Annotated in this window: 51 protein-coding genes (1 of these 51 only partly in view); 39 read left to right on the top strand and 12 right to left on the bottom strand. The window is 71.0% G+C overall.

Annotated features, from left to right (window positions below; translation table 11 throughout):
• The 3 genes from K8612_RS18020 to K8612_RS18030 all read left to right on the top strand — a co-directional run.
• A partial coding sequence (locus K8612_RS18020) for a hypothetical protein (protein WP_223763161.1) occupies window positions 1-244 on the top strand: 244 nt, incomplete at its 5' end.
• Window positions 245-297: 53 nt separating this feature from the next.
• Entirely contained in the window at window positions 298-849 is a 552-nt protein-coding gene (locus K8612_RS18025) for a GNAT family N-acetyltransferase (RefSeq protein WP_223763162.1), read from the top strand.
• 14 nt (window positions 850-863) lie between these two features.
• A complete protein-coding gene (locus K8612_RS18030; protein WP_223739111.1) occupies window positions 864-1,460 on the top strand; it encodes a histidine phosphatase family protein in 597 nt (198 codons plus the stop codon).
• Window positions 1,461-1,467: 7 nt separating this feature from the next.
• Here K8612_RS18030 and K8612_RS18035 read toward each other — a convergent pair whose 3' ends face one another.
• The 3 genes from K8612_RS18035 to K8612_RS18045 form a co-directional block, all read right to left on the bottom strand.
• Complete coding sequence (locus tag K8612_RS18035) at window positions 1,468-2,031, bottom strand: aminodeoxychorismate/anthranilate synthase component II (protein ID WP_120620477.1); 564 nt, start codon at window positions 2,029-2,031, stop codon at window positions 1,468-1,470.
• Window positions 2,028-3,524: an anthranilate synthase component I family protein gene (locus K8612_RS18040; RefSeq protein ID WP_223763163.1), complete on the bottom strand. Its 1,497-nt coding sequence runs from the start codon at window positions 3,522-3,524 to the stop codon at window positions 2,028-2,030. Before K8612_RS18040 ends, K8612_RS18035 begins: the two co-directional genes overlap by 4 nt.
• A 71-nt stretch (window positions 3,525-3,595) precedes the next feature.
• Window positions 3,596-4,498 carry an SH3 domain-containing protein gene (locus tag K8612_RS18045; RefSeq protein ID WP_223763164.1) on the bottom strand — a complete coding sequence of 301 codons (903 nt, stop codon included), beginning with the start codon at window positions 4,496-4,498 and terminating at the stop codon, window positions 3,596-3,598.
• Between the two features lie 203 nt (window positions 4,499-4,701).
• Here K8612_RS18045 and K8612_RS18050 point away from each other — a divergent pair, with 203 nt between their 5' ends.
• From K8612_RS18050 to K8612_RS18125, 16 genes are all read left to right on the top strand, one after another.
• The gene (locus tag K8612_RS18050; protein WP_223763165.1) at window positions 4,702-5,724 is read left to right on the top strand and encodes a ligase-associated DNA damage response exonuclease; all 1,023 of its coding nucleotides are present in this window, start codon (window positions 4,702-4,704) and stop codon (window positions 5,722-5,724) included.
• A 3-nt stretch (window positions 5,725-5,727) separates the two neighbouring features.
• Window positions 5,728-7,326 carry an ATP-dependent DNA ligase gene (locus tag K8612_RS18055; RefSeq protein WP_223763166.1) on the top strand — a complete coding sequence of 533 codons (1,599 nt, stop codon included), beginning with the start codon at window positions 5,728-5,730 and terminating at the stop codon, window positions 7,324-7,326.
• A complete protein-coding gene (locus tag K8612_RS18060) occupies window positions 7,313-9,868 on the top strand; it encodes a ligase-associated DNA damage response DEXH box helicase (RefSeq protein WP_223763167.1) in 2,556 nt (851 codons plus the stop codon). Before K8612_RS18055 ends, K8612_RS18060 begins: the two co-directional genes overlap by 14 nt.
• Window positions 9,838-10,491 (top strand): ligase-associated DNA damage response endonuclease PdeM, encoded by a 654-nt coding sequence (gene pdeM, locus K8612_RS18065; RefSeq protein WP_223763168.1) that lies wholly within the window; start codon window positions 9,838-9,840, stop codon window positions 10,489-10,491. The genes K8612_RS18060 and pdeM overlap by 31 nt, the downstream gene beginning before the upstream one ends.
• A gap of 483 nt (window positions 10,492-10,974) precedes the next feature.
• Window positions 10,975-11,637 (top strand): cytochrome c3 family protein, encoded by a 663-nt coding sequence (locus K8612_RS18070; RefSeq protein ID WP_223763169.1) that lies wholly within the window; start codon window positions 10,975-10,977, stop codon window positions 11,635-11,637.
• Window positions 11,634-14,852 carry a TAT-variant-translocated molybdopterin oxidoreductase gene (locus K8612_RS18075; protein WP_223763329.1) on the top strand — a complete coding sequence of 1,073 codons (3,219 nt, stop codon included), beginning with the start codon at window positions 11,634-11,636 and terminating at the stop codon, window positions 14,850-14,852. The genes K8612_RS18070 and K8612_RS18075 overlap by 4 nt, the downstream gene beginning before the upstream one ends.
• 5 nt (window positions 14,853-14,857) lie before the next feature.
• Window positions 14,858-16,297 carry an NrfD/PsrC family molybdoenzyme membrane anchor subunit gene (nrfD, locus tag K8612_RS18080; protein WP_223739104.1) on the top strand — a complete coding sequence of 480 codons (1,440 nt, stop codon included), beginning with the start codon at window positions 14,858-14,860 and terminating at the stop codon, window positions 16,295-16,297.
• A 4-nt stretch (window positions 16,298-16,301) separates the two neighbouring features.
• Window positions 16,302-16,847 (top strand): DUF3341 domain-containing protein, encoded by a 546-nt coding sequence (locus K8612_RS18085; protein ID WP_206788838.1) that lies wholly within the window; start codon window positions 16,302-16,304, stop codon window positions 16,845-16,847.
• Complete coding sequence (locus tag K8612_RS18090; protein ID WP_014399396.1) at window positions 16,844-17,404, top strand: cytochrome c; 561 nt, start codon at window positions 16,844-16,846, stop codon at window positions 17,402-17,404. The genes K8612_RS18085 and K8612_RS18090 overlap by 4 nt, the downstream gene beginning before the upstream one ends.
• The gene (locus K8612_RS18095) at window positions 17,401-18,600 is read left to right on the top strand and encodes a hypothetical protein (RefSeq protein WP_223763170.1); all 1,200 of its coding nucleotides are present in this window, start codon (window positions 17,401-17,403) and stop codon (window positions 18,598-18,600) included. The genes K8612_RS18090 and K8612_RS18095 overlap by 4 nt, the downstream gene beginning before the upstream one ends.
• Complete coding sequence (locus K8612_RS18100; RefSeq protein WP_223763171.1) at window positions 18,597-19,094, top strand: hypothetical protein; 498 nt, start codon at window positions 18,597-18,599, stop codon at window positions 19,092-19,094. The genes K8612_RS18095 and K8612_RS18100 overlap by 4 nt, the downstream gene beginning before the upstream one ends.
• A gap of 40 nt (window positions 19,095-19,134) precedes the next feature.
• Window positions 19,135-20,010: an SCO family protein gene (locus K8612_RS18105; RefSeq protein ID WP_223763172.1), complete on the top strand. Its 876-nt coding sequence runs from the start codon at window positions 19,135-19,137 to the stop codon at window positions 20,008-20,010.
• The gene (gene coxB / locus K8612_RS18110) at window positions 20,007-21,053 is read left to right on the top strand and encodes a cytochrome c oxidase subunit II (protein WP_223739100.1); all 1,047 of its coding nucleotides are present in this window, start codon (window positions 20,007-20,009) and stop codon (window positions 21,051-21,053) included. Before K8612_RS18105 ends, coxB begins: the two co-directional genes overlap by 4 nt.
• The gene (locus K8612_RS18115; protein WP_223763173.1) at window positions 21,037-22,713 is read left to right on the top strand and encodes a cytochrome c oxidase subunit I; all 1,677 of its coding nucleotides are present in this window, start codon (window positions 21,037-21,039) and stop codon (window positions 22,711-22,713) included. The genes coxB and K8612_RS18115 overlap by 17 nt, the downstream gene beginning before the upstream one ends.
• Complete coding sequence (locus tag K8612_RS18120) at window positions 22,706-23,368, top strand: cytochrome c oxidase subunit 3 family protein (protein ID WP_223739098.1); 663 nt, start codon at window positions 22,706-22,708, stop codon at window positions 23,366-23,368. The genes K8612_RS18115 and K8612_RS18120 overlap by 8 nt, the downstream gene beginning before the upstream one ends.
• 10 nt (window positions 23,369-23,378) lie before the next feature.
• Entirely contained in the window at window positions 23,379-23,819 is a 441-nt protein-coding gene (locus K8612_RS18125; RefSeq protein WP_223763174.1) for a cytochrome C oxidase subunit IV family protein, read from the top strand.
• Window positions 23,820-23,924: 105 nt separating this feature from the next.
• Here K8612_RS18125 and K8612_RS18130 read toward each other — a convergent pair whose 3' ends face one another.
• Entirely contained in the window at window positions 23,925-24,971 is a 1,047-nt protein-coding gene (locus tag K8612_RS18130; protein WP_223763175.1) for a DUF481 domain-containing protein, read from the bottom strand.
• 167 nt (window positions 24,972-25,138) lie between these two features.
• Between K8612_RS18130 and K8612_RS18135 the strand changes: the two genes are divergently transcribed.
• From K8612_RS18135 to K8612_RS18155, 5 genes are all read left to right on the top strand, one after another.
• Entirely contained in the window at window positions 25,139-25,810 is a 672-nt protein-coding gene (locus K8612_RS18135) for a hypothetical protein (protein WP_223763176.1), read from the top strand.
• Window positions 25,811-25,853: 43 nt separating this feature from the next.
• Window positions 25,854-26,810, top strand: a complete 957-nt coding sequence (locus K8612_RS18140; protein ID WP_223763177.1) for a GNAT family N-acetyltransferase — start codon at window positions 25,854-25,856, stop codon at window positions 26,808-26,810.
• Window positions 26,811-26,977: 167 nt separating this feature from the next.
• Complete coding sequence (locus tag K8612_RS18145) at window positions 26,978-28,117, top strand: hypothetical protein (protein WP_223763178.1); 1,140 nt, start codon at window positions 26,978-26,980, stop codon at window positions 28,115-28,117.
• Between the two features lie 9 nt (window positions 28,118-28,126).
• Complete coding sequence (locus K8612_RS18150) at window positions 28,127-28,429, top strand: YkgJ family cysteine cluster protein (RefSeq protein WP_223739092.1); 303 nt, start codon at window positions 28,127-28,129, stop codon at window positions 28,427-28,429.
• A complete protein-coding gene (locus K8612_RS18155) occupies window positions 28,426-29,400 on the top strand; it encodes an alpha/beta fold hydrolase (RefSeq protein ID WP_223763179.1) in 975 nt (324 codons plus the stop codon). Before K8612_RS18150 ends, K8612_RS18155 begins: the two co-directional genes overlap by 4 nt.
• Here K8612_RS18155 and K8612_RS18160 read toward each other — a convergent pair whose 3' ends face one another.
• A complete protein-coding gene (locus tag K8612_RS18160) occupies window positions 29,401-30,048 on the bottom strand; it encodes a hypothetical protein (RefSeq protein ID WP_223739090.1) in 648 nt (215 codons plus the stop codon).
• A gap of 1,278 nt (window positions 30,049-31,326) precedes the next feature.
• Between K8612_RS18160 and K8612_RS18165 the strand changes: the two genes are divergently transcribed.
• Together K8612_RS18165 and K8612_RS18170 are read left to right on the top strand one after the other, a co-directional pair.
• Window positions 31,327-32,415, top strand: a complete 1,089-nt coding sequence (locus K8612_RS18165; protein WP_223763180.1) for a hypothetical protein — start codon at window positions 31,327-31,329, stop codon at window positions 32,413-32,415.
• A complete protein-coding gene (locus tag K8612_RS18170) occupies window positions 32,412-33,017 on the top strand; it encodes an outer membrane beta-barrel protein (protein WP_223763181.1) in 606 nt (201 codons plus the stop codon). The genes K8612_RS18165 and K8612_RS18170 overlap by 4 nt, the downstream gene beginning before the upstream one ends.
• A gap of 12 nt (window positions 33,018-33,029) precedes the next feature.
• On the opposite strand, the gene K8612_RS18175 is transcribed toward K8612_RS18170, so the two are convergent.
• Window positions 33,030-33,440, bottom strand: a complete 411-nt coding sequence (locus tag K8612_RS18175) for a response regulator (protein ID WP_083892341.1) — start codon at window positions 33,438-33,440, stop codon at window positions 33,030-33,032.
• Window positions 33,441-33,735: 295 nt separating this feature from the next.
• Here K8612_RS18175 and K8612_RS18180 point away from each other — a divergent pair, with 295 nt between their 5' ends.
• Both K8612_RS18180 and K8612_RS18185 read left to right on the top strand, forming a co-directional pair.
• Window positions 33,736-35,139 (top strand): DEAD/DEAH box helicase, encoded by a 1,404-nt coding sequence (locus K8612_RS18180; protein ID WP_223763330.1) that lies wholly within the window; start codon window positions 33,736-33,738, stop codon window positions 35,137-35,139.
• A gap of 66 nt (window positions 35,140-35,205) precedes the next feature.
• Window positions 35,206-36,420 (top strand): DUF790 family protein, encoded by a 1,215-nt coding sequence (locus K8612_RS18185; protein ID WP_223763182.1) that lies wholly within the window; start codon window positions 35,206-35,208, stop codon window positions 36,418-36,420.
• Window positions 36,421-36,434: 14 nt separating this feature from the next.
• Here K8612_RS18185 and K8612_RS18190 read toward each other — a convergent pair whose 3' ends face one another.
• A complete protein-coding gene (locus K8612_RS18190; protein ID WP_121761695.1) occupies window positions 36,435-36,800 on the bottom strand; it encodes a helix-turn-helix transcriptional regulator in 366 nt (121 codons plus the stop codon).
• Window positions 36,801-36,929: 129 nt separating this feature from the next.
• On the opposite strand from K8612_RS18190, the gene K8612_RS18195 reads away from it, so the two are divergent.
• From K8612_RS18195 to K8612_RS18210, 4 genes are all read left to right on the top strand, one after another.
• A complete protein-coding gene (locus K8612_RS18195; protein WP_223739086.1) occupies window positions 36,930-37,292 on the top strand; it encodes a response regulator in 363 nt (120 codons plus the stop codon).
• Window positions 37,293-37,378: 86 nt separating this feature from the next.
• Window positions 37,379-38,215 carry a metallophosphoesterase gene (locus tag K8612_RS18200; RefSeq protein ID WP_223763183.1) on the top strand — a complete coding sequence of 279 codons (837 nt, stop codon included), beginning with the start codon at window positions 37,379-37,381 and terminating at the stop codon, window positions 38,213-38,215.
• A gap of 84 nt (window positions 38,216-38,299) precedes the next feature.
• Window positions 38,300-39,601 (top strand): DUF418 domain-containing protein, encoded by a 1,302-nt coding sequence (locus K8612_RS18205; protein ID WP_223763184.1) that lies wholly within the window; start codon window positions 38,300-38,302, stop codon window positions 39,599-39,601.
• A gap of 72 nt (window positions 39,602-39,673) precedes the next feature.
• Window positions 39,674-40,951 (top strand): DUF418 domain-containing protein, encoded by a 1,278-nt coding sequence (locus K8612_RS18210; protein WP_223763185.1) that lies wholly within the window; start codon window positions 39,674-39,676, stop codon window positions 40,949-40,951.
• Between the two features lie 100 nt (window positions 40,952-41,051).
• Here the strand turns inward: K8612_RS18210 and K8612_RS18215 are convergent, their stop codons facing one another.
• Window positions 41,052-43,307, bottom strand: coding sequence for a M4 family metallopeptidase (locus K8612_RS18215; RefSeq protein ID WP_223763186.1), 2,256 nt, complete (start codon window positions 43,305-43,307; stop codon window positions 41,052-41,054).
• 362 nt (window positions 43,308-43,669) lie between these two features.
• On the opposite strand from K8612_RS18215, the gene K8612_RS18220 reads away from it, so the two are divergent.
• A complete protein-coding gene (locus K8612_RS18220; protein ID WP_223739081.1) occupies window positions 43,670-44,644 on the top strand; it encodes an NADPH:quinone oxidoreductase family protein in 975 nt (324 codons plus the stop codon).
• Between the two features lie 12 nt (window positions 44,645-44,656).
• Here the strand turns inward: K8612_RS18220 and K8612_RS18225 are convergent, their stop codons facing one another.
• Entirely contained in the window at window positions 44,657-45,073 is a 417-nt protein-coding gene (locus K8612_RS18225) for a hypothetical protein (protein ID WP_223739080.1), read from the bottom strand.
• A 392-nt stretch (window positions 45,074-45,465) separates the two neighbouring features.
• Here K8612_RS18225 and K8612_RS18230 point away from each other — a divergent pair, with 392 nt between their 5' ends.
• Window positions 45,466-48,471, top strand: a complete 3,006-nt coding sequence (locus K8612_RS18230) for an amino acid adenylation domain-containing protein (RefSeq protein ID WP_223763187.1) — start codon at window positions 45,466-45,468, stop codon at window positions 48,469-48,471.
• A gap of 15 nt (window positions 48,472-48,486) precedes the next feature.
• Here K8612_RS18230 and K8612_RS18235 read toward each other — a convergent pair whose 3' ends face one another.
• Window positions 48,487-49,758 carry an endonuclease/exonuclease/phosphatase family protein gene (locus K8612_RS18235; RefSeq protein ID WP_223739078.1) on the bottom strand — a complete coding sequence of 424 codons (1,272 nt, stop codon included), beginning with the start codon at window positions 49,756-49,758 and terminating at the stop codon, window positions 48,487-48,489.
• 278 nt (window positions 49,759-50,036) lie between these two features.
• Between K8612_RS18235 and K8612_RS18240 the strand changes: the two genes are divergently transcribed.
• On the top strand, window positions 50,037-51,149 hold the full coding sequence (locus K8612_RS18240; RefSeq protein WP_223763188.1) for an XdhC family protein: 1,113 nt from the start codon (window positions 50,037-50,039) through the stop codon (window positions 51,147-51,149).
• An 82-nt stretch (window positions 51,150-51,231) separates the two neighbouring features.
• Window positions 51,232-51,819 carry an NTP transferase domain-containing protein gene (locus K8612_RS18245; RefSeq protein ID WP_223763189.1) on the top strand — a complete coding sequence of 196 codons (588 nt, stop codon included), beginning with the start codon at window positions 51,232-51,234 and terminating at the stop codon, window positions 51,817-51,819.
• Here K8612_RS18245 and rpiA read toward each other — a convergent pair.
• Both rpiA and K8612_RS18255 read right to left on the bottom strand, forming a co-directional pair.
• Window positions 51,794-52,501 carry a ribose-5-phosphate isomerase RpiA gene (gene rpiA / locus K8612_RS18250; RefSeq protein WP_223763190.1) on the bottom strand — a complete coding sequence of 236 codons (708 nt, stop codon included), beginning with the start codon at window positions 52,499-52,501 and terminating at the stop codon, window positions 51,794-51,796. The genes K8612_RS18245 and rpiA overlap by 26 nt on opposite strands.
• Before the next feature lie 24 nt (window positions 52,502-52,525).
• On the bottom strand, window positions 52,526-53,713 hold the full coding sequence (locus K8612_RS18255) for an AI-2E family transporter (protein WP_223763191.1): 1,188 nt from the start codon (window positions 53,711-53,713) through the stop codon (window positions 52,526-52,528).
• A gap of 165 nt (window positions 53,714-53,878) precedes the next feature.
• Between K8612_RS18255 and K8612_RS18260 the strand changes: the two genes are divergently transcribed.
• The 3 genes from K8612_RS18260 to K8612_RS18270 form a co-directional block, all read left to right on the top strand.
• Entirely contained in the window at window positions 53,879-54,232 is a 354-nt protein-coding gene (locus tag K8612_RS18260; protein WP_223739073.1) for a VOC family protein, read from the top strand.
• Between the two features lie 74 nt (window positions 54,233-54,306).
• A complete protein-coding gene (locus K8612_RS18265; protein WP_223763192.1) occupies window positions 54,307-55,611 on the top strand; it encodes a hypothetical protein in 1,305 nt (434 codons plus the stop codon).
• 67 nt (window positions 55,612-55,678) lie between these two features.
• Window positions 55,679-56,265: the 5' portion of a vWA domain-containing protein gene (locus tag K8612_RS18270; protein ID WP_223763193.1), read on the top strand. The gene runs 355 nt beyond the window's last position; the window shows 587 of its 942 coding nt (coding positions 1-587); it begins with the start codon at window positions 55,679-55,681; its stop codon lies beyond the right edge, outside the window.

Genomic DNA, 56,265 nt, shown 5'->3' on the forward strand with positions numbered 1-56,265 from the left:
CGGCCTCGTTTCGGTGGTGCTCACCGGGGATCGTTACGTCGCCTTTCTCGTTTCCACACCCTCTGTGACTACCTCGCTGCGCCGTGCGCTGGAGGAAGGGCAGCAGGCGCAGGCCAAGGGAGACAAGGTGGCCATGGAGGCAGCCCGCCTGCGCGCGACCACTGCGGTCCAATCGCTGTCGCCCGAGGAGCAGGCGCTCGTTGGCCAGCTCATCTTGACCTTCATGCCGAACAACGAAGGCTGAAACGGTAAGGTCCACTCCAGGCGTCAGCCAACCCAGGCGCCTGGAGACCGGACATGCACACCCCGCCCATCCTGGGACCCACCCTCGAAACGCCGCGCCTCATCCTGCGCCCGCCCACGCTCCAGGACCTGGAGGGCTTCGTGGCGATGATGGCGAACGAGGAGACCGCGCGGTACATCGGCGGCGTCCAGCCCCGCTCCAGCGTGTGGCGCGCCCTCTGCTCCATGGCCGGCTCCTGGGCGCTCCAGGGCTTCGCGCTCTTCTCCGTGTTCGAAAAGGCCACGGGCAAGTGGGTGGGCCGCCTGGGGCCCTGGCAGCCCGCGGAGTGGCCGGGCACGGAGGTCGGTTGGAGCCTGGCGCGCGACGCCTGGGGCAAGGGCTACGCGACGGAGGGCGCGACGGCCGCCATCGACTGGGCCTTCGACCACCTCGGGTGGACGGAGGTCATCCACTCCATCTCCCCGCCGAACGAGCCCTCGAAGCAGGTGGCCCGCCGGCTGGGCTCGCGCTTCCTGCGCATGGGCATGCTGCCGGCGCCCTACAACGACCACCCGGTGGAGATCTGGGGCCAGAGCCGCGAGGAGTGGCGGACACGCAAGCGGTAGTACAGATTGGCGCCATGAACACACGCGCCCCCCAGGTGGTCCTCGTCCGTCACGGTGAGACGGAGTGGAGCCGCAGCAGCCAGCACACCGGCCGCACGGACCTGCCGCTCTTGGAGGAGGGCCGCCAGATGGCGGAGCGGCTCCGCGCGCCGCTGGGCAAGTGGCGCTTCGCCGCCGTGTGGACCAGCCCGCTGATGCGCGCGTGGGAGACGTGCGTGCTCTCGGGCTACGGCGACGTGGCCCAGAAGAAGGACGACCTGATGGAGTTCGACTACGGCGACTACGAGGGCCGCACCGGCGCGGACATCCGCACCACGCGCCCGGACTGGACGCTGTGGAAGGACGGCGTGCCCAACGGAGAGACGCTGGAGCAGGTGGGCGCCCGCGCCGACCGCATCATCGCGGAGGCGCGCGCCCTCCAGGACGACGTGCTCCTCTTCTCCCACGGGCACATGCTGCGCATCCTCGCCTCGCGCTGGCTGGGCCTGCCCCCGGACGGAGGCAGGCTGTTCCACCTGGGCACGGCGTCCATCAGCGTGCTGGGCTCCGAGGCCGGCGGCAGGCAGCCGGTCCTCGTGAGCTGGAACGACACCACGCACCTGCGGGAGTGACGGACCGCTACAGCTTCCCCTCCAGGAAGTTGCGCACCAGCGACGGGCCCTCCGGCGTCAGCACGCTCTCCGGATGGAACTGCAGGCCCACCACCGGCCGCGTGCGGTGGCGCAGCGCCATCACCAGGCCGTCCTGGCTCCACGCGGTGGCCTCCAGCTCCGCGGGCATGGACTGCGCCGCCACCACCAGCGAGTGGTAGCGCGCCGCCTGGAAGCCCTGCCGCACGCCGGTGAAGACGCCGGTGCCGTCATGGCGGATGTGCGCCGCCTTGCCGTGCACGGGCTCCGGCGCGCGCACCACCTGTCCGCCGAACGCCGCGCCAATGGACTGGTGCCCCAGGCACACGCCCAGCACCGGCACGCGAGACTGGGAGATGGCCGCCACGCTCACCCCGGCCTCGTGCGGCGTGCACGGCCCCGGGGACACCACCAGGTGAGACGCGCCCGACGCCGCGATGCCCGCGACGTCCAGCGCGTCGTTGCGCACCACCTTCACCTCCGCGCCCAGCGTGTAGAGCAACTGCACCAGGTTGAAGGTGAACGAGTCGTAGTTGTCGATGACGAGGATCACCGCCCACCTCCTTCGCGAGCCAGGCGCAGCGCGGCGGCCATGGCGCCCGCCTTCGCCTCCGTCTCGTCCGCTTCCTTCATGGGGTCCGAGTCCGCCACCAGCCCCGCCCCGGCGGTCCACATCGTGCGGTCGCCGTCCACGAAGAAGGTGCGCAGCGCGATGGCCACGTCCAGCGTGCCGCAGAAGGACAGGTAGCCCACCGCGCCGGCATAGGGCCCGCGCCGCATGGGCTCCAGCTCGTCGATGATCTGCATCGCGCGGATCTTGGGCGCGCCCGACACGGTGCCCGCGGGGAAGGTGCTCGCCAGCGCGTCCAGCGCGTCGAAGCGCGAGGTGTCCAGCTTGCCGCGCACCTGGGACACGATGTGCATCACGTGGCTGTAGCGCTCGATGATCATCAGGTCCTCGATGCGCACCGTGCCCGGCGCGGCCACGCGGCCCACGTCGTTGCGCCCCAGGTCCACCAGCATGATGTGCTCCGCGCGCTCCTTCTCGTCCGCGAGCAACTCCTTCTCCAGCGCCTGGTCCTCGGCCTCGGAGCCGCCCCGGCGGCGCGTGCCCGCGATGGGCCGCACCACCACGTCCCCGTCGCGCACCTGCACCAGCAGCTCCGGCGACGCGCCCACCAGCGCGCGCGCCTCGCCCAGGTCCACCAGGAACAGGTACGGCGACGGGTTCACCCGCCGGAGCGCCCGGTAGAGCGACAGCGGGGGGATGGCGCCCTTCGCCTCGAACCTGCGCGCGAGCACCGCCTGGAAGCAGTCGCCCGCGCGCACGTACTCCTTCACCTTGTCCACCGCCCGGGCGTAGCCCTCGCGGTCCCAGCACGCGACGGGGGCCGGCGCGTTCTTCTGCGCGGGGACGGCGGCGTAGGCCTCCGGCGGCAGCGGCCGGCGCAGCTTCTCCGCCAGGCCTTCCGCGCGCGCCTCCGCGTCCTTCAGCGCCGCCGCCACGCTGCCGTGCAGCGCGGGCCGCGCGATGGAGATGGCCTTGAGCGTCTGGGTGCGCGTGTCGTGGGTGACGAAGTCCTCCGCGATGAGCCACTCGGAGTCCGGGAAGCCCGTGTCGCGCGGGTGGCGGTCCGGCACGCTCGGCTCGAACCACGACGTGGCGTTGTAGCCCAGGTAGCCCACGAGCCCGCCCAGGAAGGGCGCCTCGCCCGGCAGCGTCGCCACGGACAGCTCGCGCCACAGCGTGCGCAGCACGTCCAGCGGCCGGCCGTCGCGGCGCTCCTCCTGCGAGCCACGCCACAACGTGAGCCCGTCCCGGTCCAGCCGCACGCGGCCCGCCGGGTTCACGCCCACGTGGCTGTAGCGCCCGAAGCGCTCGCCGCCGTAGCACGACTCGAGGATGAAGCCGCGGCTCCCACCGCCCAGCTTCAGGTATGCCGACAGCGGCGTATCCAGGTCCGCCGGCAGCTCCACCGACACCGGCACCGCCTGTCCCGCCTCCGCGCGCTGCCGGTAGGCTGCCTTCCGCTCCTGCGCATCCATGGTCGATTGCCCTGACCCCTCTTCCATCACCCGGAGGGGCGCCCGGGTGCCCGGCCTTCCGGGCCCTGCACCTACGGCTTCGCGACGGGCTTCGCCTGGGCGAACACGCCGTCCTTCCACTGATAGACCTCGCGCTCCGTAACCTTCTGGGGCTTGCCTTCTTCCTCCTCCTCGACGTTCGTGCGCACCACCAGCGCGCGCTTCTCGGCCGGCCGGAAGGAGACCTCGAAGGTGCTCTCGTTCGGGGGGTCCATCAGCCCGCCCAGCTCCAGCGCCACCTTCGCCTTGCCCAGCACGCCCGGCTTCCCGTTGGCCCCGGTGTAGCTCACGTAGGACGTGACGAAGTCGCCGCAACGCTCCGGCGCGGAGTCCAGTTGGAGCAGCGGCACGCCCGCCTGCTTCGCGGGCACCAGCTTCACCGTCACCGGACCGCCCCGGCCCTCGCCGTACGCCGTGGACGCCACCGCCACGTCCACGCTGCTCACCCGGCGCGGCGGCTTCACGCCCGGCTCCAGCACGCGCACGCGCGCCTTGAACTCGTTGCTCATCACCACCGTGGCCACTTCCATCTCGCCGTCGCCGTCCAGGTCGGCCTCGAAGCGGAACGGCGTGAGCGTGTTGCCGAAGACCCAACCGGTGACGGGGGCCGCGCCCTTCGCGTCCACGACGGACACCTGGTACCAGGTGTTGACGTACTCGCCGACCTTCGCGCGCTCCCCCGCCTTCACGACCTTCACGGGCGTGCCCAGCATCAACGTCCGGACCACGGACGCGTCCGCCGCCGCGCTCGCGCGCAGGTTCGCCTCGTCCACGCCCAGGTAGACCGTCTGCCCGGCGGTGAAGGCGGTGAACTCGAAGGACGCCGGATCCGGCGCGCCCTCCTCCACCACGGAGGCGCTGTATTCGAGCACGGCGTCCGGCGGCGGAGGGGACTGCGCCAGGGTGAGGGCCAGGAGGAGCGCGGACGGCGTCATCGCGAAAGGGTCCGAGGTGGAGGGTTTCCCCGGGTTTATCCCCTGTCCACGCCCACCATCCAAGGGGCCCTCCAGTCCCTGGCTTCGTCGTTTGGAGCGCAAGCATGGCCAGGACGGACGCCCGCCCCCTTGTCAGCGGAGCACGGAGGAGGGTCCGGCCGTGGGTGGCCCCTGCTCCAAGGCCTCGTTACCTCTAGAGGACCGTGGCCACCGCGACCCACCAGGAACGAACGCCGCTGGTTTCCGTGACGCCGCAGGGGCTGTACTGCCAGGCGGGGAACTTCCACATCGACCCATGGCGTCCGGTGGAGCGGGCGCTCGTCACGCACGCGCACGGCGACCACGCCCGGAGCGGGAGCCAGCGCTACCTGGGCGCCTCGCCCGGACGGGGCCTGTTGCAACGCCGCCTGGGCGCGGACGCGGTCATCGACACGCTGGAGTACGGCGAGGCGCTGAAGGTGGGCGACACCACCGTGAGCTTCCACCCGGCGGGCCACGTGCTGGGCAGCGCGCAGATCCGCGTCGAGCACCGGGGCGAGGTGTGGATCATCTCCGGCGACTACAAGCGCACGCCGGACCCCACGTGCGCGCCCTTCGAAGTGGTGCGCTGCCACACCTTCATCACGGAGGCGACGTTCGGCCTGCCCATCTACCGCTGGGACGACACGGGCCTCGTGGCCCAGGACATCCTGCGCTGGTGGGACGCGAACCGCGAGGCGGGCCGCTCCGCGGTGCTCTTCTGCTACGCGCTGGGCAAGGCGCAGCGCCTGCTGGCGGAGCTGGGGAAGCTCACGGACCGGCCGGCCTACGTGCACGGCGCGGTGAACGGGCTCGTCACCGCGTACCGCGAAGCGGGCGTCGCGATGCTGCCCACGCAACTGGTGTCGGAGACGGAGAAGGGCGCGTCCTTCGCGGGCGCGCTGGTGCTGGCGCCGCCGAGCGCGGCCGGCTCCACGTGGATGCGCCGCTTCGGTGAAGCGGAGACGGGCTTCGCGTCGGGGTGGATGCGCGTGCGCGGCAACCGCCGCCGCCGGGGCTACGACCGGGGCTTCGTGCTCTCCGACCACGCGGACTGGCCGGACCTCCTGCGCACGGTGGCGGACACGCAGGCGGAGAAGGTGCTCGTCACGCACGGCTACACGGACCCCTTGTCGCACTACCTGCGGGAGCGGGGCGTGGACGCCTCGCCGCTCGCCACGCCCTTCGAGGGCGAAGCGGAGGACTGACGCGTGCGAGCCCTGGCCGACCTCTACGACACGCTCGACCAGACCACCTCCACCAACGCCAAGGTGGAGGCGATGGCGCGCTACTTCCGGACGACGCCGCCGGAGGACGCCGCCTGGGGCCTGTTCTTCCTCACGGGCCAGAAGCTCAAGCGGCTGCTCACGTCGAAGCTGCTGGTGGGCTGGACGCAGGAGCTCACCGGCATCCCGGACTGGCTCTTCGACGAGGTCTACGCGTCGGTGGGAGACCTGGCGGAGGTGATTGCCCTGCTGCTCGACGGAGCGAACCTCCCGCCCGAGCACGCCGAGGAGCTCCCCCTCTCGCGATGGTTGGAGGAGCGTCTGTTGCCCCTGCGCGGCCTGGACGCGGCGGAGCAGCGCGAGCGCGTGGTGGGCTGGTGGAGGTCCATGCCCCGCCGCGAGCTGTTCCTCCTCAACAAGATGCTCACAGGCGAGCTGCGCGTGGGCGTGTCCAACACGCTGGTGGTGCGAGCCATCGCGCAAGTGACAGGCCTGCCCCCGCCCAGCGTGGCGCACCGGCTGATGGGCACGTGGACGCCGACGAAGGCGTTCTTCGAACAGCTCGTGGCGCCGGACGTCTCGGACGGGCACGTGTCGCGCCCGTATCCCTATTACCTCGCGTCACCGCTGGAGCAGCCGGCGGAGTCGCTGGGCGAGTTGGGTGACTGGCTCGTCGAATGGAAGTGGGACGGCATCCGGGGCCAGCTCATCCGCCGCCAGGGCGACGTGTTCCTCTGGAGCCGGGGCGAGGAGCTGATCACCGAGCGCTTCCCCGAAATCACCGAGGCCGCCCGGGCCCTGCCCGAAGGCACGGTGCTCGACGGCGAGGTGATGGCCTACGAGGACGGCGTCCCCCTGCCCTTCGCCCGGCTCCAGCGCCGCATTGGCAGACAGAAGCTCACGCCCAAGGTGCTGGCGGAGGCCCCCGCCGCGTTCGTCGTCTACGACCTGCTGGAGCAGGACGGGAAGGACATGCGCGAGCTGCCCCTGCGCGAGCGCCGCGCGAGGCTGGAGGCGCTGCTCAAGGACCACCCCCGCTTCCCCCTCTCCCCCACGGTGACGGCTCCGTCGTGGGAGGCGCTGGCGGAGCTGCGCAAGGAGTCCCGCGCGCGCAACGTCGAGGGCTTGATGATCAAGCGCCTGGACTCGGTGTACCAGACGGGGCGCAAGCGCGGCGATTGGTGGAAGTGGAAGATCGACCCGTACACCGTGGACGCGGTGCTGCTCTACGCGCACCCAGGCCACGGCCGGCGCTCGTCGCTCTACACGGACTACACCTTCGCGGTGTGGAACGGCGAGGACCTGCTCCCGGTGACGAAGGCCTACTCGGGCCTCACCGACGAGGAGATCAGCCGGCTCGACCGGTGGATCCGCGCCCACACGCGGGAGAAGTTCGGCCCTGTGCGCTCGGTGGATCCAGAGCAGGTGTTCGAGCTGCACTTCGAAGCCATCGCGCCGTCTCCACGCCACAAGTCGGGCGTCGCCCTGCGCTTCCCACGCATCGCCCGCTGGCGCGCGGACAAGACGGCGAGGGACGCGGACACGCTCGACTCGTTGAAGGGGCTGCTCCATGCAGCCCACTAGGCCCCGCCGCAATCGCATGCGCGGCAAGCACGCGCCGGAGAAGCAGGCGGAGAAGCCCCCACGAACCCGAGCGAGGAAACCCGCGCCCCGGTCCCCTTCTCCCTACAAGGGCGCGCCGCTGGCTCAGCTCCGACAATGGTTCGCCGCCAGGGGCTGGACGCCGTATGCCTTCCAGGAGGAAGCCTGGGCGGCCTACGCGCGAGGAGACAGCGGCCTCATCCACGTGCCCACCGGCGCGGGGAAGACGTACGCGGCCTACCTCGGCCCGCTGGCGGACGTGGCCGAGCGCAACGAGAAGGGGCTTCAGATCCTCTACCTCACGCCCCTGCGAGCCGTATCGCGTGACGTGGAGCAGGCCCTGCGCGAACCGTTGATGGCCCTGGACGCGGACCTGGAGGTGGAGAGCCGCACGGGAGACACGTCCTCCTCCGTGCGCCAGCGTCAGCGCGAACGCCTGCCCCAGGTGCTCATCACCACGCCGGAGTCCCTGTCGCTCCTCCTGACGCAGGAGCAGGCCGCGGAGAACTTCGCCTCGCTGCGCGCCGTCATCGTGGACGAGTGGCACGAACTGCTCGCCTCCAAGCGAGGCACCCAGGTGGAGCTGGCCCTGGCCCGCCTGCGTCACTTCGCGCCGGGCCTGCGCATCTGGGCGCTGTCCGCCACGCTCGCCAACCTGGACGAGGCCGCGCGCACCGTCGTGGGCACGGACCGAAAGCCCACGCTGGTCAGCGCGGACCTTCAGCGCCCGGTGGACGTGGAGACGCTGCTGCCAGCGGAGCTGGACACGTTCCCGTGGGCCGGGCACCTGGGCTTCTCCATGTTGCCGCGCGTGGCGGACTGGCTGGATCCCACGCAGTCCACGCTCCTCTTCACCAACACCCGCTCCCAGGCGGAGCGCTGGTTCGAAGGACTGCGCTTCCTGCGCCCCGAATGGGAGCACTTGCTCGCGCTGCACCACGGCTCCATCGACCGCGAGGAGCGCGAGCGCGTGGAGGGGGGCCTCAAGGACGGAAGCCTGCGCCTCGTCGTGTGCACGTCGTCCCTGGACCTGGGTGTGGACTTCGGCCCGGTGGAGCGCGTCATCCAGATAGGAAGTCCCAAGGGCATCGGCCGCACGCTCCAGCGCGCGGGCCGCAGCGCGCACCGCCCCGGCGCCACATGCCGCATCCTCTTCGTCCCCACGCACGCACTGGAGCTGGTGGAGATGGCCGCCGCCCGCGACGCCATCGCGCGCCGCGAGGTGGAGCCGCGCACGCCGCTGTCCAAGCCGCTCGACGTGCTGGCCCAGCACCTGGTGACGTGCGCGCTGGGAGGAGGCTTCACCCGCGAGTCCCTGCGCGACGAGGTCCGCACCGCGACAAGCTACGCGTCCCTCACCGACGAGGAGTTCGACTGGGCGCTCGCCCTGGTCCGCGAGGGAGGCCCCACGCTGCGCGCCTACCCGGAGTTCCGCCGCGTGGTGGAGGTGGACGGCCGCTTCCGCGTGCCCGACGTGCGCCTCGCCCGGCTGCACCGGCTCAACATCGGCACCATCACGTCGGACGCGTCCGTGCAGCTCCGCTACTGGAGCGGCGGCACCCTGGGCACGGTGGAGGAGTCCTACGTCAGCCGCCTGAAGCCCGGGGACACCTTCCTCTTCGCGGGCCGCCGGCTGGAGTTCAGCCGCTTCAAGGACATGACGGCGTACGTGAAGCCCGCGAAGGCCAAGGCCACCCAGACGCCGCGCTGGGGCGGCAGCCGCCTGCCCCTGTCCACCTCGCTCGCGTCCGCGATGCGCCGCACGCTGGAGTCCGCGCGCCAGGGCGACGTCACAAGGGACGAGGTCGCCGCCGCATGGCCCATCCTCGACGCACAGGCCCGCCTGTCCCGCATCCCCGGCGACGGCGGCTGTCTGGCGGAGACCTGCCGCACGCGGGACGGCCACCACCTCTTCCTCTATCCCTTTGAAGGAAGGCTCGTGCACGAAGGGCTGGCGGCGCTGCTCGCCCTGCGCCTCACGCGTCTACAGAAGGCCACCTTCAGCCTGTCCGTGAACGACTACGGCCTGGAGCTGCTCACCCCCACGCCCTTCCCCTTCGACGAAGCGCTGCGCCCGGCCCTCTTCACCCGCGAGCGGCTGGTGGAGGACATCCTGGAGAGCGTGAACCTGAGCGAGCTCGCGCGCCGGCAGTTCCGCGACATCGCCCGCGTGGCCGGACTGGTGATGCCGGGCCTGCCCGGAGCGCGCAAGTCCACCCGCCAGGTCCAGGCCAGCGCCGCGCTCCTCTATGACGTCTTCGTGAAGTACGACCCGGACAACCTCCTCCTGCGTCAGGCGCGCCGCGAGGTCCTGGAACATCAGTTCGAACAGGGCCGGCTCGCGCGCACCCTGGAGCGCCTGGAGGCGCACCCCGTGGAGGTCGTCCACGTCCACCGGCCCTCGCCGCTGGGCTTCCCGCTCGTCGTCGAGCGCATCAGCGCCAGCGTGTCCAACGAATCCCTGCTGGACCGCGTGCAGCGCCTCAAGGAGCGATGGTCCCAGGCCGATGCCAGACCCGCGTAGCGGACGCGGACGTGGAGCTGCTCCCGGAACGGGCCTTGCATTGGCCTGAAGCCGGCGTGCTCGCGGTGGCGGACCTGCACTGGGGCAAGACGGAGTCCTTCCAGCAGCACGGCATCCCCCTGCCCCGGGGGGTCCTGGATGACGACCTGGCCCGCCTCTCCTCCGCCCTCACCGCCACCGGCGCCCGGCGCCTCCTTTTGGTGGGGGACCTGGTGCACTCGCGCCAGGGGCTCACCGCGGACGTCATCAGCCGCGTGAATACCTGGCGTGAAACACATGCTTCACTAGAAGTCGTGCTGATACGCGGCAACCATGACCGGCACGTGCGGACCCTCCCGCCGTCCTGGAGGCTGGAGGACCGCGCGGAGGCATGGGACGAAGGCCCGTTCCGCTTCGCCCACCACCCGGAGCCGGCCGCCGGGCGCTACGTCTGGGCCGGGCACCTGCACCCCATGGTGCGGCTGTCGGGCGGTGCGGACCGGCTGCGGCTGCCCTGCTTCCACCTGGGCCCCGGCGTGGGCGTCCTGCCCGCGTTCAGCGCCTTCACGGGGGGCATGGACGTGCGGCGGGGCAGGAAGGACCGCGTCTACGCCGTCGCCGGCACCGCGGTGGTGGAGCTGTAGCGCCACGCGCTCCGGCGACCCGGACTCCCAGTCGCCGCGCTCCATGCGTGGCGCGGACCGTCGCACCCTGTAGCGGTACGCCCTGAAAGGGATTGATCGCACAGGGAAACGGGCCCTCGCGCAAAGCTCCCTTCCGATCGCCAGAAGCGGGATTCATCACCGCGCGCGGACAACTTGTCGCAACCACCCCAGAAGGTGCTAAGCGCTCCTTATTCCCACTCCCCACAGAATGGTTGACACTGCCGTGCTCATGGTTGATGGTCCCGCGCCGCATTGGGTCGGGAAATGCATGAGGGACCCGCGCCCACGGCACCATCCTAGAGGTTCGTTGGACGTGACTGCCTTGCCGTCTGAGCGCCAGGAGCCACCCCCCGCCCGGTCCACCGGGACCGGGACGGCCCCCCTGACTTCCGCGCCGAACGGTTTTCCTGCGTCCGCCCCTGCTTTCATGTCGCCTTCAGTCCTCTTGCCCCTGGTCCTGGTATGAGCGGCCCTCTCTTCCCACGCTGGACGAATACGGTGTCGCGCCTGTCGGCCGCGATGCTCCTCGCCGTGCCCGCCATCGCCATCGGCGGCCTCTTGGCCTACGTGCGCAGCCCGCTCGTGACCAATCAGGCCCGCCCGGTGGAACAGCCCATCGAGTTCGACCACCGGCACCACGCCGGTGACGAGCAGATCGACTGTCGCTACTGCCACTGGACGGTGGAGAAGTCCCCGTCGGCGGGCATCCCCTCCACCACCGTGTGCATGTCCTGCCACGCGCAGGTGTGGAACAAGAGCCCGTACCTCACCGAGGTCCGCAAGGCGTTCTTCGCCGACCAGCCCATCCCCTGGGTCCGCGTCCACAACCTGCCGGACTTCGTCTACTTCAACCACTCCATCCACGTGGGCAAGGGCGTTGGCTGCGCCACCTGCCACGGCCGCGTGGATCAGATGGGCGCCATCGAGCAGTCCGCGCCGCTGACGATGAGCTGGTGCCTGGACTGCCACCGCAACCCCGGCCCCAACCTCCGGCCCCCGGAGTTCATCACCAGCATGACCTGGGCGCCCCCGGCGGATAAGGCGGAGGCCTCGGCCCTCGCCGAGACGCTCCTCAAGGAATACGACGTTCACTCGCGCACGAGCTGCTCCACATGCCACCGATGAACACCAAGCCTGACAGCGCGCCCGCGCAGGAAACCCCCTCGTCCTTCGCGCTCCCGGTCGTCTCGGGCCGCAACGAGGCCGCCCCCCACGCGCACGCCCACGACGACGTCGTGAACGAAGCGCTCGAGCACGCCTCCACCCGCGCCGTCCCGGCGGAAGGCGCGTACGGCAAGACGTACTGGCTCGGCCTGGAGGAGAAGCTCGCCACGCCGGAGTTCCTGGAGGAGACCCGCCCGGAGTTCCCCGTCGGCGCGGACCTGCCCCCCACCGGCTTCGCCCGCCGCGAGTTCATGCAGCTCCTGGGCGCGTCGCTCGCCCTGGCCGGCGCCACCGCGTGCAGCACCCGTCCGCAGGATGAGCGGATGGTGGCGTACACGAAGACGCCGCCGGAAGTGACCCCGGGCAACCCGCTGCACTACGCGTCCGGCATGACGCTCGGAGGCCACACCTCCGGCCTGCTCATCACCGCGCGCGAAGGCCGCCCGGTGAAGATCGAAGGCAACCCCCAGCACCCCATCAACCAGGGCGCTGCCGGCGTCTTCGAGCAGGCGTTCCTGCTCTCGCTCTATGACCCGCAGCGCGCCCGCGTGCTGCGCCAGGGCAACAACCCCCGCTCGCTGCGCGTGCTGGCCGAGGACATCTCCGCCCTCGTGAGCCAGAAGGCCGCGGCCGACGGCGGCAGCCGCCTGCGCTTCCTCACGGAGCCCATCAGCTCCCCGACGCTGCGCGACGTGACGGGCCGCATCCAGAAGAAGCTGCCCAACGCGCGCTTCCACACGTTCTCGTCCATCACGGACTCCGCCGCCGCGCAGGCCAACCGCGCGCTGTTCGGCCAGCCGGTCCAGGCCCTCTACGACCTGAGCCGCGCGGACGTCATCGTCTCCCTGGACGCGGACTTCCTGGAGAGCCGCCCGGAGAACCTGGCCCTCAACCGCCAGTTCGCGGACCGCCGCGACCCGAAGAACGGCGAGCTCAACCGCCTGTACGTGGCGGAAGCCCGCATGTCGATCACCGGCGGCATGGCGGACCACCGCCTGCGCGTGAAGTCCGCCGAGGTCTTCGGCATCGCCGCCGCGCTGGCGCAGGCCGTGGGTGGCCCCGCCGCCAGCCTGGGCGCCGCCGCCTCCGGCAAGGCCGGCGCGCCGAGCGCGAAGGTCTCCTCGTGGGTGGAGGCCGTGGCCCAGGACCTCAAGTCCAAGGCCGGCCGCTCCGTGGTGCTCGCCGGTGAGCGCCAGCCCGCCGCCGTGCACGCGCTGGCGCAGGCCATCAACGCCGCGCTGGGCAACGTGGGCACCACCGTGAAGCTGGTCCCCGCCGCCGCTCCGGAGGCCTCGGGCCTGTCGGAGATCAGCGCCCTGGTCGCGGACATCAAGGCCGGCAAGGTGGACACGCTGGTCATCACCGCCACCAACCCCGTCTACGCCCTGCCGGTGGACGCGGGCCTGGCGGAGGTGCTGGACCCCAAGCAGAACGCCAACCGCAAGGCGCTGTCCGTCCTGTACGCGGGCCACTACGAGGACGAGACCTCCAAGTTCGCCGACTGGTTCGTGCCCCTGGCGCACCAGTTGGAGACCTGGAGCGACGGCCGCGCGGTGGACGGCACCGTCAGCATCGCCCAGCCCCTCATCCAGCCGCTCTTCAACGGCGTGCCGGAGATGGAGCTGTTCGCGCTGTTCCTCGACGAGCCCTTCCGCCCCGCCTACCAGTTGGTGCGCGACTACTGGGCCGCGCAGGGTGGCGAGGCCGGCCGCGGCGACTTCGAGACCCGCTGGGAGACCTGGGTCTCCGAGGGCGTCGTCCCCGGGAGCGTCGCCGCCGCGCTGACGGCCACCCCGGACACGGGCGCCGCCTCGCAGTTGGTCGCCGCCTACCAGCCGCCCGCGGCCGGTGAGCTGGAGATCAACTTCGTCCACGACTACCGCGTCCTGGACGGCCGGTTCGGCAACAACGCGTGGCTCCAGGAGACGCCGGACCCCATCACGAAGATCGTCTGGGAGAACGCCGCCATCCTCAGCCCGGCCACGGCCAAGAAGCTGGGCCTGGAGAACAACCACGTCGCGGAGCTGGAGTACGGCGGGCGCAAGCTGCAGGTCCCCGTCACCATCCTCCCCGGCAACGCGGACGACACCGTCACCGTGGCCCTGGGCTACGGCCGCACCGGCCTCCACGAGGTCGTGGCCAAGGACATCGGCTTCAACGCCAACCTGCTGCGCAGCGTGAACGCCCCCTGGTTCGACGGCGGCGCCCGGCTGACCAAGGTCCGCGGCAGCCACAAGTTCGCCCGCACCCAGTACCACTGGCGCATGGAGGGCCGCCCGCTGGCGCTCGACATGTCCGTCAGCGAGCTCAAGCACCCGTCGAAGGAGACGGAGCACACGCTGGAGCGCGTCCAGGCCAAGTACGAGCTGGGCAAGCAGAACAACCTGCCGGACTTCGACTACGCGAAGACCCCGCAGGAGGGCTACAAGTGGGGCATGTCCATCGACCTGTCGCGCTGCACGGGCTGCAACGCGTGCGTCGTGGCGTGCCAGGCGGAGAACAACATCCCCGTCGTCGGCAAGGAGCAGGTGGGCCGCGGCCGTGAGATGAACTGGCTGCGCATCGACCGCTACTTCCAGGGCGATGAGAACGACCCCGCCATGGTCATGCAGCCCGTCGCGTGCGTGCACTGCGAGAAGGCCCCCTGCGAGTACGTCTGCCCGGTGAACGCCACCGTGCACTCGGACGAGGGCCTCAACGACATGGTGTACAACCGCTGCATCGGCACGCGGTACTGCTCCAACAACTGCCCGTACAAGGTCCGCCGCTTCAACTACCTGCACTACACGCAGGGCAAGACGCCGACCGAGAAGATGCTGATGAACCCGGACGTCACGGTGCGCAACCGCGGCGTCATGGAGAAGTGCACCTACTGCGTGCAGCGCATCGAGCGCGTCCGCATCAACGCCCGCGTCGAGAAGCGCCTCATCCAGGAGAAGGAGCTCCAGACGGCGTGCCAGCAGACCTGCCCCACGCAGGCCATCGCCTTCGGCTCCCTGGCGGACCCCGCCCAGCGCGTCACCCAGCTCCACGAGGACGAGCGTGCCTACCGGCTGCTGCACGAGCTGGGCACCCGCCCCCGCACCGCCCACCTCATCCGCCTGCGCAACCCCAACCCTGCCCTCGTGCCCGCCGCCCCTGCTGAAGCCGCGCCGGCGCATGAAGGAGGTCACTGACCGTCATGGCCGAGACCGCACACGCACTCCCGCTCGACCCCCTCGAGCCCCGGGACCTCGTCGCGCCGCACCACGACGACAAGTCCCTCAATGAAACGCTGCTCGACCATGTCTGGCGCAAGCCCGGCAAGGGCTGGTTCATGCTGCTGGGCATCACGTCCGCGGCGCTGGGCCTGCTGGTCGTCGGTGTCACGTACACCCTCGCGCGCGGCATCGGCGTGTGGGGCAACAACCAGCCGGTGGGCTGGGCGTTCGACATCATCAACTTCGTCTGGTGGGTCGGTATCGGCCACGCCGGTACGCTCATCTCCGCCATCCTCCTGCTCTTCCAGCAGAAGTGGCGCACGAGCATCAACCGCTTCGCGGAGGCCATGACGCTGTTCGCGGTCATGTGCGCGGGTCTCTTCCCGCTGCTCCACACGGGCCGTCCCTGGTTCGCCTTCTGGCTGTTCCCCTACCCCAGCACCCTGGGCGCCTGGGCGCAGTTCCGCTCGCCGCTCGTGTGGGACGTGTTCGCCATCTCCACGTACCTCACGGTGTCCGCCCTCTTCTGGTTCGTGGGCCTCATCCCGGACCTGGCCGCCCTGCGTGACTCGTCCAAGACGAAGCTGCAGCGCACCATCTACGGCCTGTTCGCCCTGGGCTGGCGCGGCTCCGGCCGCCACTGGCACAACTACAAGATCGCCTACCTGCTGCTGGCCGGCCTCTCGACGCCGCTCGTGGTGTCCGTGCACACCATCGTGTCGTTCGACTTCGCCGTCTCCCAGATTCCGGGCTGGCACGCGACCATCTTCCCGCCCTACTTCGTGGCCGGCGCCGTGTTCAGCGGCTTCGCGATGGTCATCACGCTCATCGTGCCCGCCCGCAAGTACCTGGGCCTCCGGGACGTCATCACCGACCGCCACCTGGAGAACATGAACAAGGTCATCCTGGCGACGGGTCTGCTCGTGTCCTACGGCTACCTGATGGAGCACTTCATCGCCTGGTACTCCATGAACCAGTACGAGTTCTGGACCTTCTACGTGAACCGCGCCACGGGCCCCTACGCCGGCGTGTACTGGCTGATGATCGCCTGCAACGTCATCACCCCGAACATCTTCTGGTTCAAGAAGGCCCGCACGAGCATCCCCATCATGTGGGTGGCCTCCATCGCGGTGAACATCGGCATGTGGTGCGAGCGCTTCATCATCATCGTGACGTCGCTCTCCCAGGACTTCCTCCCCTCGTCGTGGGACATCTACACGCCGACCTGGGTGGACTGGTGCATCTACATCGGCACGCTGGGCCTGTTCGGCACCCTGTTCCTCCTGTTCCTCAAGTTCGTTCCCGCCGTCGCGGTGAGCGAGGTGAAGGAGCTCCAGTTGGAGCTCAAGCACGCCGCCCACGCCGCCCATGGCAACGGACACCACGGCTCGGACGCCGCGGCCACCCACGGAGCGCACTAGCATCATGGAAGCCAAGGTCCTTGATTCCTGGGTGTTGGCCGAGTTCGCCACTCCGGAAGCCCTCGTCTCCGCCACGCAGCAGATGCGCGAGAAGGGCTTCCAGGGGATGGACACCTACTCCCCCTACCCGCTGCACGGCGGGTCGGAGGCGCTGGGTCTGCCGCCCTCTCGCGTGCCCTTCATCGCCCTGGGTGGCGGCCTCACCGGCATGGTGACCGCCCTCACGATGCAGACGTGGATGAACACCATCGACTACCCGCTCAACGTCGGCGGCCGTCCGCTCCTGAGCCTCCCGGCGTGGGTGCCCATCACGTTCGAATTGAGCGTGCTGTTCGCCGCGTTCGGCATCTTTTTCGGCCTGCTCGGCCTGAGCAAGCTGCCGCAGCCCTACCACCCGGCCTTCGAGTCGGAAGAGTTCCGCAGCGCGTCCACGCACGGCTACTGGCTGAGCATCCCGCACCCCACGGGGACGGACGCCGCGGACGTCAAGAACCAGTTGACGGCCCTGGGCGCGACCCACGTGACCGTCGTCTCGGGAGAGAACGAATGAGGTGGCTCATCCCCGCCGCCGGGCTCGCCGCGCTCACGGGCTGCAACGTCAGCTCGGAGTTCCTCCAGCGCATGGAGACCCAGGCCAAGTACGAGTACTACGAGACGTCCGAGTTCTGGCCGGACGGCCGCGCCATGCGCGTGCCCCCCGCCGGCACCGTCCCGCGCGAGCGGCCGGTGGGCAACCCGGGCATCTCCACGGGCCGCGCCAACGGCGTGGCCGTGAACGCCATCCCCCTGCCGGTGGACAAGCACCTGCTGGAGCTGGGCCAGAAGAAGTACAACATCGTCTGCTCGCAGTGTCATGGCGTGCTCGGCGACGGCAACAGCGTCGTCGCGGAGAACATGGCCCTGCGCCTGCCCCCGTCCCTGCTGGAGCTCGCGGACAAGCCGGCCGGCCACTTCTACACCGCCATCAACGAGGGCTACGGCATCATGCCGTCCTTCTCGGGTGAGCTCGACACGCGTGAGCGCTGGGCCGTCGTCGCCTACGTGCGCGCGCTGCAGGCCGCCCGCAGCACCGCCGGGACGCAGCCCGTCCCGCAGGAGAACCGATGACTGCCATGGAGCGCTACACCGGCACGCCCAAGCTGATGGTGCCCGCGTTCGGCCTGGGCGTGGTGGGCCTCGTGCTCACCGCCGTGGGCTTCTTCATGAACCCCGAGGCGACCAGCTTCAGCTACCTCTTGGGCTTCACCTACTGGGTCGGCATCAGCGTGGCCGCCCTCATCATGCTGTGCATCTTCCACACGGCGAAGGCGAAGTGGCCCATCGTCCTGCGCCGCGCCATGGAGACCATCTCCATCGCGGTGCCCGTCTTCGCGGTGCTCATCCTCGCCCTCATCCCGATGATGAAGTACCTCTACCCCTGGGTGGACGGCTCGCCGCTGGCGGCCCACATCCACGGCATCGAGGTGGAGCACCTGGCCCACAAGAAGGCCCACTACCTGAACCTGGGCTTCTTCGCCGTCCGTCAGGTCATCTACTTCGCGGTGTGGATCTTCGTCTCGCACCGGCTGTACGGCTGGAGCACCCAGCAGGACGACGTCGGCGGGCTGGAGCTCACCGTCAAGCAGCGCAAGTTCTCCCCGGGCGCCCTGCCCTTCCTGGCGCTGACCATCACCTTCGCGGCCTTTGACTGGCTGATGAGCCTCACCCCGCTGTGGCAGTCCACCATCTTCGGCGCCTACTACTTCGCCGGCAGCTTCCTGGCCGCCTTCTGCGTCCTCACGCTGGCCACGGTGCGCGCCCAGGGCAAGGACCTGTACGGCAGCCTGGTGAAGACTTCGCACCTGCACAACCTGGGCAAGCTCATCTTCGCCTTCACGGCGTTCTGGGCCTACATCGGCTTCTCCCAGTTCCTGCTGGTGTGGATCGCCAACATCCCGGAAGAGGCCCCCTGGTACGGCCTGCGCATGTACGGCCCGTGGCGGAGCGTCTCCATCGTCATCTTCTTCGGTCACTTCGTGCTGCCGTTCTTCACGCTGCTGTCACGCAAGCTGAAGGAGAAGCCCGGGACCCTGGCGGTGGCCGCCACCTACATGCTTCTCATGCACGCCGTGGACCTGTATTGGCTCATCTGGCCGGCGTTCTCCGGTGAGGCCGGTCCGACGTTCCACTGGACGATTCTCACGGCCTTCGTGGGCGTGGGCGGGGTCTCGGTGGGCTACGCCCTGTTCCGGGCGCGCGGTCGGTACACCTTCCCGGTGAAGGACCCCTACATCGCGGAGTCCCTGAGGTACGTGCAGCCATGAAGAAGACCCAGTCCGAAGTCGAATCGCGGGTCATCGTCGGCGCGCATGGCGTGGCGGCCGAGGAAGACCACCTCGTCATGGGGAAGATCATCGGCGTCGGTGTGGGCGCCATGGTCCTCTTCCTCGTGGGCGCGGTGTGGGCCTGGCGCATCCAGGTCGTCACCATGCAGGAGGCCCAGCCGGACGGTCCTCCTCCGCGTCCCGCCGCGGTGGGCCAGTACGAGATCGGCATCGTGAACCAGCGCCTGTTCGAGCAGGACTGGCGCGCGGCGGAGAAGATTGGCGGCCAGCACCAGGCGCTGAAGAACGGCTGGGGTGACCAGCCGGGCGTCGCCGCCCACAAGCCGCTGGGCCAGGCCATGGACCAGGTCATCACGACCGAGGCCCAGAAGGCCCGCGAGCCCGCCCCGGCCCCCACGCCGGCCCCGGCTTCCCCCGAGGCTCCGGCGCCCGCGCCGCACACGGCCCCCCCGGCCCCGGCCCCGAAGAAGTAGGCTCCCACCCGCTCCTCCTGCCCCCGAGCCGTCCCCCGCCATGCCGTCCCTTCCTCCGCTCTCCTCCGCCCGCGCCGCCGGGCTCCTCGCGGCGCTCGCGCTGGTGCTCACCAGCGCCACGCCCGCGTTCGCCCTGCCGGGCGGAGGCAAGACGCCCCGCGCCATCGTGGAGGCGGACTCCGACCTGCCCCCGCCGGTGGCGGGGGTGGACGTGGTGGAGCACCTGGGCGAGCCGCTCCCCCTGGAGACCCGCTTCCTGGACTCCACCGGGGAAGAGGTGCGGCTGGGCACGCTGCTGTCCAAGACGCGCCCCACCCTGCTCACGCTCGTCTATTACGAGTGCCCCATGCTCTGTAACCTCGTCATCAACGAGCAGGTCCGCGTGATGCGCGAGCTGGGCCTGGAGCTGGGCAAGGACTACGAGGCCGTCACCGTCAGCATCGACCCGAAGGACACCCCGGCGCAGAGCGCGGAGCGGCGGCGCAAGTACCTCCAGTCCATGGGCAAGCCGGAGACGGCTCCATGGCACTTCCTCACCGGCACCGACGAGAACATCCACAAGCTCGCCGACGCCGTGGGCTTCAAGTACACGTATGAACCGAGCACGAAGCAGTACGCCCACCCCGCGGTGGTCACCGTGCTCACCCCGGAGGGGAGCATCTCCCGCTACCTCTACGGCACGTCGTTCGACCGCAAGGACGTGAAGCTTTCGCTGCTGGAAGCAGCGGGCGGTCGGGTCGGGACGAGCGTCGATCGCATCGTCATGTCCTGTTTCAAGTATGACACCGCCACGCGGCGGTACGGTTTCTACATCTTCGGGTTCATCCGCCTGGGCTCCCTGGCTGTCTTCGGCGCCCTGGCCACGATGCTGATCTATTTCTGGAGGCGCGAGCTGAAGAAAGGCGCGACTACATGAGCGACCTGGCCAACCAATTCCTGTTCCTCCCGGAGCGCGCGTCCACGTTCGCGGAACGGGTCGACTTCCTGCACTACTTCGTCGTTGGTACGACGATGGTGATGTCCGCGGGCGTCGGCCTCGCGGCGCTCTTCATGTTCTTCCGCTACCGCCGGCGGGAGGCCCACCAGCACACGGAATACGTGGTGCCGGACCTGAAGACGGAGTTCCTCTTCGTCTCCGTCCCGCTGGTGTTCTTCCTGGCGTGGTTCGCCATCGGGTTCAGGGACTTCACCTGGTACACCACTCCGCCCAAGGACTCGATGGATGTCTACGTCATGGGCAAGCAGTGGATGTGGAAGTTCTCCTACCCGGAGGGCCCCAACGGCGTGAACGTGCTGCACGTGCCGGCCAACCGCCCGGTGCGGTTGCTCATCACGTCCCGCGACGTCATCCACTCCTTCTACGTCCCGTCCTTCCGCATCAAGATGGACGCGGTGCCGGGCCGCTACACGCAGGCCTGGTTCGAGGCGACGAAGCCCGGCACGTACCAGGTGCTCTGCACCGAGTACTGCGGCCTGTCGCACTCGAAGATGCTGGCCGAGGTCGTCGTGCTCGCGCCGGAGGACTACGAGAACTGGCTGAAGGAGCAGCAGCGTGGCCGCCTCCAGGACCGGCAGGACGCGCTGGCGGACACGTCGCTCGTTCCGCCCGTCGCCCGCATGGCCGAGCAGGGCCAGAAGCTGGTGGGCACGCAGGGCTGCCTCAAGTGCCACTCGGTGGACGGCTCGAAGCACATCGGCCCCACCTTCCTGGGCATGTACGAGCGTGAAGAGAAGCTCGACGATGGCCAGAGCATCCGCGTGGATGAAGCCTACATCACCCAGTCGATGATGGACCCGGGCGCGCACATCGTCGCCGGCTACCAGAACGTGATGCCGACCTACCAGGGCAAGCTGCAGGGCCCCGAGTCGGCCGCCATCGTCGAGTACATCAAGACGCTGCGCACCGCGAACGTGCGCGAGACCGCTTCCGAGGGCCCCGCCTATGACCCCATCCAGTAGCATCGCCGCGCCGGGGGCCGTCCCCGGCCATGAGGCGCACGACGACCACGGCCACCACCCGAGCTACCTGACGGACGGCACCACGGTGAAGTCGTGGCTGCTGACGGTGGACCACAAGCGCATCGGCATCATGTACATGGCGTGGATCCTGCTCTTCTTCCTGGTGGGCGGCATCTTCGCGCTGCTCATCCGGATCGAGCTGCTCACGCCCGGCCCGACCATCATGGACGCGATGACGTACAACCGCGTCTTCACGCTGCATGGCGTGGTCATGATCTTCCTGTTCATGATCCCCGCCATCCCGGGCATCTTCGGCAACTTCATGCTGCCCTTGATGCTGGGCGCCAAGGACGTGGCGTTCCCGCGGCTGAACCTGCTGTCGCTCTACGTGTACCTGGCGGGCGCGGGCTTCGCGCTCTGGGGCATGCTCAACGGCGGCCTGGACACCGGCTGGACCTTCTACACGCCGTACAGCGCGCACACGACGACCACGGTCGCGCCGGTGCTCTTCGGCGCGTTCATCATCGGGTTCAGCTCCATCCTCACGGGCATGAACTTCATCGTCACCACGCACACCATGCGTGCGCCGGGCATCACCTGGTTCAAGATGCCCCTGATGGTGTGGGCGCTCTACGCCACCAGTTGCATCCAGGTGCTGGCGACGCCGGTGATTGGCCTGCTGCTCCTGCTGGTGACGGCGGAGAACCTGTTCAGCCTGGGCATGTTCGACGTGGCCCGCGGCGGTGACCCGGTGCTCTTCCAGCACCTGTTCTGGTTCTACAGCCACCCGGCCGTGTACATCATGGTGCTGCCGGCGTTCGGCGTGATGAGCGAGGTCGTCTCCGCCTTCAGCCGCAAGAACATCTTCGGCTACCGCGCGGTGGCGTACTCCAGCGTGGGCATCGCCTTCGTGGGCTTCTTCGCCTGGGGCCACCACATGTTCGTGTCCGGCCAGTCGACCTTCAACGCCGGCGTGTTCGGCGTGCTGTCGATGCTGGTGGGCGTGTTCACGGCCATCAAGGTCTTCAACTGGGTGGGCACCGTCTACAAGGGCGCGGTGGAGTTCACGACCCCGTTCGCCTACTTCTGCGGCTTCCTGTTCTTCACCGTGTTCGGCGGCATGACGGGCATCGCGGTGGCGACGGTGTCGCTGGACGTGGCGTGGCACGACACCTACTTCGTCGTGGCGCACTTCCACTTCATCATGGTGGGCGCGACGATCATGGCCTTCCTGGCCGCGCTCCACTACTGGTTCCCGAAGATGTTCGGGAAGATGTACCACGAGGGGTGGGGCCTGGTTTCCGCGGCGCTCATCATCCTGGGCTTCAACGCGACGTTCATCCCCCAGTTCCTCGTGGGCAACGCGGGCATGCCGCGCCGCTACTACGAGTACCCGGAGCGCTTCCAGGCGCTGAACGTGGCGTCCACCGCCGGTGCGTCGCTGCTCGCGTTCGGCTTCATCATCATCGCCATCTACCTGACCTACGCGCTCATCTACGGCGAGCGCGTGGACAACCCGTGGAACAGCAAGGGCTACGAGTGGCTGACCATGTCCCCTCCGCCCACGCACAACTTCATCGGGCCCCAGCCGACTTACCCCGAGGAGCCGCACTTCTACGTGGATCCGAAGAAGGCCGAGGGCGAGGTGTCGGATGTCTAGCGCTCACGTGACGCCGGGCTCGGTGCCCGGTCCCAAGCTGGCTGCCCACTTCGCGTCGCTGGATGTCCAGAAGCACGCGGCGCGGCTGGGCATGTGGCTGTTCCTCGCCACGGAAATCCTGCTCTTCGCGGGTCTGTTCGCGTGCTACGCGGCCTACCGCTTCCTGTTCCCGGAAGCGTGGGCGGCCTCCAGCCGCAGCCTGGACCTGACGATGGGCACCATCAACACGGTGGTGCTCATCACCTCCTCGTTCACCGCCGCCATGGCGGTGCACTACGCCAAGGAGGGGAAGAACAAGATGGTGGGGCACATGAACGTGCTCACCCTCCTGATGGCGCTGGGCTTCCTCGTCATCAAGTTCTTCGAGTACAAGCACAAGTTCCACATCGGGACGCTGCCGGGCCGCTACTACTTCTACGAAGGCATCCAGTTGCCGGGCGCGCCGCTGTACTTCTCCGTGTACTTCGCCTCCACGGCGCTGCACGCGCTGCACGTCATCATCGGCATGACGGTGCTGGCGTTCGCCACGGTGCGCGCGTACCGCGTCGGGGACTTCAGCGCGAACAACTACACGCAGGTCGAGCTGGGCTCCATGTACTGGCACCTCGTCGACCTGGTGTGGATCTTCCTCTTCCCGATGCTGTACCTGGTCTGAGGGTTACGACATGGCCATCGCCAACGAATCGCGTCAGGAAGAGCACAACATGCAGGAGCACCACGGCGCCGGGCGCTACGTGGTCATCTGGATTGCCCTGCTGGTGCTGACGCTCGTCACCGTTTTCACCGGCCGCATGCACCTGCCTGACTTCGGTCTGGTGCTCGCGCTCATCATCGCCAGCGTGAAGGGCACGCTGGTGGCGCTGTACTTCATGCACCTGTCGGAGCACCAGGGCGCCAACCGCCTGGTGTTCGCCGTGTCCATCCTGTTCGTGGTGCTGCTCATCGGCTTCTCGCTGATGGACCTGGGCACGCGCTTCCGTCTGGCCAACCCGCCGGGGTCGCAGTACAGCGACCTGCAGGCGGTGGACATCGGCGCGAACCCGACGGAAGGCCGCACGGGTGGCCACCAGCAGCTCCAGAAGCAGGGACACGAGACGCACGAGTAGTCCCCCGCTTCCGTCAGCCCCCTGAAGCACGAACGCGGCGCCCGGGATGCTTCCCTGGCGCCGCGTCGCTTTTGGGCGGGCCCGGCGGGCCCGCCCGGTGGAGGCCTACAGGGCGACGGTCAGGTTGAAGGAGAGCGCCGTGTCCGTGGACACCTTGCCCGGGGGCGGAGCGCTGTCGGACTTCACGAGGAAGCCCACGCCCAGGGCCAGCGCGTCCGTGAGGTTCGCCATCACCTGCGTCTGGCTGCTGAAGAGGACGCGCGAGTCGGAGATGACGCTGACCAGGATCTCCGCGTCCTCCTGGAAGGTGATGTCCTTGGAGAGGCCGTAGCGGAACATGGCGCCGAAGCGCGGGCCGCCCAGGTCCACGTCGCCCAGGTCCAGGCGTGTCGGGTAGTACTGGAAGCGCAGTTCGCGCGCGTAGCGGAACGCGAAGTCGGTGCGCAGGATGGCCTCGTTCGTGCCGGTCTTCGTGTCCTTCTTGGTGTCGAACCAGAGGATGCCGGCACCGGCTTCACCGTAGGGCCGCGCCTCGATGCTCTTGATGTGGTCCGTGTCCGCGCCGGCCAGCAGGTAGCCGCTGATCTCCTGCGTGAAGCGGCGGTCCCCCCGCAGCTCGACGCCGGCGTTGAGGGCCACCACCTGGGACAGGGACTCCACCTCCCCTTCCACCTCGGGCGGGCGGCTGCGGCCGTACGCGCCGTAGGCCTTCACGGAGTAGATCCACTTGTCCGTCTTGCGCAGCGCGCTGGCCAGGCCGCTCACGGTCAGCGTGGACGCGTTGCCGGTGAGGGAGATGAGGCTCAGGCCCACGCTGACGTCCCAGGCGCTGGGCTTCGCGGGGGCCGCCGCGGCGGCAGCCTCGACGGCGGGCGCGGGCGGCGGCGCGACGGGCCCGCGCGCGGTCACCTCGGCCAGCTTCTCGATGGCCTCCGCGAGCCGGGCGCTGGCCTCGGCGGCGCGCTCGGCGGCGAGGGCAGCGCGCTCGGCGGCGGCGGCGGCGCGCTCCGCGGCGGGGGCGTCCTCGGGGAGGGCGGGCGGCGCCGGAGCGCGGACGGCGGCCGGCGGCGGCGGGGCGGCGGGACGCGGGGCGGGTGCCGGCGGCGTCTGGGATTGCAGTGACGAGGCGAGCAGCAGCGCGACGGGGAGCATCAAGGTTCCTTGGGTGAGGCAGGTGCGGCAGCGGACCTGCAAGGGAGCGTGAGAGTGCCGGCTCCCTTTCCGGCGTGAACTTCTTAACGCCATGGGACAGGGAGCGTCTCCACCTTCTAGGCTCGAAATGCGGGCCCTTCCTGGCCCCGGTACGTGAGGACCCGCCCTTGAGGCCCACCCTGCTCGCGCTGCTGTTCGTGTCGTGGTCCTGGCCCGCGGTCGTCACGGCGGCGCAGAAGGTCACCGTTCCGGTGGACGTGGGAGTGGGGCCGGCGGTGTTCGTGTTCTCCGGCCCCATCGCGGACGACCAGTTGCTGCACACGGGGCTGAAGCTGTCGGTGGACGCGGTGCTGGACAAGGAGTGGCTGCGCAAGAACCAGCGCGCGATTCCCGCGCGCTACCGGAAGCAGGCGAAGCAGATGGACGAGATCCGCATCTCGCCGTCCATCTTCATCCCGGACTCGTTCATCATCTCGCCGAAGTACCGCGACACGGGGATGTACGGCGTGACGTTCAAGCCGCTGGGCCTGGGGGTGCCGCTGTCGTCCAGTCCGGTGCGCTTCAAGCTGGGCGTGGGGCTGGTGTTGACGTACGCGTACATCTTCTCCGACACGCTGCCGGACACGCACTTCCTGCGGCCCGGAGCGAGCCTGGGCGCGGACCTGGAGTTCCAGTTGGCGAAGAGCTTCCTCGTCAGCGTGGGCTGGGAGTCCACGTTCTACGTGCCGCAGGAGCTGGGCGGGCTGGGGCTGCCGGACTCCCTGGGGGACGGCATCTTCCACGTGGGGCAGGCGTACCTGCAACTGCACTTCCGGTTCCCGTACACCACGACGCTGTAGGGCTCGCGCGCGGGCGGGGCGCGCGTCTAGGGTGCCCGGCACCATGTCCCTCGTCCTCGCCACCGACGCGCAGAAGGCGCAGCGCGACTCCGTCACCCATGCCGCGTGGGGTTCGCCCCTGAGCGTGCCGCAGTACCAGGAGCGCGAAGCGCGGCTGCGCGCGCACCCGTGGAGCCGCGAGGGCATGAACACGTGGCTGTGGCTGGCGGATGACGGCCGGGTGCTGGCGTCCTGCGAGACCTTCCACACGGACAGCTTCCTGCGGGGCGCGGACGGACACCTGACGCAGGGGGACAGCTACGCCATCGCCAGCGTGTACACGGAGGAGCACCTGCGCGGGCGGGGGCACGCCACGCGGCTGATGGACGCCGTCGCCGCGGAGCTGGAGCGGGTGGCGCCGCGTCCGCACTCGGTGGTCCTGTTCTCCGACGTGGGGGCGCCGCTGTACCGCCGGTCCGGCTACGTGGAGGTGCCCGCGTGGGACTGGCACCTGGACGCGGTGGACGCGCCGGGGGGACGGCCCGTGGACGCGGGGCTCCAGGAGACGGACGTGGCGGGGGCGCTCGCGCGGATGCGCCGGCCGGACGTGCCCTTCTTCCTGTGGCCTGGCGCCGCGCAGGTGGACTGGCACCTGGAGCGGGAGCGCATCTACGCGGACCTGCTGGCGCGGCCCCGTCCCCGGACGTGCGGCGCGGTGGTGGGGGAGTCCACCGCGCTGTGGACGATGAACGCGCGCTACGGCGAGCTGGTGGTGCTGATGCTGGATGCGCGGGACGCCTCGTCGGCGGAGGCGCTGCTCACGGAGGCGCGCCGCGTGGCGCATCAGGCGGGGCTCAAGCGCGTGGTGTGGTGGGAGGAGCCCGCGACGGCGTCACTGCTGGGCGGGGTCCCCGGCGCGGTGCGGGTGCAGCGGGACGGGTCGCTGCCCATGCTGCGTCCGCTGCGCCCGGGGCTGCCCGCCGCGCCGGAGGTCCCCTTCCCTCGCGCCCTCTGGGTGTGAGCCCGGTGCTTCGGGACCGCCGCCACCGTCCGACGTGACAGGGGAACCCGCGCGCCGCCATCCCTGGAAGGGCGCGCTGGCCGCCTGACCTCCGGCCGGGTGGGAGCAGGGGCGCTGCCCCCAACCCGGATGTGTCAGGCGGCGACAGGTCCCCTAGGATGCGCCCCATGGCCGAGCGAAGGCGCATCATCGAGGGCACCTGGAACTGCACGTCCTGTGGCGCCCGCAGCATCCCTGCCCGTCACAAGAACTGCCCCTCCTGCAACAACCCGCGGGAGCTCACCGGCAAGGAGTCCGAGTTCGACTTCGGTGACGTGGACGCGGCCTCCGGAAGGTCCACCCGCGAAGGCGTCACCGACGAACAGGCCCTGGACCTGGCCGGCGCCGGCGAGGACTGGTTCTGCGCCTACTGCGGCGCGGCCAACCGGGGCGACGGCAAGCGCTGCCGGCAGTGCTCCGCCGAGCGGGGCTCGGACGCGAAGGCCGCGCCGCTGGCGGACCTGTCCCCCCAGGCCCCACCGAAGCCCGCGCCCAAGCCGCGCCGCTTCGGGAAGGTGGCGCTCATCGTGGTGGGCATCCTGGGCTCGTGCTGCCTGGGCACCTGCGCGGTGGGCATCTGGGGAAACATGAAGCATGAGCTCCAGGGCGAGGTGGTGGCCACGAACTGGCGCCGCGCGCTGGTGCAGGAGCGCTTCGTCCCGGAGACGCGCACGGGCTGGCGGGACGAGCTGCGCCCCACGTCTCCGCGCATGCCGGTGAACGGCACGGGCGAGGTCGCGGGCGTGACGAACATCCGCGACTGCGAGTCCCGCCAGCGCGGCACCCGCCGGGTGGCGGACGGCACCCAGCGCGTGTGCCGGACGAAGACGCGCAAGGTGGCCTGCGGCACCGAGGAGAAGTGCACCCGTCGCGACAAGGGCAACGGCTTCGCCGAGGAGGTCTGCCACGACGTGACGAAGTACTGCAGCGAGTCCTACGAGGACTGCGACACGGAGACGCGCTACCGCAACGAGCCCGTCTACGCGCAGCAGTGCTCCTACGACACGTACGCCTGGAAGCCGGTGGACACGCGCGAGCTCAAGGGCACGGAGGGGCCGCCGCGCTGGCCGGAGCTCACCGCCGGGACGAACGAGCGGGTGCGGCGGGAAGAGGACTACACCGTGCTGGTGCGCTACGACGACGGCGGCGTGAAGCAGCACGAGGTGAAGCCCACGCGCGAGGAGGAGTTCGCCGCGTGGAAGAAGGGCCAGGGCGTCACGCTCACCGTGACGAACCTGGGCAAGGTGGAGCAGGCCGTCCGCCGCTGAAGGAGTCCCATGGAGTGCACCTGCTGTGGCGCCTGCTGCGTGGCGCCAGACATCGCCGCGCTGGACAAGCCGCTGGGGCTGAGGTGCCCGCACCTGGGCGCGGACAACCTGTGCACCGTGTACGAGCGGCGGCCCCAGGTGTGCCGGGACTACGCAGCGGATGAAGTCTGCCGCCGCATCGAGGCCCCCACGCTGGAGGAGCGCGTGCACAACTACCTGGCGCTGTTCCAGCTCACCGCGGAGGCCCAGGCCGTGCGTGAGTCCGGCTGCGCCTCCATGCGGATGGCGCGCGCCATCAGGGAGCGGAAGTGACCTTCCAGCCCACCGAGCCGTTCATCCCCGCGCCGGGCCTTCGCGGCGCGCACGCGCAGACCATCTACGCGTCCCTCGTGCGCCCCACGCGCGTGCCTCCCCTGCGCCGGGAGCGGAGGGACCTGCCGGACGGGGACTTCGTCGACCTGGACACCTTCGACGGGCCCACGGGCGCGCCGCACGTGGTGGTGCTGCACGGCCTGGAGGGGTCCTCCCAGGCGGGCTACGTCACGGAGGTGCTGCGGGGCGCGGCGAAGCGCGGCTGGGGCGCCACGGCGATCAACTTCCGCTCGTGCAGCGGGGAGCCGAACCGGCTGGCCCGGGCGTACCACTCCGGGGACACGGCGGACACGCTGCTGGTGATGGCGGACGTGCGCGCGCGCATCACCGGGCCCATGCTCGCGGTGGGCTTCTCCCTGGGCGCCAACGTGCTGTGCCGGCTGCTGGAGGAGACGGGCGAAGAGGCGCCGGTCGTGGCCGCCGCGTCCATCAGCGCGCCGTACGACCTGGACGCGTGCTGCCGCAAGCTGGATGGTGGCGGCGGCTACCACTGGCTCTACCGCGAGCGGTTCCTGCGCACGCTCAAGAGCAAGGCCCGCGCGAAGCTGCGGCGGTTCCCGGGCGCGTTCGACGGCAAGCGCATGGAGGCGGCGCGCACCATCCGGGGCTATGACGACGTGGTCACCGGGCCGCTGCATGGCTTCCGGGACGCGGAGCACTACTACCGGGAGGCGTCGTCGGGGCCCCGGCTCGCGGACATCCGCCGGCCCACGCTGCTCTTGAGCTCCGCGGATGATCCGATGCTGGAGGCGCCGGTGATTCCGCCTTCCGCGCGGGACAACCCGCTGCTCAGCGTGGTGCTGACCGAGCAGGGCGGCCACGTGGGCTTCGTCGCGGGCCGCGTGCACCGTCCGTACTTCTGGGCGGAGGCGCAGGCGCTCGCGTTCTTCGAGCGGGTGCTCGCCCGCTGATCAGCCGAAGAAGAAGGTGAGGCCAAGCTTTCCGGACGGCTGGAGTTTGCGCATCATCCACGACTGCGTCTCCGCGGGAGACAGCGAGTCGCGGAAGGGCTCGTCCAGCTTCTTGAGGCTGGGGACGTCCATCTCCATGAAGCTCATGCCGCCGCGCACGAAGAAGCTGAGGCGCCGGGTGGCGTTGAACTCCAGGCCCAGGTGCGTGCTGATGTACGTGTAACCCACGCGCTCCATGGAGGAGGTGGGCAACTGCGTGCGGTCCGCGAGCCTCCGGTTCAGCGTCTTCGTGCTCGCGGCCTGCGCGTGTCCGAACTCCCAGGAGAACGAGGGAGAGACCTTGCTCTTCAGCGGGAGGAGCGTGAGTCCCGCGCGCAAGGCGCCTCGCAGGCCGTTGTGCGCGCCGCCGAGGTGGATTCGCAGGTGCGGCGAGGGCCGGAGGACGCCGGAGAGTCCCGCGCCCTCGGGCATGCCCGCGTCGAGCATGAGGCCGAAGGGCGCCAGCCGCTCCGGATCATTCATGCGGCGCCGGCCTTCGCCCTGCTGGGCCTGGACCTGCGGCAACTGCGCCTGCGGTGCTGACTGGGCCATGGCCGTGTGAGTCGCCAGGACCATGACCGCCGCGGTGACGATGGACACCGCTCCCATGAGGCTTCTCCCCGTTCCAGACATCGCGGCCACGCGCGATGAGATTTGCGAGGTACGCCGGATCCCGGAATCACTCGCGCTCCGAGACCCGGCTGCGTGTTGCTCCCCCCGACCCGCCACTCCACTCCCGCCACTGCCACACGCCCGGTGCTGACTGTCGCGTCGCCTCGATGCCGCCGCCGGCTGGATCGCGAAGCTCTCGCACCGCCACGTCTTGATTCACGGCCCTTCACGTCTCCCGTCCGGCGACCACGGCCGCCTTTGCCGGACTCCCCCAAACTGCGCACTGCTCCGTCCCGCCGCCCAGCCCCGTCCCGCGACCTGCTTGCTGCCCTGCTCGACCGCGCAGCCTGCTGCCCCCCGGTGCCGCGCGGTGTGAGGTGATGCGCACTGCCCTGATCCACCGTGCTGCGTGCTGCCCCGTTCCACCGTGCTGCGTGCTGCGTGCTGCGTGCTGCGTGCTGCGTCCCCCTCCACCGTCCCGCCCGTGCTGCCCCGTCCCGCCCTACCCCGTCCTGCGTGCTGCCCCGTCCCGCCCGTCCTGCCCCGTCCTGCGTGCTGCCCCAACCCGCCCGACCCCGTACCGCCTTTGCGCCCCCGTCCTGCGTGCTGCCCCGACCCGCCCGACCCCGTCCTGCCTCTGCTGCCCCGTCCCGCCCGTCCTGCCTCTGCTGCCCCGTCCCGCCCGTCCTGCCCCGGTCTGCCTTTGCTGCCCCAACCCGCCCTACCCCGTCCTGCGTGCTGCCCCGTCCTGCCTTTGCTGCCCCAACCCGCCCTGCCCCGTCCCGCCTTTGCTGCCCCGACCCGCCCTGCCCCGTCCTGCCTTTGCTGCCCCGTGCTGCCCCGTCCCGCCCTGCCTTTGCTGCCCCGTGCTGCCCCGACCCGCCCTGCCCCGTCCTGCCTTTGCTGCCCCGTGCTGCCCCGACCCGCCCTGCCCCGTCCCGCCTTTGCTGCCCCGACCCGCCCTACCCCGTCCTGCGTGCTGCCCCGTCCCGCCTTTGCTGCCCCGTCCCGCCCTGTTCCCCTTGAAGCAGTACGGCTTCCCCCCCACCGACTCCGTCCCCCCCGCCGTGCTGCCCGTTGCTGATGCCGGGGTGCCTAAGCATTCGCCGTGCCGACGCTTCTTCGCGGGATATTCCCTTTTGATATCGGGGACTTGAGCCATCCCGGCCCACGGGACGACCCGGACTGTGGGCCCTGAGCCGGAAAAAACTCCTGACCCTCCGGGGCCCCGGCCTAACGTGTGACAGCCTTGTTGACGGGATGATGGAGGAACCCGTGCGCCTTCCGGTCGCCGCCGCACTGCTCAGCCTGGTCGCCTGCTCCGAATCGACCGAAGGCACCACCCCGAAGCTCGAGGGCCTCATCAATCCGAGGCAGCGGCTCATCACCCCCGCGCGCGTCTGCAACGCCGGTGGCGGCCCGTCGGGATGGCGCCTGGAGCTCATCGGCGACCGCTTCACCCCCGTGCCTCGCGACGCGCTCACCGACTCGCCGTCCGTGGAGCTTCCCACGGTCTCCCTGAGCGGCCCCGCCGACTACACGCTCCCCGCGGACCACCTCTTCTTCGCGCGCACCGAGCTCATGCGGATGGACCTGCCCACCCGCGACAGCACGCCGTCGAACACGCTCCCGCCCGGCGCCTATACCGTCTCCGTGACGAACCCCCTCGGCGGCACCGCCGAGCTCGAGGACGCCCTGCGCGTCGTGCCACCGCCCGTCATCACGACCCTCACCGCGCCCGAGGGCTTCCGCTACAACGCCGCCAGCCCCCTCGTCATCGAAGGCAGCGGCTTCCGCGCGGACGCGCTGCCGCTCATCGTCCTCCAGCGCCAGGGCGAAGAGGACCAGCCCCTCTTCACCGTCACCGTCGTCTCCGACACGCGCATCGAAACCGAGGTGCCCCCCGCGACGCCGGAGGGCACCTACGCGCTCACCCTCACCAACCCCGAGGGCTGCTCCGTCACGCGTCCCCAGGCGCTCACCATCACCTATCCGCGGCTGGGCAACCTCTCCGTGTCGCCCGCGAGCGGCCCCGCAAACAGCGACACAGTCATCACCGTCACCAACACCGCGTCCGGCACCGCGAACCGCTTCACGCCCGGCACCCACGAGGTGTACCTCGTCGCTCCCGTGAAGACGGACCCCGGCCAGACGGTGAACATCCCGCTGTACGACGTGACGTACGTCTCCCAGGCGCAGCTCCGCGCCACCGTACCCAACTGCTCCGGCTTCGACTCGCGGCCCGTCACGGACCCCGCGTGTCCCGGCGGCATCGTGCCCGGCACCTACGGGCTCATCGTCGCGGACCCCAGCGGCGCCTTCGGAACCCTCCCCGCGTCCTCCGGCTTCACCGTCACCCCATGAACGCCCTCGCCCTGCTCGCGGCCGCGGCGCTGGCCGCCGCCCCCTCCTCCAATAAGGACACCGGAGGCCCCGTCTTCATCGCGCCCAAGGTGGGCTTCATCAAGCCCGTCACCTCGCTCGGCGGCGACCTGTTCCTGGGCGGCGAGGTGGGCTACCTCACGCCCCTCCTCCAGCGGCGCCTCGCGCTGGTGCTGGAGGTGAACTACCACCGGCCCTCCACGTCGGGGACGCTGCGCGGGCCACAACTGGACAACCTGGGCCAGCCCATCGAGTCGCCGTACACGCTCGCCGAGCGCGAGGTGGCCATCCAACTGTCCGCCGTGTTCCGATTCCCCCGCGCGTTGGGGCCGCTCACGCCCTACGTGGGCGCGGGCCCCGGCCTGTACCTGCACCGCGCGACGGTGGAGTCCTTCGACAGCACCGCGTCGGAGAGCGGCAGCGGGCCAGGCTTCCAGGTGCTCGCGGGCGCGGAGCTGCCGCTGGGTCCCGGCGGCGCCTTCCTGGAGGCGAAGTACCACTTCGCCCGGGTGGACTTCCTCACCACCGGCGACGTGAACGCGGGCGCGGTGCTCGCGGCCCTGGGCTACCGGCTGCGCCTGTAGTCGCGCGGGGCTTCAGGCCCGCCCCACCGGCGGGCGCAGCATCCGCAAGAGGTGCTGGGCCAGCAGGTCGCGCGTGGCCTGGAGCACCGACCCCATCAGGTGGTGCAGCGCCTCCGCGGTGTCGCCGTGGGCTTCGCGCACGCGCTCGGAGCGGCCGTCGAAGATGCGCAGCCGGCCGGGCACCAGCGAGATGACCGGCAGCGACGGGTGCCGCTTGCGCAAGAGCCCCAGGAACAGCGGGTGGTCCTCGTCCGGACGGCGCAGGTCCACCACCACCAGCGCGGGCTTGTTCTCCTTGATGGAGGCGAAGGCGTCATCGGGCTCGCCCGTGGCGGACACCTCCACGTCCGGCTCCGCGTCCAGGAAGCGGCTGAGCAGCGCACGCGACGCCGCATGCGGGCTGACGACCAGGACCCGCATCAGCGCGACGCCCGGAAGGACACGGGCCTCCAGCCGACGGGCGGAACACGGCGAGCAGCGGCGGGGCGGGTCCAGGACATGGGATGAGCAGGTAACGCCCGGCCCCCCTTCGAATCAATCCATCCCGCGTCCAGGTGCGCACGCCGTCCATCCAGGCGGCCAACCGTCCGCGCCCGTGGCTTCTTCCGGCCGCGCGGGCCAGAGTGGCGGAGCGCCCTCCAACCCGCTACTTCCCATCCCGCGCGAGTCTCCCCCCACGTCGGTTCCCCCCGCGTCCCGAGCGTCCGCCATCGAGCCCCTGCCCTCCCCCCTCACCGAGCTGCACTACGACAGCGGCACGCTGGTGGCCCCGACGCTGCCCGACGACGCGCGCCTGCACGCGCTCTTCCAGAAGGACGGGCGCACGGGCGTCTTCCGCGCGCCCGCGCGGCACTACCGCGACGTCGTCCTGCGCCTGCGCGAATGCGGGCTGCCCTACGAGGACCGCGCGAAGCGCTTCGAGCCGGCGGAGCTGCCCCTGGCGGTGCCCATCGAGCCGTTTCCGCACCAGCGCGCGGCGCTGGACGCCTGGACGCGCGCGGGAGGCCGGGGGCTGGTGGAGCTGCCCACCGGCGCGGGCAAGACGCTGCTGGCGGTGCTCGCCATCGCGTGGGTGAAGCGGCCCACGCTGGTGGTGGTGCCCACGCTGGACCTGATGGCGCAGTGGCAGGGCGTGCTGGCGAAGCACTTCGCCACGCCGGTGGGCATGGTGGGCGGCGGCGTCAACGACCGGCAGACGCTCACGGTGACGACGTACGACTCCGCGGCGATGCAGATGGAGTTCACGGGCAACCGCTTCGGCCTGCTCATCTGCGACGAGTGCCACCACCTGCCCGCGCCCAGCTACCGCTTCATCGCGGAGGGGACGCTCGCGCCCTACCGGCTGGGGCTCACCGCGACGCTGGAGCGCGCGGACGGCGGCGAGCGCGTGTGCGAGGAGCTCCTGGGCCCGCTGGTGCACCGCACCGGCATCGACGAGCTCCAGGGCCAGTACCTGGCGCCCTATGAAGTCCGCCGCATCGAGGTGCCGCTCACACCCGACGAGAAGACCCGCTACGACGAGGCGCGGGGCCGCTACCTCACGTTCGTGCGCAAGCTGGGCGTGCCGCTCGCGTCTCCCGAAGGCTGGGCGCGCTTCCTGGCGCAGAGCCAGCGCAGCGACGAGGGGCGCGCGGCGTACCGGGGCTATCGGGAGCAGCGCCGCATCGCGCTCACCTCCAGCGGCAAGCTGGACGCGCTCTGGAAGATATTGCTGGAGCACCGCGAGGACCGCGTCATCGTCTTCACGGACGACAACGAGACGGTCTACACGCTGGCGCGCAGGCTGCTGCTGCCCGCGCTCACGCACCACACGCCGCTGCCGGAGCGCAAGGCGCTGCTCGCCGCGTTCGCCAGCGCGGAGCTGCCGGTGCTGCTCACCTCGCGGGTGCTCAACGAAGGCGTGGACGTGCCGGACGCGCGCGTGGGCGTGGTGCTCAGCGGCAGCGGCAGCGTGCGCGAGCACGTCCAGCGCCTGGGCCGCATCCTGCGAAAGCGCCCCGGCAAGCGCGCCCTCCTGTACGAGGTGTGCTCCGCGCAGACGGCGGAGAGCGGCATCAGCGAGAGACGCCGGCAGCACCGCGCCTACCAGGAGCCGGAGGGTCCGCCCGATGCTGGAACATGACGTCCGCCCGCGCGCGTGCCAGGAGCGCGAGCGCATCACCTCGCGCCGTGCGCGGGGGTCCTCGGCATGCTGACGCGTGAACTGCTCGCCTCGCGCGTGCGCGAAGGCATCCTGCGGCCGTCGTTCGTGAAGACGCACGACCCGTCCCTCCAGGCGCTCGCGAAGGAGCTGCTCGCGGACGCGGAGGCCTTCCGGGGCCAGCGCCGCGACGACGTGGAGGAGGCCTTCAGCCTCAAGGCCGGCGCGTTCAGCCGCCCCAAGGTCGCGCGCGGGCTGGTGAAGCTGCTGCTCGACCGGCTCCTCTTCGACGAGGCCGGTGAAGGCGCCACGGAGGCGCGCTGGCGCACGCTGCTCGTGGGCGCGAAGGTGCTGCGGACCCTTGCCCCGGACACAACGCTGGAGGCCTACGAAGCGCGCCTCACGGAGGCCCTGGACGCGCCCCTGGCGGACACGCGCGAGGCGCTCTACTCGGACCTGCCCGGCAACCGGAAGCTGCTCGGGTGGGACGGCGAGGCGCTCACGCCGCAGGGGCTCTTGGACCGCTATAACCTGGCGCTCGCGCAGGGGCCGCTGCTCAACGCCCGGCGCCTCACCCTGCGCGCGCGGTCGCCGGAGCTCTTGCGCGTGCGCAAGCTCCTGCGCTGGCTGAAGTTCTGCCGGCTGGTGGCGGAGGTGCGGCGCGACGGCGAGGACTGGTCCCTGGAGGTGGAGGGCCCCGGCGCCATGCTGGCCCTGCAGAAGAAGTACGGCCTGCAACTCGCGAGCTTCCTCTCCGTGGTCCCCGTCCTGGAGCGCTGGGAGCTGTCCGCGGTGCTGGAGGACGCGCGCAAGGTCTCCACGCTCCAGCTCTCCCACGAGGATCCGCTGGTGTCCCCGCTGCCCGCCGCGCTGGGTCACGTGCCGCCGGAGGTGGCCGCGCTGGCGGAGGGCTTCGAGGACGAGGCCTGGGAGCTGGACTTGACGCCGCTGCCCCGCCACACCGGCGCCGCCGGCCTGTGCGTGCCGGACCTCACCTTCCGCCACCGGAAGACGGGCCAGCAGGTCGCGCTGGAGCTGTTCCACCCGTGGCACGCCGCGCCGCTGTCACGCCGGCTGGCGGAGCTGCGCGCGCGCCCGGACGCGGGGCTGCTGCTGGGCGTGGACCGGGCGCTGGCGAAGGAGGCGGCGGAGCGGCAGGCGCTGGAGTCCCACCCGCAGGTGGTGCTCTTCAACGGCTTTCCCTCCGTCCGGAAGCTGCGGGAGCGGCTCGCGCGATGGGACGGCGCGACGCAGGCCGGATGAGCGCCCGCGCGTCCTCAGCCGCGGGGTTTGAACTGCGAGGCCAGCACGCTGAGGATGCGCACGGAGCCCCGGTCCAGTTGCTTCGCGCGGCGCAGCAGCCGGCGCAGCTCCGCGGACTCGCCGTAGTCGGACGGAGGCTCCGCGGCCCACTTCACGTCCTGCGACGGCTTGAGCCCCAGCGCCTCGTCCGCGGAGATGGACAGCACCACGCACAACCGGCGGAAGGTCTGGATGCTGGGCAGCATGTGGCCGCGCTCCAGGCGCCCGTAGACCTCACTGGCGATGCCGATGCGCTCCGCCACGTCCGCCTGGGTCAGGTTCAGGCGGGTGCGGGCGACGCGGGCCGCGCCTCCGAGCCGGGATGCGAGGGTCTTTTCCATGGGGTCGTTAACCTACCGGGTTCGCCCATGTCGATATGACTTGAGAGGTTGGCTTCCAAGAACTTCCGGGGTAGGCTTTTCGCGACACAACCTCTTGCGTCTAGCCTGTCCGCACCACCCATTGCCTTCATGCGAGAGCCCTCCGGCCCCCCTCCCAGCTTCCTCTTCGTGGACGCGGATCCGCGTGCGTTGGCCGCGCTGCGGCGACTCTCCAGGTACCTGCCCGGAGACAAGCGTTTCGCACTGGGCGTGCGCGAAGCGGAGCGGCTGATGGGGGAAGCGGCGCCGTCCGTGGTGGTGAGCGGCTACGGCCTGCCGGATGGTGACGGGCTGGGCCTGCTCACGTGCGTGCGCGCCCGGCTTCCGCGCGCCGCGTGCGCGCTGCACACCACGCATCCCCCGTCCCGCGGGCTGCGGGAGAAGGGCATCACCTGGATGGACCGCGCCGCGCCGCCGCAGCAGGTGCTGGCGCTCCTGGCGTCGTTGAGCTGATGGGAGCTGACGGCGAGCGGACGGCCGGGCGTTCCCATGGCGTGCGCGGCCGTGCGCGTTAAGGTAGGGCCTTCCCCACGCACGCCATGAAGCTCTACGCCATCAGCGACCTGCACCTGCGGCACAAGGAGAACCACGAGGCGCTGGCGGCACTCGCGCCGCGTCCGGACGACTGGCTCATCGTCGGCGGCGACGTGGGCGAGACGCTCGCGGAGATGGAGCTGATGCTGCGCACGCTCACCGCGCGCTTCCGCCAGGTCGTCTGGGTGCCGGGCAACCACGAGCTGTGGACCATGCCCTCCGAACAGCCCCCGCTGAAGGGCGAGGCGCGCTACCTGCGCATGGTGGACCTGTGCCACCGCTACGGCGCGCTCACGCCGGAGGACCCGTATCCGCGCTGGCCCGGCGAGGGCCCGCCCCGCGTCATCGTCCCCATGTTCCTGGGCTACGACTACACCTTCCGCCCGGACACCGTGCCCGCGGACAAGGCGCTGGAGTGGGCCTGGGAGGACGACCTGATGTGCACGGACGAGGTGCTCCTGCATCCGGAGCCCTACCCCACCCGTCAGGCCTGGTGCCACGCGCGCGTGGAGCGCACCCGCGCGCGGCTGGAGCGGCTGCCGCCGGAGTGCTCCACCATCCTCATCAACCACTACCCGCTGCGCTACGAGCACGTGCGGCTGCCCCGCATCCCGCGCTTCTCCATCTGGTGCGGCACGCGCCTCACCGAGGACTGGCACACGCGCTACCGCGCGGAGGTGGTGGTGACGGGGCACCTGCACATGCCCGCCACGCTGTGGCGCGACGGCGTGCGCTTCGAGGAGGTCTCCCTGGGCTACCCCATGCAATGGCGCCACCGGGGCGGCCTGGAGCGCTGCCTGCGCGAGGTGCTCCCCGGTCCCCAGCCCGTCCCGCCGCCGTGACGTCGCGAGTCACCGTCCGGCGCGCGCCGCGCCATCCCCCACGCGTTTGACGGTGCGCGGCCCGCGGGCGTGTAGTTGCACGCCATGCCCGAGCCCTCCTCCGCTGGCCCCGTCGAGCTCTCCGAGCGCGTGCACCTGCTGGATGCCCTGCGCGGCTTCGCGCTGCTGGGCGTCTTCGTCTCCAACAGCCTGAGCTGGTTCAGCGGCCGGCAGCTCCTGCCGGGCGAACAGTCCCAGGCGCTGGCCGCGCCCCCGCTGGAGATGGTGGTCCGCCAGCTCTACGCCTTCTTCGTGGACCAGAAGTTCGTCACCCTCTTCTCCCTCCTCTTCGGCCTGGGCTTCGCGCTGCAGATGACGCGCGCGGAGGGGCGGGGCACCTCCATCGTGCCGGTGTACCGGCGCCGGCTGCTCGTGCTGCTGGGCATCGGGCTGGTGCACATGTTCGCCATCTGGGTGGGGGACATCCTCAGCACCTACGCGCTGGTGGGCTTCGTGCTGCTCCTGTTCCGGCAGCGCTCGGACAGGACGGTGCTCACCTGGGTGGCGGTGCTCTTCGTCGTCCTGCCGCTCGCGCTGTCCGTCGCGCAGCGCTTCGGCCCGGAGCTGCTGCACGGCAAGGAGGCCGCGGAGCAGGCCGCCAAGGCCACGCGCGAACTGGAGGTCGCGCACCGCACGGCGTTCCTCACCGGCCTGTCCAGCGACTCCGTGCTGACGTCACAGCAGGCCAACGCCGTCTTCGCCTGGCAGAACCTGCCCAACCCGGGCCGCCCCATCTGGCTGTGCATCATCCTGGGCCGCTTCCTCCTGGGCCTGTGGGTCGGACGCCGCCGGCTGCTGGAGGACGTGGAGCGCCACCGCGCGCTGCTCGTGCGGGTGATGGCCTGGGGGCTGGGCGTGGGCAGCGCCGTCGCCACCCTGTCGCTGGTGCTCTACCTGAGGAAACAGGGCGCCCCCGGCGGCCCCGGCGCCCAACTCGAGCAGCCGGTGTGGATGGTGGGCATGCGCACCCTGCGGGAGGTGGGCTACCTCTTCATGGGCTGCGGGTACGCGGCGGCCTTCGCGCTGCTCTTCCAGAAGGAGCGCTGGCGCAAGGTGCTGGGCGTGCTCACGCCCGCGGGCCGCATGGCGCTGACGCTCTACCTCATGCAGTCGGCCATCAGCATCTGGCTGTATGACGGCTGGGGGCTGGGGCTCGTCGGCCGCACGCCGCCGTCTCGCACGGTGCTCATGTGCCTGGGCGTCTTCGCGGCGCAGGTGGCCTTCAGTCACTGGTGGCTGGCGCGCTTCCGCTTCGGCCCGGTGGAGTGGCTGTGGCGCTCGCTCACCTACGGCCGCATCCAGCCCATGCGGCTGGTCCCCGCCAGCGCGGCGCGCGCGGCGCACTGAGCTGTATCGCCATCTCAAAAGCGGGGGCGCGTGATTTGACGCTGCCGAGGGCACCGGCATGTAGTGCCCGGCATGTCCGAGTCCCCTTCCGCCGGTCCCATTGAGAGCGCGCAGCGCGTCCACGCCCTGGACGCCCTGCGCGGCTTCGCGCTCCTGGGCGTCTTCATCTCCAACAGCCTGAACTGGTTCAACGGCCGGCTGTTCCTGCCGAAAGAGCAGGCCCTGGCGCTGGCCGCGTCGCCGCTGGAGCTCACGGTCAATTCGCTCTTCGCGCTGCTCATCGAGCAGAAGTTCGTCACCCTCTTCACCCTGCTCTTCGGCCTGGGCTTCGCGCTGCAGATGACGCGCGCGGAGGGGCGGGGCACCTCCATCGTGCCGGTGTACCGGCGCCGGCTGCTCGTGCTGCTGGGCATCGGGCTGGTGCACATGTTCGCCATCTGGTTCGGCGACATCCTCACCACCTACGCGCTGGTGGGCTTCCTGCTGCTGTCGTTCCGCGAGTGCTCCGGGAAGACGGTGCTCGTCTGGGCGGCGCTGTTCCTGTTCGTGGTGCCCATCGTCTTCTCCATCGGGCAGCGGCTGCTCCCGGTGCTGCTGGACGGCGCGGCGGCGACGGAGCGCGCCCAGAAGGCCACGCGGGAGGAGGAGGCGGAGCGCCGCGCGGCGTTCCTCGCCGGACTGTCCAGCGACTCGGTGGTGACGACCCAGCAGGCCAACGCGGACTACGGCTGGGCCAGCATCCCCAACCCCAACCGCCCGGTGCTGCTGTCCATCATCCTGGGCCGCTTCCTCCTGGGCCTGTGGGCCGGGCGCCGGGGGCTCCTGCAGGACGTGGAGCGCCACCGCCCGCTCCTGCGGAAGCTGGCCGCCTGGGGGCTGGGGGTGGGCGGCGCCATCGGGCTCTTCGTCCTGGCGCTCAACCTGGCGTACCGGGGCGTGACGAGCCTGCCGGGGTGGCTGGTGTGGATGCGCATCCCCAAGGACGTCGGCATCCTCTTCCTGGGCGTGGGCTACGCGGCGGCCTTCGCGCTGCTCTTCCAGAGGGAGCGCTGGCGCAAGGTGCTGGGCGTCTTCACCCCCGCGGGCCGCATGGCGCTGACGCTCTACCTCATGCAGTCCGTGCTGAGCCTGTGCGTGTATGACGGCTGGGGCCTGGGACTGGTCGGCAAGACGCCGCCGTCGCTCACGCTGCTCATGTGCCTGGCCCTGTTCGCGGGACAGGTGGCCTTCAGCCACTGGTGGCTGGCGCGCTTCCGCTTCGGCCCGGTGGAGTGGCTGTGGCGCTCGCTCACCTACGGCCGCGCCCAGCCCATGCGCCTGGCCCCTGGCGCGGCGCCCGCGGCGAGCTGAAGCGGGGACAAAAAAGAACCCCGGGTCCCGCGAGGAGGCGGGAGCCCGGGGTCTCAGGAGCGGAGCGCGGCACCTTCGCCGCGCCCTGCGCCTTCAGGCACTACTTGACCTTGTAGGAGGCCGCGAACACGGTGTTGATGTAGCCGTCCACCGTCGTGTCGACCAGGCTCGGCACACCGACAATCGTGATGTAGTACTTGCCCGCCGGGATGTTGCGCAGGATGACGCTCTCCGTCGCGCTCTCCTTCACGCCACGGCCCAGGTAGGACGTGAACGTCGGAGCGGCGGCGGCCTGCACGTAGACGTCGGCGTTGCCCTCGCCCTCGCCCAGCGCGATGGACAGGGTGTTGATGCCGGAGTCCTTCTTGAACTCAGGCATGTCGATGATGAAGGTGCGGCTGGAGCCCGGCACGCCGGAGAGGCCCTCGATGCGGGTCTCGTTGCCGATGTCCTCGAAGCCACCCTTCCAGGTCACGGACAGGCTGGTGTTCGTGTAGGACGTGAAGCCCTTGATCATCACGTACCAGATGCCCTTGGCGCCGGAGGTGGCGAAGGTGCAGGTCTCCGCGTTGCCGGACTTGTACGGACGGCAGTCGTACAGGGAGTCCGTCGGGGCGTTGTTCTTGCGGACGTAGAGGTCCGCGTCACCCGTGCCACCGGACAGCGTGAAGGTCACGTCCGTGGCGCCCTCGGGGATCGTCACGGAGTAGTACACCTTGCTGCCGGAGGTGCCGGAGATGCCCGTCACGGGCACGCCCTTCTCGATCGGCGTGGTCACCGGAGGAGGCACGGGCACGCCCACGCCCACGGCCTTCCAGGCGTTGCCGACCTCGGTGATCTCCGCCGCGGTGAAGCCCAACTGCGTCGCGGCCTGCTCCGACGCGGTCTTCGCCGCCTCGAAGTTGGAGGACGCGGTCAGCAGGTCGGCGTTGATCTTGTAGAAGACCTTGGCGGCCTTCTCGAAGCCGATGCCGTTGACGACCTGGGTCGTCTTGGCGCGCGGGTGCGTGCCACCCTGGGACATCAGGTAGAACGCCAGGTTGGAGATACCCGAGCTGTAGTGCACGTCCACGCCCGAGCCGTAGTCCGGGTAGTAGTCGAGCGAGTCCCCGTCCTGCGTGGGGTTCTTCATGTAGCGCAGGCCGTCACCCGGGATGTTCGGGGTCCAGACGTCGTCGCCGACGATCCAGGTGCCCTCGTCGATGACCTTGCCCTTGCCGTACCACTCGCAGACCGCGCCGAAGATGTCGGAGATGGACTCGTTGAGGCCACCGGACTCACCGGAGTAGGTGAGGTTGGACTCGTACTCCGTCACCGCGTGCGTCAGCTCGTGCGCCGTCACGTCCAGCGAGTTCGCCAGGTTGGAGGCGTTCACGCCGTCGCCATCGCCGTACACCATCTGGGAGCCGTCCCAGTAGGCGTTGACGTAGTTGTTGCTGTAGTGGACGTAGCTCTTCAGCAGGTGGCCGGCGTTGTCGTACGAGTCACGGCCGAACAGGTTGCTGTAGCAGTCGTAGACGGTGCCGAGGTGGTCGTAGTTGTTGTTGATGACCTGGTCGGCGACCGGGGCCTCACCCTCGAAGCGGCCCTTGACGGCCGTGGAGGGCGTGGTGCGGTGCTGCAGATCCCACACCTCGCGCTTCTTCGCGGAGTGGATGTGCGGAACGCGCTCGAAGACGTCGCCCGTCTTGGCGTTCACGTACACGGAGTCATCCACCGGGGTGGTGTCCTTCAGCTCGCCCTGGACGCGAACCTCGTAGGCCAGGATGAGCTCGTTGCCCGAGCGGCGGTACACGAGCTGGGGCTCGCCGTTGGCGGCCGCGCGCTCCGGGGAGCCGCGATCACCGACGGCCGCCGCGATGGCCGCGTCGGACGCGATGGAGGCCTTCAGCTCGCCCTTCAGGTCGCCGCGGGCGTTCGAGTTCACCGCGAACACGGAGCCGTTGCGCGCGTGCAGGCGGACCTCGGCGTCCTGCACCAGGATGCCGTTCTGGGTCACGCCGTAACGGAAGTGGGTGTCACCGTCGAAGCCCACGTAGGCGCGCTTCAGGAACAGGTCGTTCGCGTTCAGGCGGAACAGCGGCGCCACGTTCGCGAGCACCGGCGCCAACTGCTGCTGGGCCGCGATGCCCTGGATGGCCGAGGGCGCGGGAACGGAACCGAAGGAACCGGTGAGGAAGGTGGGGACCGCGTCGGAGTCCGCCGCGATGACCTTCTGGCCCGCCGACAGGTTGGCGGAAGCCTTCTGGATGTTCGCGTCCTCCGTGTTCGCGGCGGGAGCGCCGTCGGTGCAGGCGCCGACCATCAGGGACAGGGCAGCGGCACCCAGGGCGCCGCGTACTCGCTTCTCGTACATGCAATCCTCCTAAGGGGAAAGATTAGGAAAACACTGTGCCACAGGAGACGCGCGTTTTTCAAGTACAGGCGAGATTTCTACTTTTACATCTTTTCTCAAACTTCGAGATATCTCGCAACTGCTTGAAATGACGGAGGGACTCACGCAGCCCGGCGGGAACGGGGTAGGTGCTTCAATCCGGAAAGGCGGTTACTTCATGGCTGAAGCACCTATCGGCGGATGCGTGCAATGAGTGAACGCCGGGGAGAAATTGCCGTCTCATTTATTCCCGACCCGGGTGGGTCCTGTGTCACCGCTGACATCCCGAGGGCCTCCGGGGCGGGGCGGACGGGCTAGCGTCCCGGGTCCAGGAGGCGACACACATGCGCGCGTTGCAGCTTCAGCGGCTGGCGGGGCCGGACGGCCTGGCGATGGTGGAGGTCCCGGAGCCGGAGGCCGGGGACGGGGTGCTCATCGACGTGGTGGCGGCCGGGGTGAGCTTCCCGGATCTGCTGCTCACCCGGGGCCAGTACCAGATGAAGCCGGAGGTGCCCTTCGTGCCGGGGGTGGAGGTGGCGGGCGTGGTGCGCGCCGCGCCGGCGGGGGCGCGGGTGAAGCCGGGCGACCGGGTGATGGGCTTCTCCTTCACCCTGGGCGGCTTCGCGGAGGCCTGCGTGGTGGCGCCGGAGCTGGCCTTCCCCATTCCGGAGGCGTGGAGCTTCGAGCAGGCGGCGGGCGTGGTGATGAACTACCACACGGCGCACTTCGCGCTGCACCGGCGCGGGAAGCTGCACCCGGGTGAGACGGTGGTGGTGCACGGCGCGGCGGGCGGCGTGGGCACCGCGGCCGTGCAGGTGGCGAAGGGCGCCGGGGCGCGCGTGCTGGCGGTGGTGAGCGACGAGCGCAAGCGGGAGGTGGCGAAGCGCGCGGGCGCGGACGTCGTCCTCCTCTCGAAGGACTTCCAGGCCGGCGTGCGCGAGGCCACGGACGACCGGGGCGCGGACGTGGTGCTGGACCCCGTGGGCGGCGACGTCTTCGAGAAGAGCCTCAAGGTGCTGGCGCCGGAGGGGCGGCTGCTGGTGGTGGGCTTCGCCAGCGGCCAGATTCCCTCCGTCACGGTGAACCGGCTGCTCCTGCGCAACGTCTCCGTGGTGGGCGTGGCGTGGGGCGCCTCCCTGATGCAGGCGCCGGAGCTGGCGGGCACCATCGCCCGGGAGCTGGAGGCGCTCGCGGCGAAGGGCTTCGTCAACCCGGTGGTGGGCCGCGTCTTCCCCTTCGAGGAGGGCGCCCGGGCGCTGCGCGAGCTGGAGTCGCGTCAGGCCGTGGGCAAGGTCGTCCTGAAGGTGAAGGCCGGCTGACGCCCCCCGGCGTCACTCCTCGGGGCGAGGCAGGGGCGTGGGGGTCCCCGCCTCGCGCTCCAGGACGTCCGCGGCGCGGGCGTCCCGGGGCAGGCCGAAGCGCGCGCGCGAGCACATGAGGAGCTGCCCCGCGTAGACGCTGTCCGCCAGCGCGTCCGCGTACCGGCCATGGGCCTCGCACAGGCGCGCCCGCTCATCCACCAGCCGGGCGAGGATGCGCGCCTGCTCCGGGTGGGCGAAGAGCCCGACGACGGAGCGCGCGTCGAAGCGGGAGAGCGTGTCGTACTCCATGCCCAGCGTCGTGACACACGCCTCGCGGATCCGCTCCAGGCACGCGTCCCAGGAGGCGCGCGAGCGGGCGATGTCCGGCACCGAGCGGCCAAGCTCGCGGACGGCGTTGAGCAGGAAGGCGTGTCGTAGCGAAGGCATCCGGTCCTCCACTACAGCCCAGGCCCCCTGAATCATCCAGCGCGTCAGGGGGTGCGGCCCCACCCCGACGAATCAGGCCGCACCCACCCGCCCGGGGGCCCGCGCGCGGCGGCGGCACACCCCTACGGGAAAAAGACAGACATCGTCCACCTGCCGTGGCGATACGCGCCCGCGATGTTTTAAAGATATATCCAGACAGGAATGACACACACCGCGTGCGGGCGTCCCCTGACGGAGACGGGGGCGTGGATGACCCGAGCGTGTGTGTCGCAATCAAGACTCCGCGTGTATCACCGCGCGGTTCCTACGTATTGCGCGAGCGCTGCCAGTCTTTAGACTTTTCCGACGCGAAGCCCCCCGCGCGTAAGTCACCACATCCCAAGGAATGCACCATGGCCCTTCCGTCCACGCTGCGTCTTCCCCCGACCGCGGAGGTCGCCTTCGGCGCCACGGTGCTGAAGCAGCCGGAGCTGTTGCGAAGGGCGGCCCGGGTGGCGCGGCGGCTGCGGGCCGAGTGGAACGTCCAGCCGGGAGACCGCGTGGGGTTGATGGTGGTGCCCGGGCCGGAGGTCATCCCGGCCATCCTGGGCATCTGGATGGCGGGCGCGGCCTACGTGCCGTTGGACCCGTTCCTCCCCGACGAGCGGCTGCTGCGCATCCTGCGCGACGCGGGCCTGCGCGGCGTCGTCACGCAGCGCATGCACCGCGTCTCCGTGGGGCTCCTGGAGACGTGGCTGGGGACGCCCCTGCCCTTCCTGGAGGCGGACGCGGCGGCGGTGGACGCGGCGGAGGACGGCGAGGTCCCGGACGTCATCGACGCGCCGTTGGAGCGGCCCGCCTACCTCATCTACACCTCCGGCAGCACGGGTGAGCCCAAGGGCGTGGTGTGCACGTTCCGGGGGCTCGTGAACCTGGTGCAGGGCGTGGCGCCGCTCCTGGGCCTGGGGCCGGACACGCGGCACCTCCAGTTCGCCAGCATCAACTTCGACGCGTCCGTGTGGGAGGTGTTCCCCACGCTGTTCGCGGGCGGCACCGTGGTGCAGGGCACGCGCGAGGACCTGCTGCCCGGCCGGCGCATGGCGGACTACCTGCGCCGGCAGCGCGTGACGCACCTGTGCCTGCCGCCGTCCGTGCTGGGGCAGTTGGGGCCGCACGTGGACACGCTGCCGGACGTGGCGTGCGTGGTGATGGCGGGCGAGCGCTGCCCGGCGCCGCTCGCGGAGCGGTGGCACGCGTCCGGCCGCCGCGTCTTCAACGCCTACGGCCCCACGGAGGGGACGGTCTGCGCGACCGCGTACCGGGTGAAGGGCGGCGAGTCGCCCGTGCCCATCGGGCAGGCGCTGCCGGGCGTGCGCGTGCGCGTGGTGGGGCCGGACGGCCAGGACGTCGCGGTGGGCGCCACGGGTGAGGTGTGGATTGGCGGCGAGGGCGTGGCGGAGGGCTACCGCCACCAGCCCGAGCGCACGCGGGAGCGCTTCCCCACGGATGCGCAGGGCGCCCGGTGGTACCGCACCGGGGACGAGGCCGTGCGCCGCGAGGACGGGGCGCTGATGTTCCTGGGCCGGATGGACCAGCAGGTGAAGCTGCGCGGCTTCCGCATCGAGCTGGAGGCCATCGAGCAGGCGCTGTACGCGTATCCGGGCGTCGCGCAGGCGGCGGTGACGGTCTTCGAGCACACGGACGCGCAGGGCCAGACGACGGGCCTGCTGGTGGCGTACCACAGCGTGCAGGAGGGCCACACGGTGTCGCTGGACGCGCTGCGCGCGCACCTGGGCGCCGCGCTGCCGGACTACATGGTGCCGCACCGCTTCGTGGCGCTGCCGCGCCTGCCGCTCATGCCCCACCTGGGCAAGGTGGACCGGGCGGCGCTGCCGCCGCCGGCGGACTGGGTGGGCGCCACCACGGCAGAGCCCCACGCCGCGCCCGCGACGCCCGCCACCCCCATCGAACGGCTGTGCCGCGCCTTCGAGCGAGGACTGCGCGCGGCCCCGGGCACCGTCACGGCGAACACGCACTTCTTCCAGGCGGGCGGTGACTCGCTGGGCGTGGCGCACGTGCTGGCCCAGGTGGAGGAGGACTTCGGCGTGTCGCTGCCGTCGCGCCGCGTGTACTCGCACCCCACGCCCACGCTGCTGCTGCCCTTCTGCGAGGCCGGCGCGGCTCCGGCCGAAGCGGGCCCCCAGGGCGTGCGCGCCACGCTGCTGACGGACGCGCGGTCCGCGGCCCTGCCCCGGCTGACGGCCCCCGTGCCCGTCACGCAGCCGCCGCGCACGCTCCTGCTCACGGGGGCGACGGGGTTCCTGGGCATCCACCTGCTGGCCGCGCTGGCGCCCCGCGTGGAGCGCATCCACTGCCTGGTGCGGGCGCGCGACGACGCGGAGGCCGGCGCGCGGCTTCGCGCCACGGCGCGCAAGTACGGCGTGCACCTGCCCTGGCGCGACGGGCGCATCCAGGCGGTGGCGGGCGACATCACCCGGACGCGGCTGGGGCTGGAGGCGTCCGTGCATGACGCCCTGGCGCTCCAGTGCGACGCGGTGGTGCACTCGGCCGCGAGCATCAGCTACATCCTGCCGTACGCGGATGCGGGGCGGCCCAACGTCGCCGGCACGCAGCAGGTGCTGTCCTTCTGCGCGCACGGCCGCGCGAAGCCGCTGCACCACGTGTCCTCGCTCAGCGTCCACGGCGCGGTGGGCACGCTGCTGGGCCTGGAGGAGGTGGACGAGGACTTCGCGCTGGAGCGCTCGCTGGACCTGATGGCCTACGAGAACGGCTACACGCGGGCCAAGTGGGTCGCGGAGCGGCTCGCCGTGGACGCGCGCGACAGCGGCCTGCCCGTCAGCATCTACCGGCCGGGCTTCATCCAGGGCCACAGCCGCACGGGCATCGGCAACGCGGACGACATGCTGTGCCGGCTGCTGGTGGGCAACGCGCAACTGGGCATGTCGCCGGACCTGCCGGACAAGTACTGGCTGCCGGTGCCGGTGGACTACGTGGCCAGCGCCACCGCGCACCTGGTGCTCACCCAGGCGCCGGGCGACACGTACAACCTGGCGCCGGAGCGCGAGCAGGAGCCCTCCCACAACGCCCTCTTCGACATGCTGGGCGAGCACGGGCACCCGGTGCGCCGCGTGGCGCCCGCGGTGTGGCTGCGCGAGCTGGGGCGGGTGGGGCCGGACAACGCCCTCTTCCCGCTGGTCGCGTTCCTGCGGGAGAAGGTCTACCACGGCACCCGCACGGTGCTGGAGCTGCACCACCGCACGCCGCGCGTGCGCACGGACCACACCCGCGCCGCGCTGGCGGGCACGGACATCCAGTGCCCGGACATCGACTCGGCCCTGCTGCGCCGCTACGTGAAGGACCTCTTCGCGCGCCACCGCGCCGCGGCCCTCGCCGCGTAGGCGAGGGCGGGGGCGTCAGTGGTGCGGCGGGGACTTCACATGTCCGTCGCCGAAGCGGTAGTGGGCCACCACCGGCTGGTGGTCCGAGGACTCCGTGGAGCGGTCCACCTCGAAGAGGACCGGAATCAGGGAGCGCGTCGCGTAGAAGTTGTCGAAGCGCTTGCCGGTGGCGTGCACCACGCCGTGGCTGTCCGGGTGCGAGGTGAGCGTGGCGCAGTCCGCGATGTCCTGCAGCCGCCACCACGCGGGGCTGTGCTTGGGAATCTGGCCGGAGCTCAGCTCCTGGCGGGCGTGCTGGGGCGTCGTCAGCGAGTGGTCCGCCAGCCGCACGCGCACCGTCGTCGCGTGGCACACCGTCTCCGGCAGGTCCTGCTCCAGCGTGTGCAGCTCATGGCGCAGGCGCGGGTCCGCGATGTTGCCCACGCCGCGGTCGCCCACCGTGACGTTGTGCATGTCGTCGCCGTAGCGCTGGCGGAACTCCTCGATGGTGTCCGTGTCGTTGTCCTGCTTCGGGTGCAGCAGGTGCGCCACCAGCCAGGAGCCGCCCCGCTTGATGGCGGTGTTGGCGTTGAAGTCGCCCAGCACGACGGCGGGGACGCCCTCGCGGCGGCGCAGGAGCGCGTTGAGCTGGCGCAGGTTGAGGGCGTTGATGCCCGAGTCCCCCAGCGCGTGGTGCAGGTTGTAGAGGTAGAGCGGGCGGCCCTCCACCTGGACCTTCAGCCACAGCACGCCCCGGTCCTCCACCAGCTCCCCCGCGTAGCCCTGGCGCGTGATGGCCTCATCGCGCTCGGCGTCCGTGAGGACGTAGGTGAAGTGCGCGGCGTCCACGATGGGGTGGCGGCTCAGCCAGGCCTTGCCGTTCACCAGCCGGGTGCCGTTGTCGCCGTCGCTGCCCTGGTACGCCAGGTGGAAGCCGAAGCGGGACGCGAGCAGCACCGACATGGGCACGCCCGCCTCCTGCAGGCCGATGACGTCCGGCATGCGGTCCTGGGCCTCCAGTTGGGTGAAGTACTCCAGCAGCGCCTCCTGGCGCTCGCCGCCCAGGAGGATGTTGTAGCTCATCACCGTGAGGCCCGGTCCCCGGGGCGCGCGCGGCGCGGGGTGGTGCACGATGAAGGTGCGGCCGTCTCCCAGCCGGCGCTCGCTGGAGGGCAGCGGCACGGCCTGGAAGTCCGGCAGGGTCAGGGTGGGGTCACGCCTCGGCAAGACATCCTCCGGCCCGCTCGGCTTGCGTCCGAGCAGGTGTCCCACGGCGGGCAGGTGCTCCAGCACTTCGGGCATCTTCATGCCGCCCTCCCCTTGCTGGGGCGCCAGGCCCGCGGGGTGCCACGAGCAGAGGGGAAGCGATGTCGGGCGTCATGCCGTCGCGCTGTGAATTCCACCGAGCCTCCATCCAGAAGTCCTCCGCTCAAGTTCGTGGCGGGAGGCCTCGTCCGCCAGCGTCATGCAGGGGGCGGGCGCTCGGCCGGAGGGTTGCCCTGCGTGCGCCGGGCGTCGGACGGTGCACATCCGCCGGTGGCGGAATCGGCCCGGGGCTGGGGCGCGGGTGGTTAGATGGACGGGCGATGAAGGAACTCGATGAGCTGCTGCGGGCATGCGGGCGTGCCTCCGGCCCGGTGGTGCTGGCGACGGTGGTGGCGGTGTCCGGTTCGTCGTACCGGCGCCCGGGTGCCCGCATGCTGATGGGCGCGGACGGGTGGCTCGCGGGCGGGGTGAGCGGCGGGTGTCTGGAGGGAGACCTGGTGCGCAAGGCCTTCTTCTGGACGTCGGATGGGCCGCGCGTGCTGCGCTACGACACCACCGGCGACGCCGCGGAGGACGAGGGCGGCCTGTCGTTCGCGCTCGGGTGCAACGGCGTGGTGGACATCCTGCTGGAGCGCTGGGAGCAAGGCCCGGGTGACGCGCTCGGCTTCGCGGCGGAGGCGCGCAAGCAGTCGCTGCGCGCGGTGGTGGCCACCGTGTACCGGGGCCCCGAGGACGCGGTGGGTTCGCGGCTGATGCTGCGCGAGGACGGCGTGTCGGCGGGCAACCTCCAGGGCGCGCTGCTCGAGCCGGTGCGCGCGGCGGCGACGGAGGCGCTGGTGCGCGGCGAGCCCTGGAGCGGCGCGTGCGGGGGGGCGGAGGTGCTGGTGGAGGTGGTGGAGCCGGCGCCGCCGGTGGTGGTGTTCGGCAGCGGCTTCGACGTCGCGCCCGTGGTGTCGCGCGCGCAGGGGCTGGGGTGGCACCTCACGGTGGTGGCGGACCGGCCCGTGGAGCTGCTGCGCCGCAGGTTCCCGGGGGCCCAGGCGCACGTCGCGTCACGGGCCAGCGAGGTGTTGGAGAAGGTGCCGCTGTCCGCGCGCAGCGTGGTGCTGGTGATGACGCACAGCCTGCCGCAGGACCGGGAGCTGCTGGAGCGGCTGGTGCCGCTGCCGGTGCGCTACCTGGGAGTGCTCGGGCCACGCGCGAGGACGGAGCGCATCTTGCGGGAGCTGGCGCGTACGCCCACCGCCGCGCAGTTGGAGAAGCTGCACGCGCCCATGGGGCTGGACCTGGGCGCGGAGGGCGCGGACGAGATTGCGCTGTCCATCATCGCGGAGGTGCAGGCGGTGCTGGCCGGACGCGACGGAGGACGGCTGCGCGAGCGGCAGGCGCCCATCCACGCGGAGGCCACCCCGCCGGAGCGCAGGTCGGCGTGAGGGACCGCCTCCGCGAGACGCACGTGACCAACGGGCTCGCGACACGCACGGCGCATGCGCCCATCTTCGCGCGGAGGCGCGCATGAGCGTCGCCATCGTGCTGCTCGCCGCGGGGAGTTCTTCGCGGCTGGGACAGCCCAAGCAGCTCCTGCGCCATGAAGGCATGTCACTGGTTCGGCGCGCGGCGGAGCGGGCGCTGGCCGCGAGTCCCCTGGTCGCAGTGGTGCTCGGCGCGCGGCGTGAGGACGTCGCCTCGGAGCTGGACGGGCTCGCCGTGCGGTGCGTGGACAACCCGGACTGGGCGCTGGGTCAGGGCTCCTCGCTTCACGCGGGCCTGCGGGCGCTCCCCCCGGACGTGGACGGCGCCCTCTTGATGCTCTGCGATCAGCTCCGCGTGGACGCGGCCCACCTGCGCTCGCTCATCTCGACCTTCGAGCGCACGCGCGCGCCCATCGTCGCGTCCTCCTACGCGGGCACCCGGGGCGTCCCCGCCCTCTTCTCCCGCGCCCTCTTCCCCGAACTGGACGCCCTTCCCGCCACGGGCGGCGCACGCGGACTCATCGCCCGGGACCCTTCTCGCGTCGTGGAGGTCCCGCTGCCCGGCGGCGAGGAGGACGTGGACACCGCCGAGGACGCCCTGCGCCTCACGCGCCCCGGACGCGGTGGGTGATGCCCTCCGGCCCGGCCACCACCAGGTCGGTGGTCAGGTTCAGGAACAGGCCGTGCGCCATCACCCCGGCGCGGGACTCCACCTTCGCGGCCAGCGCCGCCGGGTCGCTGATGGGACCGAAGTCACAGTCCAACACCACGTTGCCCTGATCCGTGTGGTACGGCGCCCCGTCCAGCGCGAGCCGCACCACCACGCGCGCGCCCAGCGACTCCAGGAACAGCGCCTGCGAGCGCCAGCCGAAGGGCAGCACCTCCACCGGCACCGGCCACTTCGTGCCCAGCCGGGGCGACAGCTTGGCCGCGTCCACCACGATGACCTCGCGGCGGCTGGCCTGCGCCACCACCTTCTCGCGCAGCAGCGCCCCACCGCCGCCCTTGATGAGCGACAGGTCCGGCGCCACCTCGTCCGCGCCGTCGATGGTGAGGTCCACCACCGGGTGCACGTCCAGCGTGGTGAGCGGCACGCCCAGCGACGCGGCCAGTGCCTCCGTCGCATGAGACGTGGGGATGCCCACCACGTCCTTCAACGCCCCGGCGGAGAGCAGCGCGCCCAGCCGCCGCACCGCGTGCGCGGCCGTGCTGCCCGTGCCCAACCCCACCACCATGCCCGGCTGGATGAAGTCCACCGCGCGCTCCGCCGCCGCGCGCCTGTAGGAAGCCGAAGCACTCTCGTCGGAAGTCATCGCGGGCTCAGGGAAGGAAGCGGCTCAGTGCGGCGACCCAGGATGCCCGGAGTCGGCCGGAGGTGCACGCCGCGCTTCACTTCGCGGCGGCGCGAGTGGACCCGCCAACAGTGCCTCGTCCGCGTTCCCCAACCCGGAGGGCGCGGCCACCGTCTGACGGCGCTCCCGCCTCCACGTCTTGCGGCGCTCGCGCTGCACCTCCGTGAGCAGCACCTGCCCCGCCGCCGCCGCCGGCACCGCGAGGATGACGCCCAGCAGCCCCGCGACCGTGCCTCCCACCAGCGCCACCAGGGAGATGAGCAGCGGGTTCATCTTGATGGCGCGCCGCTGCACCAGGGGGCTGAGCAGGTGGGCCTCGAACTGCTGGTAGACCATGAACAGCGCCAGCGCGAGGAGCGCCCGCTTCGAGCCCACCGACGCCAACGTGGTGACGGCCACCAGCAGCGCGGTGATGATGCTGCCGATGAACGGGATGAGCCCCAGCACCATCGCCACCAGGCCGAGCGGCAGGAAGTACGGCACCCCCAGCGCCAGCGACATGCCCGCCGTGAAGGCGCCGCCCACCGAGACGATGAGCAGCGTGCCGAAGAGGTAGTTGCCCACCGCCTCGCGCATCCGGCCCACCACGCGGCGCACGCGGGCACGGTTGCGCGGACGCACCCAGCCCAGGATGCTCGCGTAGAGGTCGTGCCCGAAGAGCAGACCGAACACGGCCAGCGCCAGCACCGTGATGCCCGCGCCCAGCAACTCCACCGTGGACGACAGCACCGTGATGAGCGGCCGGGCCAGGATGCCGGGCTCCACGTTGAACGCGTCCTGCGGATGCGACAACACGCCGAAGTGCTCGTCCAGCTTGCGCACCCACGGGGCCTGGGTCAGCTCGGTGAAGAAGACCGGCGCCGCCTCCACCAGGTGCTGGAGCTGCTCCACGAGCAGCGGCACCAGCGTGAGGATGAGCAGGCCGATGATTCCCAACAGCGTCAACGCGATGAGCGCCACGCCCAGGCCCCGGCGCAGGCCCCACGACTGAAACCGGCGCACGACGGGCTCCGCCGCCAGCCCCAGGAGCAGCGCCGCCGCCAGCAGCGTCAGCACGGGTCCCAGGCTCCGCATCGCCGTGCCCAGCAACACGAGCAGCACCACCTGGGCACCGACCGACCACACCGTCCGGGGCGGCACGTAGACCGGCAGCCCCTTGCGCGAAGGCCTCATGCACTCAAGGTAGGGAGTGCCCTCCAGGCAGGCGACAGGCTTCCACGGACCGTCCCAAGTGGACGCCACGTGAAGCTGGTGCCCGACCGGTGGGCAGGCGGGCAGCCTGTGGCGCCCGTCCATCGCTCCGGGCAGACTGCCGCGCCCATGGACAAGCCCCAGACAATGCGGTCCTTCGTGAAGCTGCTGGTGACGGATGCGCAGGCCTCCGTCCGCTTCTATGAAGGCCTCGGCTTCGAACGCATCGCGTCGGACCCTCCCATCCTCCGCCTCCAGTGGGGCGGCGAATCGGACGTGTACCTCGTGAGCCCTCCTTCGAACCTGAAGCTGGAGGGGCGAAGGGGCATGGGCGTGCTCGTGGGCTTCCGCGCGGGCTCGGACGGCGTGGACGCGGTGGCCGCGAAGGCGGCGGCGCTGGGCGCGCACGTGGAGGGCCCGACGGTGCAGCCCTGGTACACCCGCGAAGTCGTCGTCACGGACCCGGACGGCTACCGGCTCAACTTCATCGAACCCGCCTGACGCGCGGCCCCGGGGACGCCGCCGCCCCGACACTTGATTGCCCCAGCGGCTTGCGCCAGCCTGTCGCGGCCTCCGTGAGCACACCCCGCTACTTCGTTCCCCACGCCGCCAGCCCGGTCGAACCCGTGCCGTGCGATGCCTCGGAGGTCGTCCACGTCCTGGACGCCTTCCGGCTGGAGCCCGCCTCCCTGGGCGAAGCCGAGTGGTTCGTCTGCACCGACGTCGTGGGCCAGCTCCAGCTCATCCCCGGCAGCGAACGCGCGCGGCTGCCCGCGTCCGTGCAGGCGCAGCTCGCGCACCATGAAGTCGCCTCCGGCAAGCCCCCGCGCCGCCTGGCCGCGACGGAGCTGTTCTTCTTCTCCACGGAGGTGGTGGAGCACCCCTCCAACACGGAGGGCTTCAACGACCCCGTCTACCTCTACGGGACGCTCACGGGCCCGTGGCCGGGCAACGCCGTCACGCGCGTGAACGGGCAGCTCACCGTCACCCGGGGCGACGTGCTCGCGGGCTTCGCGCACGGCGCGCAGGAGGCCTTCCACTACGTGCAGGACGCGGAGAGCCGCGACGCGCCTCGCGCCTACCACGCGCTGTTGCCGGGCGACCGCGCGGATCAACTGGCGCAGGGACGCGGGCTCGTCCTCACCTACCCCGCGGTGCCCGCGGAGCTGCAGGCCCACCACGCCGCCAACGGCGCGCAGGTCGCGAGCGTGCTGCACGCGGTGCTCAGCCAGCTCCAGGAGGACGCGCGCGCGAACCAGGGCCCCCAGGCCATCGCTTCGCTGGAGCTGCCCGTGCCGAGCCGCGCGATGGCCATCGCGGACCTGGAGCTGCGCGGCTACGAGGTGAAGGGCGACCTCGCCACGCCGCGCCCCACGAAGGGTGGGCTGGTGGGGAAGCTCGCCGGGTGGCTCCAGGACGAAGCCGTGCGCGTGCCCCGGGAAGCGCCGCCGCCGGAGTTCCTGGAGCTCGCGCGCCGGGTGCTGCCGCTCCTGCCGGGCTGGCCCACGGAGACGGAGCGCGCGCTGCGCGCCCACGTGCTCGCGGGCACGCCGGTGACGCGCCCCACGGTGCCTCGCGCGCCCACCCCGCCCGCGTCCATCCCGCCGCGCCTGCCCACGCCGCCCGTGCGCTCCAGCGACTGGATGCGGGACTTCATCGACGCGCATGGCAAGCCCGGCGGCGAGAAGCCGCGCCTCACGCGCATGCAGCCGAAGCCCGCGCCCCGCCCGCCGCCCGCGAAGCCCGCATCCCCGGCCTCATGGCAGGCGGACTTCGCGCCGGCTCCGGCCGCGCCCGCCCGCCCGGACACCCGGCGGCAGGAGAAGTCGCCCGCCCCGCCCGCCAAGAAGCCGGACTGGATGAGCGACTTCGACGACTGACCCCCTCGCGCGTTTGCGCGGCTCGCACACCGGGCGATAGCGTTTTCACCCTCCAGAAAGGCAGACCATGGGACACGAGAAGCCGATCGAGCCGTTTTCGGACCTGCACCGCGAAGGGGACCACGTGCGCGCGGTGCTGCTGCACGACCCCACGGTGGAAGGCCTGGACATGGCCATCTACATGGACGCGTCGGGCAGCATGCGCGAGGAGTACGCCTACAAGGCGCAGCAGCGCACCTTCCTGGAGTGGCTGCGCGGCGCGCCGCTGAAGGAGCCCTCCAACGACGTGGAGCCGCAGGTCCGGTGGATGCTGGAGTACCTGGCCACCAAGGACCGCAACGGCCTCCTGCGCGTGGCCTACTGGGCCTGTGGCACCAACGGCCGCCAGGTGGAGCCCGTGGGTGAGCTCAAGGGCACCGACGTGAAGCAGTACAAGTTCCCCGGCGCGAAGCAGTTGGGCGGCTACACGTACCTGGAGCCCGCGCTGCGCGACTACGTGAAGTACCTGGAGGAGCAGGTGAAGGTGGGCGCGAAGCGCGGCTGCGCCATCATCGTCACCGACGGCCGCCTCCATGACGCCGAAGCGGTGGAGAAGTTCTCCGAGGAGGTCGCGAAGAAGATCGCCTCCGGCCGCCTGCCGCGCATCAACTTCGT

Source organism: Corallococcus sp. AS-1-6, assembly GCF_020037015.1.
In the GTDB taxonomy this organism is placed as follows: domain Bacteria; phylum Myxococcota; class Myxococcia; order Myxococcales; family Myxococcaceae; genus Corallococcus.

Excerpts from the sequence above, each read along its gene's own strand:
- K8612_RS18025 (WP_223763162.1), top strand. The coding sequence starts at position 298 with ATGCACACCCCGCCCATCCTGGGACCCACCCTCGAAACGCCGCGCCTC.
- K8612_RS18030 (WP_223739111.1), top strand. The coding sequence starts at position 864 with ATGAACACACGCGCCCCCCAGGTGGTCCTCGTCCGTCACGGTGAGACG.
- K8612_RS18040 (WP_223763163.1), bottom strand. The coding sequence starts at position 3,524 with ATGGATGCGCAGGAGCGGAAGGCAGCCTACCGGCAGCGCGCGGAGGCG.
- K8612_RS18045 (WP_223763164.1), bottom strand. The coding sequence starts at position 4,498 with ATGACGCCGTCCGCGCTCCTCCTGGCCCTCACCCTGGCGCAGTCCCCT.
- K8612_RS18060 (WP_223763167.1), top strand. The coding sequence starts at position 7,313 with ATGCAGCCCACTAGGCCCCGCCGCAATCGCATGCGCGGCAAGCACGCG.
- pdeM (WP_223763168.1), top strand. The coding sequence starts at position 9,838 with ATGGTCCCAGGCCGATGCCAGACCCGCGTAGCGGACGCGGACGTGGAG.
- K8612_RS18070 (WP_223763169.1), top strand. The coding sequence starts at position 10,975 with ATGAGCGGCCCTCTCTTCCCACGCTGGACGAATACGGTGTCGCGCCTG.
- K8612_RS18075 (WP_223763329.1), top strand. The coding sequence starts at position 11,634 with ATGAACACCAAGCCTGACAGCGCGCCCGCGCAGGAAACCCCCTCGTCC.
- nrfD (WP_223739104.1), top strand. The coding sequence starts at position 14,858 with ATGGCCGAGACCGCACACGCACTCCCGCTCGACCCCCTCGAGCCCCGG.
- K8612_RS18085 (WP_206788838.1), top strand. The coding sequence starts at position 16,302 with ATGGAAGCCAAGGTCCTTGATTCCTGGGTGTTGGCCGAGTTCGCCACT.
- K8612_RS18090 (WP_014399396.1), top strand. The coding sequence starts at position 16,844 with ATGAGGTGGCTCATCCCCGCCGCCGGGCTCGCCGCGCTCACGGGCTGC.
- K8612_RS18095 (WP_223763170.1), top strand. The coding sequence starts at position 17,401 with ATGACTGCCATGGAGCGCTACACCGGCACGCCCAAGCTGATGGTGCCC.
- K8612_RS18100 (WP_223763171.1), top strand. The coding sequence starts at position 18,597 with ATGAAGAAGACCCAGTCCGAAGTCGAATCGCGGGTCATCGTCGGCGCG.
- K8612_RS18105 (WP_223763172.1), top strand. The coding sequence starts at position 19,135 with ATGCCGTCCCTTCCTCCGCTCTCCTCCGCCCGCGCCGCCGGGCTCCTC.
- coxB (WP_223739100.1), top strand. The coding sequence starts at position 20,007 with ATGAGCGACCTGGCCAACCAATTCCTGTTCCTCCCGGAGCGCGCGTCC.
- K8612_RS18115 (WP_223763173.1), top strand. The coding sequence starts at position 21,037 with ATGACCCCATCCAGTAGCATCGCCGCGCCGGGGGCCGTCCCCGGCCAT.
- K8612_RS18120 (WP_223739098.1), top strand. The coding sequence starts at position 22,706 with ATGTCTAGCGCTCACGTGACGCCGGGCTCGGTGCCCGGTCCCAAGCTG.
- K8612_RS18125 (WP_223763174.1), top strand. The coding sequence starts at position 23,379 with ATGGCCATCGCCAACGAATCGCGTCAGGAAGAGCACAACATGCAGGAG.
- K8612_RS18130 (WP_223763175.1), bottom strand. The coding sequence starts at position 24,971 with ATGCTCCCCGTCGCGCTGCTGCTCGCCTCGTCACTGCAATCCCAGACG.
- K8612_RS18140 (WP_223763177.1), top strand. The coding sequence starts at position 25,854 with ATGTCCCTCGTCCTCGCCACCGACGCGCAGAAGGCGCAGCGCGACTCC.
- K8612_RS18145 (WP_223763178.1), top strand. The coding sequence starts at position 26,978 with ATGGCCGAGCGAAGGCGCATCATCGAGGGCACCTGGAACTGCACGTCC.
- K8612_RS18150 (WP_223739092.1), top strand. The coding sequence starts at position 28,127 with ATGGAGTGCACCTGCTGTGGCGCCTGCTGCGTGGCGCCAGACATCGCC.
- K8612_RS18160 (WP_223739090.1), bottom strand. The coding sequence starts at position 30,048 with ATGGGAGCGGTGTCCATCGTCACCGCGGCGGTCATGGTCCTGGCGACT.
- K8612_RS18170 (WP_223763181.1), top strand. The coding sequence starts at position 32,412 with ATGAACGCCCTCGCCCTGCTCGCGGCCGCGGCGCTGGCCGCCGCCCCC.
- K8612_RS18185 (WP_223763182.1), top strand. The coding sequence starts at position 35,206 with ATGCTGACGCGTGAACTGCTCGCCTCGCGCGTGCGCGAAGGCATCCTG.
- K8612_RS18190 (WP_121761695.1), bottom strand. The coding sequence starts at position 36,800 with ATGGAAAAGACCCTCGCATCCCGGCTCGGAGGCGCGGCCCGCGTCGCC.
- K8612_RS18195 (WP_223739086.1), top strand. The coding sequence starts at position 36,930 with ATGCGAGAGCCCTCCGGCCCCCCTCCCAGCTTCCTCTTCGTGGACGCG.
- K8612_RS18200 (WP_223763183.1), top strand. The coding sequence starts at position 37,379 with ATGAAGCTCTACGCCATCAGCGACCTGCACCTGCGGCACAAGGAGAAC.
- K8612_RS18205 (WP_223763184.1), top strand. The coding sequence starts at position 38,300 with ATGCCCGAGCCCTCCTCCGCTGGCCCCGTCGAGCTCTCCGAGCGCGTG.
- K8612_RS18210 (WP_223763185.1), top strand. The coding sequence starts at position 39,674 with ATGTCCGAGTCCCCTTCCGCCGGTCCCATTGAGAGCGCGCAGCGCGTC.
- K8612_RS18215 (WP_223763186.1), bottom strand. The coding sequence starts at position 43,307 with ATGTACGAGAAGCGAGTACGCGGCGCCCTGGGTGCCGCTGCCCTGTCC.
- K8612_RS18220 (WP_223739081.1), top strand. The coding sequence starts at position 43,670 with ATGCGCGCGTTGCAGCTTCAGCGGCTGGCGGGGCCGGACGGCCTGGCG.
- K8612_RS18225 (WP_223739080.1), bottom strand. The coding sequence starts at position 45,073 with ATGCCTTCGCTACGACACGCCTTCCTGCTCAACGCCGTCCGCGAGCTT.
- K8612_RS18230 (WP_223763187.1), top strand. The coding sequence starts at position 45,466 with ATGGCCCTTCCGTCCACGCTGCGTCTTCCCCCGACCGCGGAGGTCGCC.
- K8612_RS18235 (WP_223739078.1), bottom strand. The coding sequence starts at position 49,758 with ATGAAGATGCCCGAAGTGCTGGAGCACCTGCCCGCCGTGGGACACCTG.
- K8612_RS18240 (WP_223763188.1), top strand. The coding sequence starts at position 50,037 with ATGAAGGAACTCGATGAGCTGCTGCGGGCATGCGGGCGTGCCTCCGGC.
- K8612_RS18245 (WP_223763189.1), top strand. The coding sequence starts at position 51,232 with ATGAGCGTCGCCATCGTGCTGCTCGCCGCGGGGAGTTCTTCGCGGCTG.
- rpiA (WP_223763190.1), bottom strand. The coding sequence starts at position 52,501 with ATGACTTCCGACGAGAGTGCTTCGGCTTCCTACAGGCGCGCGGCGGCG.
- K8612_RS18255 (WP_223763191.1), bottom strand. The coding sequence starts at position 53,713 with ATGAGGCCTTCGCGCAAGGGGCTGCCGGTCTACGTGCCGCCCCGGACG.
- K8612_RS18260 (WP_223739073.1), top strand. The coding sequence starts at position 53,879 with ATGCGGTCCTTCGTGAAGCTGCTGGTGACGGATGCGCAGGCCTCCGTC.